This window comes from Rhabdonatronobacter sediminivivens, from assembly GCF_013415485.1.
GTDB lineage: Bacteria > Pseudomonadota > Alphaproteobacteria > Rhodobacterales > Rhodobacteraceae > Rhabdonatronobacter > Rhabdonatronobacter sediminivivens.
In genome coordinates, this window is record NZ_JACBXS010000006.1 from 111,371 (window position 1) to 153,085 (window position 41,715).

Genomic DNA, 41,715 nt, shown 5'->3' on the forward strand with positions numbered 1-41,715 from the left:
CGGGGCCGGTGGTGGCGTTGCGCGTGACCGGGCGCCGCGTATCCGGTGAAATGGAAAAGGCCCCGCCGGGGGCGGGGCCTTTGTCAGATCATGGTGCCTGCGCGATCAGCTGTCACGCGGGTCTTCGCTTTCGCCAAGGTTGCGCGGATCTTCGTCATCGTCCAGGCCTGCGGCGCCGATATCGTCGAAGAGTTCCGCAATCTCGAATTCGGCGGCCGATTCTTCTTCGGCAGCCGCTTCCTGGATGGTCTTGCCCGAAGCCTGCAGCTCGGCCTCATCCTGGGACCGGGCAACGTTGATGCGGACGGTCGCCTCGACCTCGGGGTGCAGCACAAGGGTGACCTCGTGGATGCCCAGGGTCTTGATGGGGGCCGCAAGCACGACCTGGCGGCGTTCGACGCTGACGCCGGCTTCGGTCAGGACATCGGTGATGTCACGGGTGCTGACCGAGCCATAGAGCGCGCCGGCATCCGAGGCCGAGCGGATCACGATATGGGTGCCGCCATCCACGCGCGAGGCGATGTCCTGTGCCTCGCGGCGGGTTTCGATGTTGCGAGCCTCCAGTTCGGCCTTGCGGGCCTTGAAGGCTTCGACGTTCGATTCGCTGGCGCGCAGGGCCTTGCCCTGCGGCAGAAGGAAATTGCGCGCGTATCCGGGCTTGACGCTGACCACGTCGCCCATCTGGCCCAGCTTGGCCACGCGCTCCAGAAGGATAACCTGCATTGGTGCGTGCTCCTTATTTCACGGCGTAGGGCAGCAGCGCCAGAAAGCGGGCGCGCTTGATCGCCCGCGACAGTTCGCGCTGCTTTTTCGACGATACGGCAGTGATCCGCGACGGCACGATCTTGCCGCGTTCGGAAATGTAGCGCTGCAGCAGGCGGGTGTCCTTGTAGTCGATCGACGGCGCGTTGTCGCCCGAGAAGGGGCAGACCTTGCGGCGGCGGAAAAACGGTCTTGCGGCCATGTTCTATACTCCTTCGGCGGGATCAGCGACGGCGCTCGGGGCGGTCGTCGCGCTTCTGCATCTGCACGGACGGTCCTTCGGCGTGTTCATCGACCTTGACGGTCAGCACGCGCATGACGTCATCATGCAGGCGCATCAGGCGCTCCATCTCCTGCACGGCGTCGGACGGGGCGTCCGAACGCATGAAGGCATAGTGGCCCTTGCGGTTCTTGTTGATCTTGTAGGCCATGGTCTTCAGGCCCCAGTATTCGCTGTCCACCAGCTTGCCGCCATTGTCGGACAGCACGGCGCCGAAATGTTCGACCAGGCTTTCGGCCTGGGTGTTGGACAGGTCCTGGCGCGCGATCATCACATGCTCATAGAGAGGCATGGGTTCTCCAGTTCTTCAGGGCGAACTTCACAGGGTGGGCAAACCCTTCCGCGCCCCACCCACGAGAGGTTGCGCCGGCTCCGATACATGCGGAAGGATGCGCCTTTATAGCGGCCCGTTTCCGCGGCGCAAGGGGGGGATCCGGCGAATATGCAGGGAATGAAATGCAAAGCGGCGCCACCGGGGAGGAGGTCGGTGACGCCGCCGCATTATGCCTGCCACCCCGGGAGGAGGAGTAGGGCGCAGGCGGGGCTTGCCCTGAAAAGCGGCAGCTTCCAGGGAGGAGGAGAGGAAGCTGCCGCGTCTTTTCTGCCATTGCCCCAGGGAGGAGGAGGGGGCGCAGGCCGTTCAGGGGCGTGAAGCCCAAGTTCCGAACCGCCCCGGTGCAGGGAGGAGGAGAGCACCGGTTCGATCCGTACGATCCGCCCCGGGAGGAGGTGGGGCGCGTCGTCCTTTTCCCTGACCTGCCACCGCGATGCGGCGGCAGGTCAAGGTCGGAGCAGGCATCATCCGGGAGGAGGATAGATGTGCCTGCCGTATTTCAGGGACCTTGGGAGGAGGTCGGTCCCCGAAACCGAATTCACTTGCCGTCGGCTGCTTCGCGCGCCAGGCGGCTGATCATGTTGCGGCTGATCCCCAAATCCGCCAGGTCACGGCTGGACAGGTTGCTCAGCTCTGCATAGGTACGCCGGTATGTCTTGTACCGGGACCAGCGGTCACGCATCCGGGCCACAAACCCTTCGCCGCCGGCGCTGGTATTATGTATAACGTATGCCATGTCCACCGTCTTTCCAGTCCCGGCGGCGTTTTTTCCAAACCGCTTCGGTTGACCCTCAAGATAGGCAAATGCTGCGGCTGCGCAATAAGTTTTGCTGCAACGCAGCTATGCGGCAAGTGCATGTTTCCCTTGCGTCATTTTGCTACAGCTGCAGGCGCGAATGCTGACAACGGTGGCAGTTTGTGAACGGTAACACCGTCGGGGCTTGTCTGGCGTGCGAAAGTGAACAAGTAATATGCGCAGAATACAGGAGCCAGGCATGACCCCAACCCGCGACAATATCCTGAAGGCGCTCGAATCTGTCGCGCATCCTGACGGTGGAACCCTGGTGTCCCGGGATCTGATCCGGGCGCTGGTGGTCGAGGAGGGGATGGTCCGCTTCGTGATCGAGGCCGAGGACCCCGCGGCCGCCCGCGCGCTGGAAGCCGCCCGCAAGGAGGCCGAGGCCACCGTGGCCGCGCTGGAGGGTGTGACGCGGGTGTCGGTGGCGCTGACCGCCCATGGCCCGGCGCCGAAAGCCCCGCCCCGCCCCGCCCCGTCGGGCGAGCCGCCCGCGCTCAAGATCGGGCGCCACCCCACATCGCAGCAGGGCAAGCAGGATCTGCCGGGGATCAAGCGCATCATCGCCATCGGGTCCGGCAAGGGCGGCGTGGGCAAGTCGACCGTGTCGTCAAACCTGGCGGTGGCGCTGGCGCGTGAGGGCTGGAAGGTCGGCCTGCTGGATGCCGATATCTACGGGCCCAGCCAGCCGCGCATGATGGGGGTGTCAAAGCGCCCGGCCTCGCCCGATGGCAAGTTGATCATCCCGCTCGAGGCTCATGGCGTCATCATGATCTCGATCGGCCTGATGATGAAGGAGGATGAGGCCGTGATCTGGCGCGGCCCCATGTTGATGGGCGCGCTGCAGCAGCTTCTGACCCAGGTGCAATGGGGTGAGCTGGATGCGCTGCTGATCGACATGCCGCCGGGAACCGGGGATATACAGCTGACCCTGTGTTCCAAGTTCAACGTGACCGGGGCGCTGGTGGTGTCCACGCCGCAGGACGTGGCCTTGCTGGACGCCCGCAAGGCGTTGCGCGCCTTTCAGACGCTGAAGACGCCGGTGCTGGGGCTGATCGAGAACATGTCCACGTTCATATGCCCCAAATGCGGGCATGAGGAACATGTGTTCGGCGAAGGCGGGGTGCGCAAGGAGGCCACGCGGCTGGAGCTTCCCTTCCTGGGTGAGCTGCCGCTGGCGGTGGATGTGCGCCTTGCCGGGGATGGTGGCGTGCCGGTGGCGGCGACCGACAGCCCGTTGGCGGCGCCGTATCGCCGCATGGCGCGCCGTTTGATCGAAAGCTGCAGCTAGGGCTGCCTGCCCGGAGCGATTCCGGGAAATCATGGCACAGTGCATGGCGGGGGCCGGGATTTCATGGAATCCCGGCCCCCCTTGCGTTTGGCGCGGGGGAATCACCTCGGTGTGATTCGTCGTGAATCGGCGGTGATTCCGGGCTGAAACCCACGTCACGGAGGTATGAGGTGCTGATTTTCACGCCTCAGAGGTGCGGGATATGGCGGTTTGTGGTGCTGATTTCGGGAAACCATGGCACTGTTGCCTCTGCACGACAGTTTCCGTGCATATCGCTGGGTATTCGCTTTGTTCCCACAATATATGGTAGCGCTGAAGGCGGATTCTCAGCATCAAGTGGTGATCTGGCCCTTGCTTCCCGCATGACGTGGCTGCTCGGGCGGTAGAAAACCGTTGCTTCCCATGAAATCCCATGTCATTCCTGTTTTCAGGATAGAACGGGACAGGAAAAGGGGCAGAAGACCCCGAAACACCCAAGACGGTTTCATACAGGCAACCCGCTTTATCCGCGACAAGAGATCCGGCGCGCAAGCGAGCAGCATCCCCCCAGATGACCTGCGCAGCCGGGCACCCAGCGATGGGACAGGGCGGCGGATCGGGTGTGGCAGTAACCCGGTCCGCCGTTGTCCGTTCAGGGGTCCGCAAACGGGCCTTGCGCCGGACATTCGCGGGCGAAACGATAACAAGAGGGCCGCGCAACAGTGGCACGCAGGTTCAGAGGCGAAGGCCACCTCAAGGTGGACAGCAAGGGCAGGGTGTCAATCCCGGCCAGCTTTCGCCGTGTGGTCGAAAAGGGTGACCCCGACTGGACCGCCGGACAGCGCCCCAACCTGATCATCGTCTACGGTCTGGACAAGCAGCGCCAGCTTGATTGCTACACCATCGAAGCCATGGACGAGATCGAGGAGCGCATCGCCCTGATGCAGCCCGGCTCGGTCGAGCGCAAGATGATGGAGCGCATCTTCCACGGCCGCGCCCTGGACACCCAGATCGACGAGGACGGCCGTATCGTCCTGCCCAAACATCTGCGCGACAAGATCGGCCTGGCGGGCGAGGCGTTCTTCATCGCCTCGGGCGATTACTTCCAGATCTGGAAACCCGAAACCTATGCCGAAACCGAAGCCGCCAAGGCCGAGGCCTGGATGGACCAGCAAGATGAGGATTTCGACATCCGCACCCTGTTGCCATCGCTGGGCGGAGGCGGCTGATGGCAGACCCCGCGGCGCCGCATGTTCCCGTGCTGCTGCGCCCCCTTCTGGCGGCGGTGGCGCCGGTGAAGGGCATCTGGCTGGACGGCACCTTTGGCGCGGGCGGCTATGCCCGCGGGCTGCTTGAGGCCGGGGCGGAACAGGTGATCGGCGTGGACCGTGACCCGGCGGTGTTCGACATGGCCCGCGCTTGGGCAGGCGCCTATGGCGACCGGCTGCGGCTGGTGCAGGGCACCTTCGACCGGCTGGACATCCACGCGGGCGAACCGCTGGACGGGGTGGTGCTGGATCTGGGCGTGTCCTCGATGCAGCTGGACCAGGCCGAACGCGGCTTCTCCTTCACCCGGGACGGGCCGCTGGACATGCGCATGAGCCAGTCCGGCGAAAGCGCGCGCGATATCGTCAACACCGCCAGCGAATCGCAACTGGCCGATATCCTGTTCCATTTCGGCGAGGAACGCGCCGCCCGCCGGATTGCCCGCGCCATCATCCGCGCCCGGGCGGAAGCGCCCGTTGAAACCACCGCCGCTCTGGCTGAAATCATTACCGCCTGCCTGCCGCGCGCCAAGCCGGGGCAAAGCCACCCCGCCACCCGCAGCTTCCAGGCGATCCGCATTGCCGTGAATGCCGAATTCTCGCAGTTGATCGACGGGCTGGAGGCCGCCGAGCGCGCGCTCAAGCCCGGCGGCAAGCTGGCGGTGGTCAGCTTTCATTCGCTCGAAGACCGGATTGTGAAACGCTTCTTGCAGAACCGCGCGGGGCAGGGCGGCAACCCCAATCGCTTTGCCCCCGATATTGTCGCGCCTGCCCCGCGCTTTCGCCTCCTCAGCCGCCGCGCCATCGGCGCCGATGCCGAGGAGCTGGCCACCAACCCCCGCGCGCGCTCGGCGCTGTTGCGGGTGGCCGAACGGCTGGACGCCCCTGCGGCGCCGGTAGATCGCGCCGGGCTGGGCATTCCGGCACCGGCCTTGCAGGGGGATGGATGATGACCGGAGAGAGTGATGCGTAGCGCGCTTTTCCTGATGTCCGTGGCGGCGGTGATCGCGCTGGCCTTCTGGGCGTATCGTGAAAACCACAATACCCGCCAGGCGATGATCGAAAACAACGCCCTGAACCGCGACATCGCCGCCCTGACCGAGGCGATTTCCGTGCAGCGTGCCGAATGGGCCTATCTGAACCGCCCCCAGCGTCTGCAGGAACTGGTGGCGCTGAATTTCGAGCGTCTGTCACTGATGCCCATGAGCGCGGACCAGTTCGGCGCCATCGGCCAGATCGCCTATCCCCTGCCCGAGGCTGATCTGAGCGAAGTCATCGACGCGGGCATCGACGTCTTTGGCGACATCGAATTCCTGTCCGAAACCGGCCGAACCTCTGCCTCGGAGCAACAGCCATGATCCGCACCCCTCTGCGCCCTCTGGCCCGTATCCTGCAGGCCCGCCAGCGCGGCGAAAACCCCGACCATATCGAACGCGAAAACCTGCGCCTGCGGATCGAGGCCATGCGCGACACCGCCCGTGCCCGCGCCGAAAGCCGCCTGCTGGTCATGGCAGGGGTGTTTCTGGCGGGGTTCGTGCTGATCGGGGCGCAGATGGCGCTGCTGGCGGCCACCGAACCCATGGCGCCGACCCCGGGGCGGACGGAAGCCATTTCGTCCGAGCGGGCGGATATCCTGGACCGCAACGGGCGCGTGCTGGCCACCAACCTGACCACGCATGCGCTCTACGCGGAAACCCGGCATATGGTGGACCCCGTGCGCGCCGCGCGTGAACTTGGCGCAATCTTTCCCGATATCGACGCCGCGCGCCTGGAGCGCCAGTTCACCGACCCCAACCGCCGCTTTGTCTGGGTGCGCGCGCGGCTCTCGCCCGAACAGCGCCAGGCGGTACATGACATCGGTGAACCGGGGTTGATGTTCGGCCAGCGCAAGATGCGCATCTATCCCAACGGAACACTGGCCGCGCATGTGCTGGGCGGCGCCAGCTTTGGCGAACAGGGCGTCCGCGCCGCCGAGGTGATCGGCGTCGCCGGGGTCGAACACCATTTCGACGAGCGCCTGCGCGACCCCGCACTGCTCGATCGCCCGCTGCAACTCTCGCTGGATATGACAATCCAGGCCGTGGTGACCGAGGTTCTGTCCAGCGGGATGCGGATGCTGGGCGCCCGCGGTGCCAGCGCGGTGATAATGGACCCCCACAGCGGCGAGGTGATCGCCCTTGTCTCGCTGCCGGATTTCGACCCCAACAACCGCCCCCCGCCCCCGACCGAGGGCGAGCCCGCCGACAGCGTGCTCTTCAACCGCGCGGTGCAGGGGTATTACGAGCTTGGCTCGGTCATGAAATCCTTCACCGTGGCCCAGGCGCTGGACGACGGGATGCTGACCCCCGATACCATGGTGGACACCCGCAGCCCCATGCAGGTCGGCCGCTTCCGGATCAGCGATTTTCGCAATTACGGGCCGCAGCTTTCGGCCACCGATGTGATCGTGCGCTCCTCGAACGTGGGGACCGCGCGGCTGGCCCAGCAGATCGGCCCGCAGTCCCAGCGCGACTTTCTGGACAAGCTGGGTTTCCTGAGCGGCGTGCCCGTGGAACTGGCCGAGACCCTCCGCGCCCGCCCGCTGCTGCCCGGCAACTGGTCCGAACTGTCGGCCATGACCATCTCTTATGGTCACGGCCTGACCACCAGCCCGCTGCAACTGGCCGCGGGCTATTCCACGCTGGTCAATGGCGGCTATCTGGTTACGCCGACGCTGGAACGCCAGCCCGGACGCGGCGTGGGCGAGCAGGTGATATCCGAGCGCACCTCGGCGCAGATGCGCTACATGCTGCATCAGGTGGTCGAGCGCGGTACCGCCAGTTTCGCGCGCATCCCCGGCTATGCGGTGGGTGGCAAGACCGGCTCGGCCGACAAGCCAAAAGCCTCGGGCGGCGGGTATTATGAGGGCAAGGTGCTGGCCACCTTCGTGGGGGCGTTTCCCATGGACAACCCCCGCTATGTGATCGCCGTCACCCTGGATGAGCCCGAAGACACCACAGGGTCCGAGCCGCGCCGAACCGCCGGCTGGACAGCCGTGCCGGTGACCGGAGAGATCGTCCGCCGTATCGCGCCGCTGCTGGATCTGCGCCCGCGCCCTGCGTCCGAGATTGAACAGGCCATGCAGAATGCGCTAGCAGCAGCCCGGTAACGCAGCCCAACAAGATGCGGGCCAACCGGACGGGAGATACCATGGGCATGGATAGCGAAGCAAAGCGGCGGCTATCGGATCTGGGGCTCAGCCCCACACGCGGCGGGGACGCCTCGGTGACGGGGTTGAGTGTGGACAGCCGCGCCACGCGCCCGGGCCATCTGTTCGCGGCCCTGCCCGGCACCCGCATGCATGGCGGCGAATTCATCTCCTACGCCCTGCGCATGGGCGCCGCCGCCATCCTGACGGACCGGACCGGCGCGCAGATTGCCGCCGATGCGCTGGACGGGTCTGACGCCGCGCTGGTCCTGGCCGAGGATCCGCGCATGGCGCTGGCCTATGCCGCAGCCCTGTGGTTCGGGGCCCAGCCCGACTGCATGACCGCCGTCACCGGCACCAATGGCAAGACATCGGTGGCCAGCTTTACGCGTCAGATATGGATCATGCTGGACCATGCGGCGGTCAATCTGGGCACCACCGGGATCGAAGGCGCGTTTTCCGCGCCCCTGGCCCATACCACGCCGGAACCGATCACCCTGCACCGGTTGCTGGCGGAAATGGCGGGCGAAGGCGTGACCCATTGCGCGATGGAGGCCTCCAGCCACGGGCTGGAACAGCGCCGCCTGGACGGGGTGCGGCTGCGCGCGGCGGCGTTCACCAACTTCTCCCAGGATCATCTGGACTATCACGACAGCTTCGACGCCTATTTCGCCGCCAAGGCGGGGCTGTTCGCCCGCGTCCTGCCCCCGGACGGGGCGGCGGTGATCAACATGGATGACCCGCGCGGGGCCGACATGCTGGCCATCGCCGCCGACCGGGGGCAGTCCACACTGACCATAGGGCAGGACCCGGATGCCGATCTGCGTATTCTGGCCCAGCGGTTTCACGCTGCAGGGCAGGAGTTGCGTTTCAGCTATGACGGGCAGGTGCATCAGGTTCATCTGCCGCTGATCGGCGGGTTTCAGGCGGCAAATGTGCTGGTGGCGCTGGGGCTGGTGCTGGCCTGCGGCACCGCGCCCGCCGATGCCTTGCCCGTGCTGTCGCGGCTTGAAGGGGTGCGCGGGCGCATGGAACTGGCCGCACGCCGCAGCAATGGCGCCCCGGTCTTTGTCGATTACGCGCATACCCCGGCGGCGCTGGAAACCGCGCTGACGGCGCTGCGCCCGCATGTGATGGGCCGCCTGGTGGTGGTGTTTGGCGCCGGGGGCGACCGCGACCGGGGCAAGCGCCCATTGATGGGTCAGGCCGCGGCAACCCATGCCGACATCGCATATGTGACAGATGACAACCCAAGATCCGAAGATCCGGCCGCCATCCGTGTCGAAATTTTGAAAGCCTGCCCCGAGGCGAACGAGGTTCCCGACCGTGCCGAAGCGATCCTGCGCGGGGTGGATGCTCTGGGCCCGGGGGATGCCCTGCTCATCGCCGGCAAGGGCCATGAGACCGGCCAGATCATCGGCGATACGGTCTATCCGTTTGATGATGTCGAACAGGCCTCGGTCGCCGTGGCAGCCCTGGAGCGGACGGCATGAGCGCGCCCGCGGGTGTGATCGCGCTGCGCCGCCGCCGCGGAACCAGCGCCCGCGCGCTTGACCTGCAGGCCGATAAACGCCATTCGACCGGCCACCACCCTGAAAGGTCCTGACCCCATGCTGTTCTGGCTGACCGAATTCGCCGAGACTGTCACCGCATTCAACCTGTTCCGATACATCACCTTTCGGGCAGGCGGCGCCTTCTTCACGGCGCTGCTGTTCGGCTTCCTCTTCGGTCCGCGCCTGATTCTCATGCTTCGGTCGCGCCAGTCCAACGGCCAGCCGATCCGCGATGATGGCCCCGAAAGCCATCTGCTGACCAAGGCGGGCACGCCGACCATGGGCGGGCTGCTGATCCTCTCGGCGCTGTGTTTCGCCACCCTTCTGTGGGCGCGGCTGGACAATGGTTACGTCTGGCTGGTGCTGCTGGTCACGGTCGCATTCGGTCTGATCGGCTTTGCCGATGATCTGGCCAAGGTCAGCCGCAACTCGCACAAGGGCGTACCCGGCAAGGTGCGGCTGGGGCTGGGCTTCATCATCGGCGGGCTGGCATCGGTGGCGGCCTGGTATCTGCATCCGGATTCGCTCACCGGGCAACTGGCCGTGCCGGTGTTCAAGGATGTGCTCCTCAACATGGGGCTGTTCTTCATCCCCTTCGGCGCCTTCGTCATCGTCGGCTCGGCCAATGCGGTGAACCTGACCGACGGGCTGGACGGGTTGGCGATCATGCCGGTGATGGTCGCCGCCGGTACCCTGGGCGCCATCGCCTATGCCGTGGGGCGGGTCGATTTCACCGCCTATCTGGATGTCCACTACGTCCCCGGCGTGGGGGAGCTTCTGATCTTCAGCGCAGCACTTGCGGGCGGGGGCCTGGGCTTTCTGTGGTACAACGCGCCGCCCGCGGCGGTGTTCATGGGCGATACCGGCTCGCTTGCCCTGGGTGGCGCGCTGGGCGCCATGGCCGTGGCCATCAAGCATGAAATCGTGCTGGCCATCGTCGGCGGCATCTTCGTGATCGAAACGCTGTCGGTCATCATCCAGGTGGCGTATTTCAAGATGACCGGCAAGCGCGTCTTCCTGATGGCACCCATCCACCACCATTTCGAAAAGAAGGGTTGGGCCGAGCCGCAGATCGTCATCCGCTTCTGGATCATCAGCCTGGTGCTGGCGCTCATCGGTCTTGCCACGTTGAAAATCCGCTGAGCCCGCAGGTGCCTTCATCTTGCCCGAAATAGCGCCCGTGGCGGGGGGCTGTCCGCCGCCACGGGAACGATCAGCCCTGTTGCGGGCCGGCCAGTTGATCCCAGCATTCCAGCGCCTTGCCCGCATACATCACCGCCGGGCCGCCGCCCATCTGGATGCTCATGGCCAGCACGTCGCCCAGTTCCTCGCGCGTGGCGCCCGCCTTGATCAGGGCTTCGACATGGAAGGCGATGCAGGGCTCGCAGCGCACCGCCACGGCAATGCCAAGGGCGACAAACTCCTTCTCCTTCATGCCCAGAGTGCCGCCGTCCTTGACCCCGCGCGACAGGGCGCCAAAGCCCTTCATGGCGTCGGGGATGGTCTTGGCAAGGGTGCGGCTGCGGTTGCGGGTGTCGTTGATGAAGGCGGCGTAGTCCATACGTATTCTCCGGTGTGAATATTTCGGCGGGTGCATCGCATGGGTGCGCCGCAACAGCCTTGATCTGGATCAACCCGCTGCGCGATGGCGTCAGTCCGGGTGGCGCGCGACCAGCATCAGGTTGCCCGCGGGCATCGCGGTCCGCTCCACCGGCCCAAGGCCCCCGGCATGGAGCTGCGCTTCGACCCAGGCGACATCCTTGTAGCCGATGGCCGGGTCCTGCGCGCGCAGATGGGCGTCGAAGGCACGGTCCCCGGCGCTGACCAGCCGGCCCTCCTGCCGAAACGGGCCATAGAGGCAGAGGCACCCGCCGCGGGCCAGGGCGTGGGGCGCCTCGGCCAGCAGGGTGGCGGCGGCGGGATCGGAGATCAGGTGCAGCAGGTTGACCAGCACCACCGCATCCTGCCCGGCCCAGCCCGCCCCCCAACCCGGGGCGCAGGCGTCCAGCGCCACCGGGGCGCGCAGGTTCGGCAGGGCAGCACGCGCGGCGCGGGCGGCGATGGTCGCCAGGCGATCAGCGGCCAGGTCGGTCGGCTGCCAGATCAGACCGGGGAAGCGCGCGGCGAAGGCGACGGCATGTTGCCCGGTGCCGCTGGCCAGTTCCAGCACGCGGCCCGTCGCCGGAAAGTGCCGCGCCAGCACATCGCCGATCGGCTGCGCGTTGCGCGCGGCCGAGGGCGCGAAGGGCAGCCCATCAGGCGAGGGCGCGTTGCTGTCGGGCAGATCCAGCTTGCGGCTCATGCGAACCGCCCTGGCGAGAGTGCCGCCACGATATCGGCGGGCAGGGCGGGCGCACGCCCGGCCACCAGATCCCCCAGCAGTTGCGCGGCGGCGCAGGCAGACTGGAACCCCTGGCCGCCCTGACCCACCAGCCACAGAAAGCCGGGGTCGGCAGCATCGGGGCCGATGGCCAGCGTCCCGTCCGGCAGATAGCTGCGCAACCCGGCCCAGGTGGCCAGAACGCGGGTGACGGGGGCGGTCACCATCGCCTCATACCGCGCCAGCCCCTCGGCGATCACCATGTCATCGGCCCAGGCGTCATGGGGGTCCATGGGGTCGGCCTCGGCGGGCGAGACGATCAGCGCCCCGGCATCGCGCTTGGCATACCATGTCTCGCCCGCGCCCATGAACATGGGCCAGCCCGAGGGATCCACCCCGGCAGGCAGCGGCAGCCGCGCCATGGAGCGGCGGTAGGGCTGCAGCCCCAGCGGCGCCATCCCGGCCAGCCGCGCCACCGCATCCCCCCATGCGCCCGCCGCATTGACCAGATGGCGGGCGTCATGGGTCTGCCCCGCTGCCTGCACCTGCCAGCCATGGGGCCTGCGGCTGATGCCGGTGACCGGGGCGCGGGGCTGCAACGTGGCGCCAAGCGCGCGCGCATCACGGGCGAAATGCTGGAGCATGGCATCGGTATCCATGTCCCGCGCGGCCTGGGTGATCCCGGCCTGGGTGATTGCGGCAGGGTTCAGGATGGGGACCAGCGCCTGCGCGTCCCGGGGGCTCAGATGGTCAAGGTGAAAGGCAGCGGCATCCGCAGCGAAGGCGTCAGCATCTTCAGGGCCCGCGACCACCAGCACACCCAGCGGCGCGAGGACCCCCATCCCCTCCAGCATATCGCGGCTGGCATGGCTGAGCGCCACGGTGGCCGGGGCGCCGTAGTAAGGCTCGAACGTGGCAGCAGAGCGGCCGCTGGCGTGGTGGCCCAGGGCGTCCTCGGCTTCCAGCAGCAGGACTGACCCGAGGGGGGCGAGCGCCGCCGCCGCCGAGATCCCGGCAATACCGCCGCCGATGATGAGGAAATCATGCGTCATGGCGCTGTTGTGGCAAGGATTGATCAAAAGGAGAAGGCCCGCCGGTGCGGGCCTTCGAGAGATTTCCGAATACCGGGGGGGCTGGCCCCCGGCTTTCGGCGCGGTCCGGGGGGCTGCCCCCCCGATCCTGTTGCAGGGTCCGCCAGTGTCTGGCGGCCTCAGTTGGGGACTTCGCCGGTCATGCCCTCGACATAGAAATCCATGGTCAGCAGGTCGCCGTCGGGGGCGGTTTCGCCCTCGGCCAGCCATGCGCTGCCGTCCTGGCGGTTGATCGGGCCGGTGAAGGGATGATACTCGCCCGCCGAGATGGCTGCGATCATCTCTTCGGCCTCGGCGCGGATGTCTTCGGGGATGGCGTCATTCATCGGCGCGAAGCCGACCATGCCATCGACGATCCCGTGCCAGATATCGCCCGCTTCCCAGGTGCCGTCCATCACCGCCTGCACGCGGTCGATGTAATAGGGATCCCAGACATCGAGGATTGCGGTCAGATGCGATTCCGGGGCGAAGGCGGTCATGTCCGAAGCCTGGCCGAAGGCAAAGATGCCCTGATCCTGCGCCACGGTGACGGGGGCGGTCGAATCGGTGTGCTGCATCAGGATGTCTGCACCCTGTTCGATCAGCGCCTCGGCCGCCGCCGCCTCCTGTGCCGGATCATACCAGCTGTAGACCCAGACCACGCGGAACTCCACATCCGGGTTGACCGCCTTGGCGTGCAGATAGGCCGAGTTGATGCCCATGATCACCTCGGGGATGGGAAATGAGGCGATGTAGCCGATGGTGTTGGTCTCGGTCATCTTGCCGGCGATATGGCCGATCACGGCGCGGCCTTCGTAGAAGCGCGCATTGTAGAGACTGACGTTGTCGGCCTCCTGAATGTAGCCGGTGGCGTGTTCGAAGGCCACATCAGGGAAGCGGGCGGCCACATTGTTCACATCCGGACCATAGCCGAAGGAGGTGGCGAAGATGATATCCGTGCCCGACAGCGCCATCTGGGTCATGATGCGTTCAGCATCGGGGCCGTAGTTGACGTTCTCCACATAGGAGGTTTCGACGGCATCGCCGAAATGCTCTTCCAGCGCCTCGCGCGCCTGGTCATGGGTGAAGGTCCAGCCGTGATCGCCCACGGGGCCGATATAGATGAAGCCGGCCTTGGTGGGGTCATCGGCCATGGCCGGGAAGGCAAGGCCGGCGACAACGGCGGCCGAGGCAAGTAGATGTCTACGTTTCATGGAAGACTCCCTGTTGTGGTTGGTTTGAAACGGTTCGGCAAAGGGTCAGCCCGAGGCAAAGAACGGGCGGTTGAGCGAGCCGGGTGCCGCCAGCGAGGCGCGCGCGCGCCCCGAGGACATGATGACCAGCACCAGGATCGTTATCAGATACGGCGACATGGCCAAGTATTCGACCGGAATCCGCACGCCGACAACCTGCAGTGTCAGTTGCAGGACAAGAATTCCGCCGAAAAGATAGGCACCCAGCACCACGCGCCAGGGCCGCCAGGAGGCAAAGACCACCAGCGCCAGCGCGATCCAGCCTGCGCCTGCGGTCATGCCTTCGGTCCATTGCGGCACCCGGATCAGGCTGAGATACGCGCCCCCCAGCCCCGCGCAGGCGCCGCCAAAGGCGATGGCGAGGATGCGCACCCGGCGCACCCGGTAGCCCAGCGCATGGGCTGCATCGTGGTTTTCGCCCACCGCGCGCAGGATCAGCCCGGCACGGGTGTATTTCAGGAAATACCAGACGGCCCCCACCAGCGCGAGGCTGAGATACACCATGTAGTCATGACTGAAGACCGCGCGGCCCAGGAACGGCAGGTCCGACAGCACCGGGATGTCCAACTTCGGCGTGCGCGGTGGCTGGATGCCCACATAGCCCTGACCGATAAGCGCCGACAGCCCCAGCCCAAACAGCGTCAGCGCCAGCCCCGAAGCCACCTGATTGGCCATGAGCACCTGCGTCAGCAGCGCAAAGACCAGCGCCAGCACCGCCGCGCCCGCCGCCGCCCCCAGCATCGCCAGATACGGGTTCGAGGTCTGCACCGCAAAGACAAAGCCACAGACGGCGCCGGTGATCATCATGCCTTCGACACCCAGATTCAGGACGCCGGATTTCTCCACCACCAGCTCGCCGATGGCGGCCAGCATGATCGGGGTGGCGGCGATCATCAGCGCGGCAATCAGCGGCGCCAGCGCGATAGAGGACAGTTCGGCGCCGGTCATGCGGTGGCCTCCTTGCGGGCAAATCGTATCCGGTAGTTGGTCAGCAGGTCCACCGCCAGCAGGAAGAACAGCAGCATCCCCTGAAACACCTGGATCGAGGCCGAGGGCAGGCGCAGCATGAATTGCGCCAGTTCCCCGCCGATATAGGTCAGCGCCATCAACAGCCCCGCCAGCACGATCCCCACCGGGTGCAACCGGCCCAGAAACGCCACGATGATCGCCGTGAACCCGTAGCCCACGGCAAAGTCGATATTCACCTGCCCCGCGGGCCCCGAGACCTCGAACATCCCCGCCAGCCCGGCCAGCATCCCCGAAATCCCCAGACACAGGATCACCAGCCGCGTCGGTGCCACGCCCGCAAAGCGCGCCGCACGCGGGGCCTGCCCGGCCAGCCGCACCTGAAAGCCCAGGATATGCCGGTGCAGCAGGATATAGGCAAAGATCACCGCGATGAAGGCCGCCACCACGCCCCAGTGCATCCCCGTTCCGGCGATGATCTCGGCGTTATGGGCGGATGGATAGTGGCGCAGGTTGCGTGACCCGGGGAAGCCCGCGATATCGGGGTTGCGCATCAGCCCCAGCGACATGGCCGCCAGAATGCGCTCGGCCACATAGACCAGCAGGAGCGAGACCAGAATCTCGTTGGTGTTGAACTTCGTGCGCAGGATCGCGGGGATCATGGCCCAGGCAAAACCCCCGGCGGCGCCCGCCAGGATCATCAGCGGAAAGATATACCACCCCGGCGTGGGAAAGAAGGCCAGCGCCACGCCCGCACCGCAGAGCGCGCCGATGATATACTGTCCCTCGGCGCCGATGTTCCAGACCCCGGCGCGAAAGCCGATGGCCAGCCCGATGGCGATCAGGATCAGCGGCGCGGCCTTGATCAGCAGTTGTGGGCGCGAATAGGCGCCGAACTGTTCGGAAAACAGCGGATCGAAGAAGATCATCCGGATTGCCACGAACGGGTCCTTGCCCAGCAGTGCGAACAGGATACCCCCCGCCACCATGGTCAGCGCCACCGCCAGCAATGGCGTGGCCCAGGTCCAGGCCTTTGACGGCTGCGGGCGTTTTTCAAGCCTGAGCATGGGCCACCTCCATATCACCTGCGCCACCCAGCATCAGGCCGATCTCTTCCATGGTCAGCCCACGGGTGGGGCGCGGTGTGCCCAGCCGGCCCTCGTTCAGCGCGGCGAAGCGGTCGGCGATCTCCATGATCTCGTCCAGGTCCTGGCTGATCAGCACCACCGCGCCCCCGCGCGCGGTCAGGTCCAGCAGCGCCTGCCGGATGGCCGCGGCGGCCGAGGCATCGACCCCCCAGGTGGGCTGGTTGACCACCAGAACCTCCGGCTCCTGCGAGATTTCGCGCCCGATGACGAATTTCTGCAGGTTCCCGCCCGAAAGCGCCCGCGCAACGACATGCGGTCCCGGTGTGCGCACGTCAAAGCGCGTGATCACGGCTTCGGCAAAGCCCTGCGCGCGCGGCCAGTTGACAAAGCCGTTGCGCACCAGTTTCTGGCGCCAGGCGGCGGTCAGCAGGGCGTTTTCGGTCAGCGACATGTCCGGGGCGGCGGCATGGCCCAGCCGTTCTTCGGGGGCGGCCAGAAGGCCCATGGCCCGGCGCGCATTGGGGCCCAGATGGCCCACCGGCTCGCCCAGCATGCGCAGCGCGTCACGTTTGCTGCGCGCCTCGCCCGAAAGGGCGGCCAGAAGCTCATCCTGCCCGTTGCCTGCCACGCCACCGATGCCCAGAACCTCGCCCCGGCGCAGGGCGAAGCTGACATCCTTCAGCGTGGTGCCGAACAGATGGGCCGAGCGCAGGGTCAGGTTGCGCATCTCCAGCACGATATCGTCGCTGGCGCTGGTGTCGCGTTCGGGCTGGTGCAGGGTCTTGCCGACCATCATTTCCGCCAGTTCGCGGGCGGATTTCTGGCGCGGATCGCAGGTGGCGACCTTTTGCCCCTGCCGCAGCACCGTGGCGGTGTCGCACAGCGCGCGGATTTCCTCCAGCTTGTGCGAGATATAGAGGATCGCCGTGCCCTCATCGCGCAGCTTGCGCAGGGTGGCGAACAGGATGTCGACCTCTTGCGGGGTCAGCACGCTGGTGGGTTCGTCCATGATCAGCAGGCGGGGATTCTGCAGCAGGCAGCGCACGATCTCCACCCGCTGGCGCTCGCCGGCGGACAGTTCGCCCACCAGGCGGCCCGGGTCCAGCGGCAGGCCGTAATCCTGGCTGACCTCACGGATGCTGCGCGACAATTGGCGCCGGGGCGGCGGGTCATCCATGCCCAGCGCGATGTTTTCCGCCACATCCAGCGCATCGAAGAGCGAGAAATGCTGAAACACCATCCCCACGCCGGTCTGGCGCGCGGTGGCGGGGTTGTCGGGGGCATAGGGCTGGCCGTTCCAGGCCATGATGCCGCTGTCAGGGCGCACAAGGCCGTAGATCATCTTGACCAGGGTGGATTTCCCGGCGCCGTTCTCGCCCAGCAGCGCGTGCACTTCGCGGGGGCGGATATCGAAGCTGACATCATCATTGGCCACCACGCCGGGGTAGGCCTTGGTCAGCCCCTTGAGGCTCAGCAGGGGCTGGTCTGACATGCCGGCGTCTCCATCGCGGTGGTGCAGGGGGTCAATAGCGCGGCTGCCACACCCACCGCAATCGCCTGCGGGTGTTTTCCCAGCGCCGGGGTGCCTATTGGGCAGGCAATGCGTGCGATCTGGGCATCCGTATGGCCCAGCGCCCGCAGGCGCGCGCGGAACCGTGCCCATTTGCTGGCCGAGCCGATCAGCCCCGCGCGGCCGAAGCCGTGGTGCAGCAGCCGGTGGCACAGCTCCAGATCCAGCGCGTGGCTGTAGGTCAGGATCAGGTGTTCGGCGTCCTGCGGTGCGCGCGGGACCGCATCGGCGGGGGTGGGGACGGGCAGGGGGGTGACGCCGTGGGGCACCTCGGCCGGGAAGCGCTCCGGCGCGGTGTCCACCCAGGTGATGGCGAAATCCGGCAGGGGGGCGAGGGTCGCGGTGATCGCGCGCCCCACATGCCCGGCCCCCCAGACCCAGAGCGCGCGCGCGGGCGGGGCCACGGGTTCGGCCAGCCAGCCGGATTTCCACAGCGTTGCCGCAACGCCCTGTCCGCGTGCCGCGCGCAACGCCCGGGCCACGGCCAGCGGCATCTCGGCCCGCCCCTCAACCCGGCGCGCGTGCAGGCCGGTTTCGGGCAGGGCGGCCAGCGCCTCGGCGTCCATCCGTTCGTAAACCAGCGTAACCGCGCCCCCGCAGCATTGCCCCAGCGCCGGGCCCAGGGGGGTGCGTTCGACCTGCCGGGCACAGCCCGCTGCCAGCATCGCGCGCGCCCTTGCTGCCGCCGCGAATTCCAGCGCGCCGCCGCCGATGGTGCCGGATTGGCCGCCTGGCCAGACCAGCATTGAAGCCCCGGCCTCGCGCGGGGAGGACCCCTGATGCGCGGCGATCACCACGCGGATCACCGGGCCGTGGCGTCCGATGGCGTCGCGCAGGGCGGCGGGTATCAGGGCCATTGCCGCCCCCGCTGCCGGGCCACGGCGGCCAAGATGCGTTCGGGCGTGGCGGGCGCGTCCAGCGCCGGGTAGAGGCTGCCATCACCGCAGGCCGCCACCGCATCCGACAGCGCCATCAGCGCCGAGATGCCGTGCATCAAGGGCGGCTCGCCCACGGCCTTGGACTTGCCGATCGTCTCGGCCGGGTTCTCGGCCCCCCAGAGGGTCACGTTGAACACGCCAGGGCGGTCCGAACAGGCCGGGATCTTGTAGGTCGATGGCGCATGGGTCCGCAGCCGCCCCTGCGCGTCCCAGACCAGTTCCTCCATGGTCAACCAGCCCGCGCCCTGGACATAGCCGCCCTCGACCTGCCCGATATCAAGCGCGGGGTTCAGCGAGGTGCCGGTGTCATGCAGGATATCGGCGCGCAGGATGCGGTTCTCGCCCGTCAGGGTGTCGATGACCACCTCGGTGCAACTGACCCCATAGGCGAAATAGAAGAACGGGCGCCCGCGCCCCTTGATCCGGTCCCAGCTCAGCCCGGGCGTGCGGTAATAGCCGGTGGAGGACAGGCTGATGCGGGCCAGATAGGCCTGGGCGATGACCTCCTCGAAAGGGTAATCGGCGCCGGCGACGGTGACGCGGCCTTCGGCAAAGCGGACGGCTTCGGACGCGGTCTGGTGCTTTTCGGCCAGCATGTCGGCCAGACGGGCGCGGATGGTCAGGCAGGCGGCGCGCACCGCCATGCCGTTCAGATCCGCGCCAGAGGACGCGGCTGTGGCCGAGGTATTGGGCACCTTGGCCGTATCGGTGGCGGTGATCTTGACCCGGCCTGCATCCACGCCAAAGGCATCGGCGGCCACCTGCGCAACCTTCTGGAACAGGCCCTGGCCCATTTCCGTGCCGCCATGGTTCAGGTGGATGGACCCGTCCTGATAGACATGCACCAGCGCGCCGGCCTGATTGAGATGCGAGAGCGTGAAGGAGATCCCGAATTTCACCGGTGTCAGCGCGATCCCGCGTTTCAGCACCGGGTTGGCGGCGTTCCATTGCGCCACCCGTTCGCGGCGTGCGGCGTAATCGGCGGTCTCGGCCAGCCGGTCGGTCATCGCGTGGAGGATGAAATCGGTGACCTCCATCCCGTAGGGGGTGGTTTGCGGCGCTGGCGCGGCGGGGCTGTGGGCGGCCCCAAAGCGCCGACCCGTTCCGGGGCCGCTGCGGGCGGGGGGGCTGTCGTGGTAGTAATTGGCGCGGCGCACCGCCAACGGGTCACGGCCCAGCCGGTGCGCGATATGGTCCAGCAGCCGTTCGACCCCCAGCATGCCTTGCGGGCCGCCAAAGCCGCGAAAGGCCGTGGCGCTTTGGGTGTTGGTGCGCAGCCGGTGGCTTTCGATCCGCACATGGGGCAGGTGATAGGCGTTGTCGGCATGCAGCATGGCGCGGTCTGCCACTGGAAGCGAGAGGTCCTGCGCCCAGCCGCAGCGGGCGTATTGGGTGAAACTGACGCCCTGGATGCGCCCTTCGGCGTCCACGCCCGCGCGATAGGCGATGCGGAAGTCATGGCGCTTGCCGGTGATGATGAAATCATCGTCGCGGTCATAGCGCATCTTGCAGGGGCGCCCGGTGGCGCGGGCGGCCACGGCGCAGGCCACGGCCAGCGCGTTGCCCTGGCTTTCCTTGCCGCCAAAGCCGCCGCCCATGCGGCGCACCTCCACCCGCACGGCGGCCATGGGCAGACCCAGTGCCTCGGCCACCTTGTGCTGGATTTCGGTTGGGTGCTGGCTGGAGGCATGGATCACCATGTCGCCGCCTTCCTGCGGGAGCGCCAGGGCGGCCTGCCCTTCGAGGTAGAAATGCTCCTGCCCGCCGATCTCGATGGTCCCGTCGATCTGATGCGGGGCGGCGGCGATGGCCGCGTCCGGATCGCCCCTGGTCCAGATGCGGGGGGTGTCCTCGAACCGCGCGTCGGCGGCCAGCGCGTCGTCGATGGTCAGCAGCGCGGGCAAGGGGGTGATGTCAAGGCGCGCGCGCCGTGCGGCGCGGCGGGCGGCGTGGTGGCTGTCGGCCACCACCAGAAAGACGGGCTGGCCCGCGTAATGGACGGTGCCATCGGCCAGCAGGGGTTCGTCATGCACGCTGGGCGAGACATCATTGGCAAAGGGCAGATCGGTGGCGGTCAGCACCGCCAGCACGCCCGGGGTGCTGCGCACCGCGTCCAGATCCATTGCGGTGATCCGGCCATGGGCGATTTCGGACAGGCCAAAGCACAGATGCGCTGTCCCCGCGGGGACAGGGATGTCATCGACATAGCGCGCCGCGCCCGAGACATGCAGCGGCGCGGCATCATGGGGCAGGGGTTTTTGCAGGCTCATGGCGTGACCTCCAGCACTGAGGCGCGGATGCCCTGATCCTCCAGCCAGTAGCGGTGCAGCAGGTTACGTGCAGTTTCCAGCCGATAGGCGGCCGAGGCGCGCATGTCGTCGATGGGGGCGAAGTCCTGCGCGAAGGCCCCTTGGGCGGTGGCGATGGTGGCTTCGGTCCAGGGCTGGCCCAGCAGCGCGGCCTCGACCGCGGCGGCGCGTTTGGGGGTGGCAGCCATGCCGCCAAAGGCGATGCGCGCGGCGGTGACGGTGCCGTCGATGACGGTGATGTTGAACGCCCCGCAGAGCGCCGAGATATCCTGATCGAAGCGTTTGGATATCTTGTAGACGCGCAGGCGGTCGGGCTGGCGGGGGAGGGTGATGGCCTCGAGGAACTCACCGGGGCGGCGGTCCTGCTTGCCGTAACCGATGAAGAAATCCTCGAGCGACAGGGTGCGGCGGGTGGTGCCGTGGCGCAGGTGCAGCGTCGCGCCCAGCGCGATCAGGGGGGGCGGGCTGTCGCCGATGGGCGAGCCGTTGGCGATGTTGCCCCCCACCGTGGCGGCGTTGCGCACCTGTTCCGAGCCATAGCGGCGGATGAGTTCGGCGAAGGAGGGGTGCAGGGGGGCGATGGCGGCGCGCAGATCGGCCAGCGAGGCCATGGCGCCGATGCGGATTTCGGTGTCGGTCATGGCGATGCCGCGCAGCTCCGCCACCTGGGCCAGGAAGATCGCCGGGCGGATGTCCTGCATCCCCTTGGTCACCCAGAGGCCGACATCGGTGGCCCCTGCGACCAGCGTGGCCTCAGGGTGCGCGGCGTAGAGTGTGGCAAGTTCATCCGTGCTGCGGGGCATGTGGCAGGCGAGGGCGGGGGGCTGCCTGCCCCCGTCGCCTGACGGCGACTCCCCCGGGAGTATTTCGGGCAAGAAAATGGGGGCGGCGCGGTCCTGCGCGACCCAGTCGGGGACGGGGGCGGCCGTGGTGGCGTGGGCCGCGCGGAGGATGGGGGCGTAGCCGGTGCAGCGGCAGAGATTGCCGGCGAGTTGGTCGTCATGGTCGGTGGCGCCACTGGCGTGGGCCGTGACCATGGACATGACGAAGCCCGGGGTGCAGTAGCCGCATTGGCTGGCGTGATGGTCCACCATCGCCGTCTGCGCCGGGTGGGGGCTGTCCGGGGTGCCGATGCCTTCGACCGTGCGCACCGCCTTGCCCTGCAGTTGCGGCAGGAACAGGATGCAGGCATTGAGCGCGCGCGGGCCATCGGTGCCGGTCACCATCACCGTGCAGGCGCCGCAATCGCCCTCGTTGCAGCCCTCCTTGGTGCCGGTGAGGCCGCGATCCTCGCGCAGCCAGTCCAGCAGGGTGCGCGTGGGGTCGGTGATGGCCACGCGCATGGGCGTTCCGTTGAGCAGAAACGCAACTTCGGTCATGTCGAAAACCCGCCGCCTTCTCCCCCTGGTGAGGCTTTGCCCGGACCGCCCGATGCGGCGTAAAGCGATCCATGCGCCTTCTTCATCGGTTCAGGAAACCGGGCAATGCCGCCGCTGGCAAGGAAATTCTGTCAGGGATTGGCTGAAAGTGTTTCAATGCCGCAGGGATAATCAGCGCCCCTTTCGCGCGGGCGCGGGCAAGGCTAAGCTGGCGTCATGACAAAGATGCCCCGATTCATCCACCTGCGCCTGCATACCGAATATTCCCTTCTGGAGGGGGCGGTTCCGCTCAAGCAATTGATAAAGCAATGCGAATCGCATGGAATGCCGGCGGTGGCGGTGACCGATACCGACAACATGTTCGCCGCGCTGGAGTTTTCGGTTCAGGCTGCGGGTGCAGGCGTGCAGCCGATCATCGGCTGCCAGATCTCGGTTGCCTACGACCCCGCGTTGCCTGGCGAAAAGCAGCGCGCGCCCGCGCCTGTCGTGCTGCTGGCGCAGGATGAAGCGGGGTACATGAACCTGATGAAGCTGAACTCCTGCCTGTATCTGGCCGATACCGGGCAGGTCCCGCAGGTCTCGGTGGAGGAACTGGAGCGCCATTGCGCCGGGCTGATCTGCCTGTCAGGCGGGGCCGAGGGGGCGGTGGGCAAGCTGGTGCAAGCCGGGCAGATGCCGAAGGCGCGCGCGCTGATGGAGCGGCTGGCGGCGATCTATCCGGACCGGCTTTATGTGGAATTGCAGCGCCATGCCGATGAGGACGGGCAGATGATGGCCGCCGAGGCCGCCACCGAGCGCGCCTTTGTGGAGATGGCCTATGACATGGACCTGCCGCTGGTGGCCACCAATGACGTCCATTTCCCCGATGCGAAGATGTATGAGGCGCATGACGCGCTGCTGTGCATCAAGGACGGCGCCTATGTGGACCAGGCCGCCCCGCGCCGGCGCCTGACCCCGCAGCATTACCTGAAGACGCCCGAGGAGATGGCAGCCCTCTTCGCCGACCTGCCCGAGGCGCTGGAAAACACGGTGGAGATCGCGCGCCGCTGCGCCTTCAAGGCCGAGAAGCGCCCGCCGATCCTGCCGCGCTTTGCCGAGGATGAGGTGCAGGAGCTGCGCCGCCAGGCCAAGGAGGGGCTGGAGGCGCGGCTGGCCGTGATCCCCCATGCCGCCCCGGTGGAGGAATACCAGAAGCGGCTGGAGTTCGAGCTGGGCATCATCGAAGGCATGGGCTTTCCGGGCTATTTCCTGATCGTGGCCGATTTCATCAAATGGGCCAAGGAGCAGGACATTCCGGTGGGGCCGGGGCGCGGCTCGGGCGCGGGCTCGCTTGTGGCCTATGCGCTGACCATCACCGATCTGGACCCCTTGCGCTACAAGCTGCTGTTCGAGCGGTTCCTGAACCCCGAACGTGTCTCCATGCCCGATTTCGACATCGATTTCTGCATGGACCGGCGCGAGGAGGTGATCCGCTACACGCAAGAGAAATACGGGCGTGAGAAGGTGGGCCAGATCATCACCTTTGGCGCGCTGCTGTCCAAGGCCGCGGTGCGCGATGTGGGGCGCGTGTTGCAGATGCCGTATGGGCAGGTGGACAAGCTGTCCAAGATGATCCCGGTCGAAGGGGTGAAGCCGGTCAGCATCGAGAAAGCGCTCGCCGATGAGCCGCGCCTGCGCGAGGCCGCCCGGGCCGAGGAGGTGGTGGACCGGCTGCTGACCTATGCGCAGGCGATCGAGGGGTTGTTGCGCAACGCTTCGACCCACGCCGCGGGGGTTGTGATCGGGGACCGGCCGCTGGATGCGCTGGTGCCGCTTTATCGCGACCCGCGCGCCGACATGCCCGCGACCCAGTTCAACATGAAATGGGTGGAACAGGCCGGGCTGGTGAAGTTCGACTTTCTGGGGTTGAAGACGCTGACGGTGATCCAGAATGCCATCGACATCCTGAAGCTGCGCGGGGTGGAGGTGGATATCGAGCGTATCCCGCTCGATGATGCCAGGACCTATGAGCTGTATGCCAGCGCCAAGACGGTGGCGGTGTTCCAGGTGGAAAGCTCTGGCATGATGGATGCGCTGCGGCGGATGAAGCCCACCTGCATCGAGGATATCGTGGCGCTGGTGGCGCTGTACCGTCCCGGCCCGATGGAGAACATCCCCACCTATTGCGAGGTGAAGAACGGGCAGCGGGCGCTCGAATCCATCCACCCCTCGATCGACCATATCCTGGAGGAAACGCAAGGCATCATCGTCTATCAGGAACAGGTGATGGAGATTGCCCAGGTCATGGCGGGGTATAGCCTTGGCCAGGCGGACCTGCTGCGCCGCGCCATGGGCAAGAAGATCGCCGAGGAGATGGCCAAGGAGCGCCCGAAATTCATCAAGGGCGCCACCGAGAATGGGGTGGACGCGAAGAAAGCCGGCGAAGTCTTTGACCTGCTGGAGAAATTCGCCAACTACGGCTTCAACAAGTCGCACGCCGCCGCCTATGCGGTGGTCAGCTATCAGACGGCGTATCTGAAGGCGAATTACCCGGTGGAATTCATGGCCGGGGTGATGAATTGCGATATCCACCTGACCGACAAGCTGTCGGTCTACAAGCGCGAGGTGGACCGGCTGGGTATCCCCGTGGTCCCGCCCTGCGTGAACCGGTCCGAGGCCAATTTCACCGTGGCCGACGGGGCGCTGGTCTATGGGCTGGGGGCGCTGAAGAATGTGGGCGTGGAGGCGATGAAGATGATCGCCGCGGGCCGCGACGGGCGGGAGTTCGTCAGCCTGTTCGATCTGGCCCGGCGGGTGGATCTGAAGCGCATCGGCAAGCGCCCGCTGGAGATGCTGGCGCGCGCAGGCGCCTTTGACGTGCTGGACCGCAACCGCCGCCGGGTGTTCAACAATCTGGATACGCTGGTGGCGTGGTCAGCCTCGGTCCATGAGGCGCGGGCCTCGGCGCAGGTGTCGCTGTTCGGCGAGGCGGGCGAGGACCTGCCCGAGCCGCGCCTGAGCGATTGCGAAGACTGGCTACCCACCGAACGGCTGGGCGAGGAGCATCAGGCGGTGGGCTTTTACCTCTCGGGCCATCCGCTGGACGATTATCGGGGCGCGTTGAAACGCAAGGATGTGCTGACCCTTGCCGAAGTGACCGCCCGGGCCGAGCGTGGGCCGCTGGTGGCGCGGATCGCGGGGTCGGTCTCGGCCCGGCAGGAGCGCAAATCGGCGCGCGGCAACCGCTTTGCCTTTGTGCAGATGTCGGACCCCACCGGGCTGTTCGAGGTGACGGTGTTTTCGGAAACGCTGGAAGCCGCGCGCCAGCATCTGGAGCCCGGCGCCAATGTGGTGCTGACGGTCGAGGCCACGATGGAGGCCGACACGCTGAAGCTGCTGGCGCGCGGGGCGCAGCCGGTGGATGTGGTGGTGGCCGATGCGGGCGCGCCGGGGCTGCGCATCCATATCGACGCGCCCGAGGCGGTTTCCGCCGTGGCGCGTCTGCTGGCGCGGTTTGGCGAAAGCCCGGCGCGCGGGCGGGGGCCGATCTGTTTCTGCGTCACCGATCCGGCCACGGGGCAAGAGGTCGATGTCTCGACCGGGCAGGCCCATGCGATCACGCCGCAACTGCGCGGGGCGGTGAAATCCCTCGATGGGGTGCTGGCGGTCGAGGAGTACTGAGGCGGTGTTCGTGGCGGCCGGGGAAGGGGGGCCAGCCCCCATTGGAGTATTTTCCGGCAAGATGAAGCTGCAGGGCGGAGGCCCGGATCAGCGGCGTTCCGGGAACATCTGCTGGACGATGCCGACGAGTGCCAGGTAGAGCGTGGTGACGATCAGCCCCCAGGTAACTGCGGCGGGCTGGGCGAAATCGGCCCAGGCAGCCCAGGCGGCCAGCGCGGTCCAGACCAGCGCCACCGGCAGCGACAGGCTGCGCCAGCGTTCGGTGCGGACGGGATGGATGAATTTCAGTTGCGTGAACATCGACACCGCCAGCAATCCGACGATCAACAGGATCAGCCAGAAGCCGGGTTGGGTGGCGAAGATCACCACTGCCGCCATGTTCCAGCAGGCCGGGAACCCCTGAAACGAGTTGTCCGCGGTTTTCATCCGGCTGTCGGCGAAATAGAGCACACTGGTAAAGGTGATCACGATGATGGCGATCCAGCCGGTCCAGCCCGGCAGTAGCCCCGACTGAAACAGCGCGAAAGCCGGGATGAACACATAGGTCAGATAGTCGATGATCAGGTCCAGCAGCCCGCCGTCGATGATGGGGGCGTTCTTCTTGACCTGGTAGCGCCGCGCCAGCGGGCCGTCGATCCCGTCGACGATGAAAGCCACCACCAGCCACAGGAACATCATCGCCCAGTCCCCCTTGGCGGCCTCCAGCAGGGCCAGCATGGCGAAGACGGCGCCGGTGGCTGTGAACAGATGGACGGAATAGGCACGGACGGTCTGATTCATGGCGGTCTTTTGCGGGAAAACGCGGGTATGTGCAATCGCTCCTGTGAGCGGGTCAGGCCCTTGGGTGGGCATCGTTATAGATGCGCAACAACTGCGCGGAATCGACCGCCGTATAGACCTGCGTGGATTGCAGCGAGGCATGGCCCAGCAATTCCTGGATCGCGCGCAGATCGCCGCCCGCAGCCAGAAGATGGGTGGCAAAGGAATGGCGCAGCGCGTGGGGCGTGGCGCTGGCGGGCAGGCCCAGTTGCGCGCGGGCCTGCTCCATCACCCGGGCCACCTGGCGGCGGCTGAGCGCGCCGCCGCGGGCGGCGCGGAACAGCGGCGCGGCGGGGGCTTGCTGATGGGGGCAGGCGCGCAGATAGGCCGCGACCGCTGCCTGCGCCGCGGGCAGCACGGGCACCTGACGTTCGCGCCCACCCTTGCCGGTGATGCGCAGCGCGGGCGGCAGCGGCGCGTCGGCGCCGGTGAGGGTCAGCGCCTCGGACACGCGCAGCCCGCAGCCCCACAGCAGCGTCAGCACCGCAGCGTCGCGCAGGCCCTGCCAGTCATCGCGGTGTTGCAGGGGCACGGTGTCCAGCATGTCGCGGGCGGCTTCGGGCGACAGCGGGCGCGGCAGGCTGCGGTTGTGGCGCGGGCTGCGGGCCGAAAGGATGGCGGTGACGTCGATCCCCTCACGCTCGGCCGCCCAGCGCGCGAAGCTGCGCACTGCCGAAAGCCGCCGCGCCAGGCTGCGCGCGCCTGCGCCGCGGGCGCGTTCCCGGGCCATCCAGGCGCGCATGTCCGCCAGTTGCACCGCGCCCAGGCTGGCCAGCCCCGCAGGCCCGTCTTGATGCGTGCACCAGAAGGCCAGGAACCCGGCCACATCGGCGCGATAGGCGGCAATGGTGTTCTCCGCGGCCCCGTCCAGCGCCACCAGCCCCGCGCACCAGCGTTCCAGCGCATCGCGCATCCCCGCCGAGAGCGCCAGGCTCATGACAGCCAGCGGCGCATCGTGCGTTCGAATATCCCGGCGAAAAAGGCCAGCAGGTCGGTGCCCTGTCCGGGCTTGAACAGATGCGGGTCGTCGGAGCCCATGGCGAGCATGCCCGCCATGCGCCCTTGCCCCAGGTCCAGCTTCATCAGCGCCTCGGACCGCAGATCGACCGCGCCCGGGCCGTACAGCTGATCCGTGGCCGGGATGTTCTGGCGCAGCACCACGTTGCGGGCCGGGTGGTTGCGCCCCTGGCTCATGTAACTGGCGATGAAGCCGGGTTCGACCACGCGCAGCACATCGCCGATGCGCGCCAGCGCCGGGTCCGCCCCGCTTTCGGCGCTTTCCAGCACCAGCCGGATACTGTCCACGCGCAGGATCTCGGCCACATCGCTGCCCAGCGTATGCAGGAAGCTTTCGAACTCATCCGGGTCCAGCATGCGCAGGACGGCGCGGTGTATCTGGTTGGTGCCCGACAGGTTGTCATAGGCCGCCGCGATCACCGCGCGATGGGTTTCCTCCAACCGGTCCAGCCGCGCTTCCAGCCGCTCCATGGCCAGCCCGCGCAGGTCCACGATATTGCGGCCCATCTGCGATTCCGAAGTCGTGACAAGGGCGTGCATCAGCTCCCTGTCATCCAGAACAAGCGCCGGATCCGCGAGGATCCGGGCGCGCAAGTCATCATCTATCGCGGCTGTCCGCGCGGTGTTTGTGGGTGCCATGACTGCCCCGAAGCTGCCTCAGGTTTATTGTTTGGGCGCCACTATACCCCAGGTCAGAGAATTTTTTGACCGGTTTTTTCCCAATCCTTCATAAAAGTTGCCAATCCCGCATCGGTCAGCGGGTGGCTGGCCAGTTTGCGGATGACCTCGGGCGGGGCGGTCATCACATCGGCGCCGATGCGGGCGACATCGGCCACATGGTTCACGCTGCGGATTGACGCCGCCAGGATCTCGGTTCCGAAGCCGTAATTGTCATAGACCACGCGGATATCCTCGATCAGCTCGGTGCCGTCGATGCTGATGTCATCCAGCCGCCCGATGAAGGGCGAGATGAAGGTCGCCCCCGCCTTGGCGGCCAGAAGCGCCTGATTGACGGAAAAGCACAGGGTGACATTGACCATCTTCCCCTCGCCGGTGAGCACCTTGCAGGCCTTCAGCCCGTCCCAGGTCAGCGGCAGCTTGACGGCGATGTTGGGCGCGATCTCGGCCAGGTGGCGGCCCTCGGCGATCATCTTCTCGGCCTCCAGCGCCACCACTTCGGCGGACACCGGGCCATCGACGATGCCGCAGATTTCCTTGGTGACTTCCAGGATATCGCGCCCGGATTTCAGGATCAGCGAGGGGTTGGTGGTCACACCATCCACCATGCCCAGATCGTTCAACTCGCGGATGGCATCCACATCCGCCGTATCGACAAAGAATTTCATCGCCATGCCCCTTTGGGTTGCAGCAGGTTTCTGGGCGCGTCATACCCTAAGGCCCGTCAGCCGCAAACCCCTGATTGCCATGTCCGCGCCGGATGCGATCCCAGATTTCTTTGACGAGGGCAGGCCGATGGCGGTGCTGACCACGCAGCCGCTGGACCGGCCGCTGGACTACCGCGCGCCTGAAGGCGGCGCCTGGCTGGGCGCGCTGGTGGAGGTGCCGCTGGGCCCGCGCCGCGTGCTGGGCGTGGTCTGGGGGGCGGCGGAAAGCGATCTGCCGCTGGCAAAGCTGCGCCCGGCGATCCGGGTGCTGGACGCGGCACCGTTGCGTGCGGAATTGCGCAGTTTCCTGATGCGCGCGGCGGATTACACCATGACACCGCTGCCGGCGATGCTGCGGCTGGCCACCCGCGCGCCGGGGCTGGGCGATGGTCCGGCCATGCGCAAGCTGTTGCGCCGGGGCGACACGCTGCCCCCGCGCATGACCGATGCGCGCGCCCGGGTGCTGGCGGCCTTCGATGACTTTGGCGGCGCGGCCCTGGCGCCGGGGGAACTGGCGGCGGCCGCCGGGGTGGGGCCGGGTGTGGTGCGCGGGCTGGTCGAGGCGGGCGCGCTGGTCGAATGCGACACCCCGCGCGATGGGCCGTTGCCCCGGCTGGACCCCGCCCGCCCCGGCCCGGTGCTGAACCCCGAACAGGCGGCGGCAGCGGCGGCGCTGCGCGCCTCGGTCACGGGCGGCGCCTATGGCACCACGCTGCTGAAGGGCGTCACCGGCTCCGGCAAGACCGAAGCCTATCTGGAGGCCGTGGCCGAATGTCTGGCCCGGGGCCGTCAGGCGCTGGTCCTGCTGCCCGAGATTGCCCTGACCGCCGAATTCCTGACCCGGGTGGAGGCCCGTTTCGGCGCCCGCCCCGGCGAGTGGCATTCCGGCGTCACCCAGGCTGAGCGGCGGCGCCTGTGGCGGATGGTGGGGCAGGGGGGCGCGCAACTGGTGGTGGGGGCGCGGTCGGCCCTGTTCCTGCCGTTTCAGGACCTGGGGCTGATTGTCGTCGATGAGGAACATGACGGCTCCTACAAGCAGGAGGAGGGCGTGCTCTACAACGCCCGCGACATGGCGGTGCTGCGCGCCAGCCACGCGGGCGCGCATGTGGTGCTGGCCTCGGCCACGCCGTCGCTGGAAAGCTGGGCCAATGCCGACAGCGGCAAATACGCCCGGCTGGACCTGCCCGCACGCTTCGGTGAAAGCGTGCTGCCGGACATGCGCGCGGTGGACCTGCGGGCCGAGGAACTGCCCCCGGGGCGCTGGATATCGCCCACGCTGGTGGGGGCGGTGCAGGAGCGGGTTGCGGCGGGGGAACAGGCGCTCCTGTTCCTGAACCGGCGGGGCTATGCACCGCTGACGGTGTGCCGGGCCTGTGGCCATCAGATCGGCTGCGATGATTGCGACGCGCGCATGGTGGAACACCGCTTTCTGAACCGGCTGATGTGTCACCAGTGCGGTGCGACGAAACCGATGCCTGAAACCTGCCCGTCCTGTGGTGCGGCGGATCGTCTGGCGGCGGTGGGTCCGGGGGTCGAACGGCTGGCCGAGGAAGCCGCCGCCGTCTTTCCGGATGCGCGGGTGATGGTGCTGTCGTCGGACCTGTTCGCCTCGGCCCGGGCGTTGAAGGCGCATGTGGCGGCGATCGCGGCGGGGGAATGTGACATCATCATCGGCACGCAGCTGGTGGCCAAGGGGCACAACTTCCCCAATCTGACCCTGGTGGGGGTGATCGACGCCGATCTGGGGCTGCAGGGGTCGGACCTGCGCGCCGCCGAACGCTGCTTTCAACTGGTCCGCCAGGTGGCGGGGCGGGCCGGGCGCGCAGGCCAGCCGGGGCTGGCGCTGGTGCAGACCAGCCAGCCCGATCACCCGGTGATCCGCGCGATCCTCTCGGGCGATGACGAGGGCTTCTGGCGGGCCGAGGCGCAGGCCCGCCGCGCCGCCGCCATGCCGCCCTATGGGCGGCTGGCGGGGATCATCCTGTCAGCGCCGGGACAGGAAGAGGCGTTCGACCTTGGCCGCGCGCTGGCGGCCGGGGCGGCCCCCCTGCACGCCATAGGGGCCGAGGTCTGGGGCCCCGCGCCCGCCCCCATCGCCCGCATCCGGGGGCGCCACCGGGTGCGGCTGCTGGTCAAGGCCCCGCGCGGCGCCCGGCTGCAACCGGCGCTGCGGCAATGGCTGGCCCCGCACCGGCTGACGGGTGATCTGCGGCTGTCGGTGGATATCGATCCGCAGACGTTTTTCTGACCGGGGCGCGCTCAGCCCGTGGATTTCGCGGTCAGGGTGGTCACATGCATGTCGGGGACGACCTCGCCCTCGGTATGGCCGGTGATCCCGGCGGCATTGGCCTCGTCGGTGTCGATATGCATTTCGGTAAAGGCCTGGGGCTGCACCCGCACCAGCACCTGCGCAAAGGTCAGCGCGCGCGCGGCATGGCTGAGGTTCACATCCACCGTATCGCCATCCTCCACCCCCATGCGCGCCGCATCATCGGGGTGCATGTGGATATGGCGCGCGGCGATGATCAGCCCGTCGGTGTCGATGCTGCCCGCCGGGCCCACCAGCCGCACATGGGGCGTGCCGTCCAGATCGCCGCTCTGGCGGACGGGGGCGTCGATGCCCAGCGCAAAGCTGTCGGTGCGCGAGACCTCGACCTGGGTGCGGTTGCGCAGCGGGCCCAGGATGGCCACCCGGTCGAACCGGCCCTTGGGGCCTTCGACGGTCACGCGCTCGGCGGCGGCCCAGTTGCCGGGCTGGCGCAGGGGTTTGCCGGGGGTGAGTTCGTAGCCGGGGCCGAAAAGTGCCTCCACCGCCGCGGCATCCAGATGCACATGGCGGGCGGATACGGCCACCGGGATCGGCTGCGGGGCGGGCTTGGGCGACTTCCGTGCGGCGCCGACCTCTTGCGCGATCATCAGCTGTTCGGCGGTTTCGGTGACCAGCACCTGCACCCGCGCGCCATAGGCCTGGATCTGCGGTGCGGCATAGCCCTCCAGATCGGCAACCATGTTGCGGTCATGGTCCAGCTTCAGGCCGAGGAACTCCAGCCCGTCGCAGATCCGCCGCCGCATGGAGGGCGAGTTCTCGCCGATCCCGCCGGTAAAGACCAGCGCATCCAGCCCGCCCATGGCCGCCGCATAGGCGCCGATATACTTGCGCGCGCGATAGGCATAGATGTTGATGGCGGCCTGCGCCTCGGCGTCGCCTTCGGCAGCGCGGGCTTCGACATCGCGCATGTCCGAACTGCCGGTAAGCCCCTTCAGCCCGCTTTCGCCGTTCAGCGCGGCCTCGATCGCGTCGATCTCCAGGCCCAGCTCGCGGTGCAGATAGCCAAAGGCGCCCGGGTCCAGATCGCCGGGGCGGGTGCCCATGACCAGCCCCTCCAGCGGGGTCAGCCCCATGGAACTGTCGATGCTTTGCCCCCGGTTGATGGCACAGGCCGAGGCGCCATTGCCCAGATGCAGGCTGATCAGCCGCAGCTCGCGCAAGTCCGTATCCAGCGCCTCGGCCGCGCGGCGGGCGACATATTTGTGCGAGGTGCCGTGAAACCCGAAGCGCCGCAGCCCGGCATCGCGCCATGCCTTTGGCACCGCATAGGTGGTGGCGCGGGCGGGCTGGGACAGGTGAAAGGCGGTGTCGAACACCCCCCATTGCGGCAGGTCCGGCCAGCAGGCGCGGGCGCGGGTCACGCCTTCGACATTGGCGGGGTTGTGCAGGGGCGCCAGCGGGGTGAGGGCGGCGATCTGTTCCATGACCTCGGGCGTCAGCTCGGTGGCCTCGGTGAAGCGGGCGCCGCCATGGGCGATGCGGTGGCCGATGGCGTCCAGTCCTTCCACGCCGTGATCAGTCAGCACCTGCGGCACGGCGGCGATGGCGACGCCCAGATCGGCATGGGGTGCGCGGCCGCGCGTGCCATTGAAACTGGTATCGCAGCCGCCAGGGGTGAAGCGGTCGAAACTGCCCTTGAACACATGGCGGGTGCGGTTCAGGGGCGCGCCGGGGTCCAGATCGAACACCCCGAATTTCAGGCTCGATGAACCGGCGTTGAAGACCAGAATGCGCATGGCGCCTCCTTCGTGTTCGGTGATTGCGGCGCTATAACGGCCAGATCCACGGGATCACCAGGCTGGCCGTCAGGGCCATCAGGATATTGAGCGGAATTCCCACTTTCATGAAATCGGTGAAGCGGTAGCCGCCGGGGCCATAGACCAGCGTGTTGGTCTGATAGCCGATGGGCGTGGCAAAACTGGCCGAGGCCGCCAGCATCACCGCCACCACCAGCGGGCGCGGGTCCACCCCCAATGCCAGACCCAGACTGATGACAATGGGGGTCATCACCACCGCAACGGCATTGTTGGTTACCAACTCCGTCAGGACCGATGTCAGCACATAGACCGACAGCACCAGCAGCACCGGCGGCATCACGCCCAGCAAGGGCACGGCGGCACTGACGATCAGTGCCACCGCCCCGGAGTCCTGCAACCCCGCGCCGACGGCCAGCATGCCGAAGATCAGCGCCAACAGGCGGCCATCGATGAAGCCGAATGCCTCATCCGCATCGATGCAGCGGGTCAGCAGCACCACTGCCACACCGATTACGGCAAGCAGCAGGATCGGCGCAACGCCCAGCGCCGAAAGCGCCACGATCGCCGCCAGCGTGGCAATCACGATGGGGGCATGGCTGCGCCGATAGGCCCGGTCCGAAGGCTGGGCGATATCCACCATGTCCATATCCGTGGCCAGCCGCTGGATATCCGCCGGTGTGCCTTCCAGCAGCAGCGTGTCGCCCACACGCACGACCAGTTCATCCAGGTTGCGGCCGATGTTCTGGTTGCGCCGATGCACCGCCAGCGGATAGACGCCGTAGCGCCGCCGCAGCCGCAGCGATCCCAGCGTGCGCCCCACCATCCGGCACCCGGGCGCGATCAGCGCCTCGACCGTGCTGGTGCGGACCGATGACAGCTTCTGGATGGTCTCTGGCGCGGGCGCATCCGGGGACCGCTCGGTGGCGCGGGGGTCTTCGGCATCCTTGGGGGTGGCCACATCCTTGTTCTTCTTCAGGCCCAGGACTTCGGACATGGCGGTGCGCAGCACCACCCGGTCGCCCGCCGCCAGTTCCACCGCCCCTATGTCACGGCGCAAGGAGGCATCGCCGCGCAGCACATCGATCACCCGCGCGCCTTCGCGCTTGAACAGGTCGATGGTGTCGATGGGCCGCCCGATCAGGGATGAGTTCTCGGGGATCACCACCTCGGTAAAGAATTTCATCTTCGAGCGATCCGACAGCAAGGTGCTCAGCGAATCACGGTTCGGCAGCAGAAACCGCCCGATGGTGGCCAGGTATGTCACCCCCACCAGCGCCATCACCAGCCCCGCCAGCGTGATCTCGAATATGGTGAAAGGCGCAAGGCCCGCGTTCTGCGCCACCCCGTCCACCAGCAGGTTGGTCGAGGTTCCCACCAGCGTTATCGTGCCGCCGAAGATGGAGAAATAGCTGAGCGGGATCAGTAGTTTGGAGGCCGAGGTCTGCATCTGCCGGGCAAGCTGGATGAAGATGGGGATCATCACCACCACAATCGGCGTGTTGTTCACAAAGGCCGACAGGAACAGCGCTGTCAGCGTCAACATGCCCAGTGTCAGCACCGGGTGCTGTTTCACATGGCGCGCGGCGATCTGGGTGATCCAGTCCAGTGTGCCGGTGCGCACCAGCGCGCCAACGATCACAAAGAGCGCGGCAATGGTCCAGGGCGCGTGGTTGGAGAAGACCTCAAGCGCCATGCCATAGGGCAGGATGCCCAGCATCAGCATCACGGCGGCGCCGGAAATGGCCACGACCTCAACCGGATAAACCTCGCGCATGAAGGCGATGAACATGACGGCGACAATGAGCAGTGCCGTCACGGCTTCGACCATGGGGGGGAGGTCCAGTCCGATCATTCTGCGCCTTTTTCCAGCCGGTGTGCCACGCGGTGACCTGCAGTTGACCCCGGTTTGGCCCTGCGATTCAAGCGGATTTGCCCGGTGGCGCGGGTGGGTCGGTGCCCGGGCCGGGGCCGGGCGCGGTTTGCGGGCGGGGTTGCACCAGAAACAGACCCCCGAACAGCAGTGCCAGCGCGGTCCAGAACCAGGGCGATGGACGCTCGCCCAGCAAGAGCATCGCCCAGACCACCCCGGACGCGGTCACCACATAGGCCACCTGCGCGCCAAAGACCGCCCCGCCATGGCGCAGAATGGCCACATAGCCCGCATAGGCCAGCGATCCGCCGATGCCTGAGATCAGGATCGCCCATTCCGCCGCACCCCAGGCCGTGCCCGGCATGACCGGCGCGCCGCTAAGCGCCGCCAGCGGCAGCACCATCACCACCGCCATGGCCGTGGCGCCCAGCAATGTCTGCATCGGCCCCGCCTGCGCGCGCGAGACATTGGCGATCACCAGCCCCTCCAGCGCATAGCACATGGGCGCGATCATGCTGACCAGAACAAAGGCGGTGGCCGTGCCGGGCGGCAGGCTGGCTTCGGGCAGGATCAGAAGCGCTACGGCGCCCGCGCCAAGGGTCAGGCCGACAAAGCGTTTCCAGCGAAAGCGCTCGATCCGCAGACCCAGCGCCAGCCCCAGCGCGAAGATCGGCACCAGCGCGATGATCACGGAATGCACCGCCGCAGGCACATGCCCCAGCGCCCAGAACGCGGCCAGATGCGGCAGCACGATCCCCAGCAGCGCCACGGCCAGATACAGCGCCAGAGACGACCGGTCCAGCGGGATGCGCCAGCGCCCCCGCACCACCAGAACCGCCGCCAGCACCAACAGGCCCAGCACCGATTGCCACAGCACGATGGTCAGGGGCAGATACCCCGCCAGCCGGGCAATCCGGACCAGCGGCGCCCCGGCGCCCCAGGCTGCGCCCACCGCCAGCAACCCCGCAAGGGCCAGCAACACCGGCATCATGGGGCGCAGGGCCACGGTGGTCATGCGCGCCCCGGCCCGGGGGCAAGGGCGGCCGGGTCCGGGGTGCCCGGCTCAAACGGTGCCGGCCCCTCGGCAGGCAACCGCCCGCCCGCCCGGACGGCCATGATCTGCCGAGCCTTGCCGGTGGCGTCATCGGTTTCAACGAACACGCCGCACAGGGTCACCGGCCCCTTGGCGGGCTCGAACCGGGCCTTGCCCATGCCAGTGACAAAGCGGCGCATGGGCTCGTCCTTGGCCATGCCGATGACGCTGTCATAATCGCCGCACATGCCCGCATCGCTGAGGTAGGCCGTACCCCGCGGCAGGATCTGGGCATCGGCGGTGGGGACATGGGTATGGGTGCCCACCGCCAGGCTGGCGCGCCCGTCACACCAATGGCCCAGGGCCATCTTCTCGGAGGTGGCCTCGCAATGGATGTCGATGACCGAGGCCTGCACCCGCCCGCCGGGCGGATGGGCGCGCAGCACCGGTTCCAGCGCCGAAAACGGGTCATCGAAGGCGCGTTTCATGAACACCTGGCCCAGCACCTGCGCCACCAGCACACGCCGCCCGCCCGGCGCCTCGAACACGCCATGGCCGCGGCCCGGCGTGGCGGTCTTGGCAAAGTTCAGTGGCCGCAGGATGCGCGGTTCACTGTCGATGAATCCCAGCATGGTGCGCTGGTCAAAGGCGTGATCGCCCAGCGTCAGGCAATCCGCCCCGGCCTCCAGCAGGGACTGGGCATGTTCCGGCGACACTCCCATGCCCCCGGTGGCGTTTTCCGCGTTGACGATGATGAAATCCAGACGCCACGCAGCGCGCAGGCGGGGCAGGGCCTCGGCCACTGCTGCCCGGCCCGCGCGGCCCATCACATCGCCCAGAAACAAGATCCGCATGAGTGCTCCTGCTGTTCGCGCCAAAGCCTATGCGCGAAGCATCGGCCTGGCAATGGGCTGCGGTGCGGCATGGAGGCACCGCCCGCTGCCCGCTCGCCCGATTGACCTTGCCGCGCCCAGCGCGCAGTCTTGCCGCCATGTCGCACTGGTCCCTGACACGCTGTCCGATTCCCCATGACCCCGAAGCCGGGGCCGAGGCCCGCGCCCTGTTCCCCGACCTGCCCGCCGATCTGGCCGGGCTGATCGAGGGTGCCGCCGGGTGCAGCCCCTATCTGAAGGGCCTGATGGGCCATGAACGCGACTGGCTGCCCGGTGCGCTGGCCGATGATCCGGCGGCGGTGCTGGCCGCCGAACTGGCCGCGCTGGACCCCGAAGACAGCGCGCTCGCCGTCACGCTGCGCCGGGCCAAGCGCCGGGTGGCGCTGCTGGCGGCGCTGGCCGATCTGGGCGGCGTCTGGGACCTGGACCGCGTGACCGGCGCGCTGACCGATCTGGCCGATGCCGCCACCCGGACCGCCCTTGCGGCGGCGCTGGGCCATGAAATCCGCCGCCGCAAACTGCCCGGCGCTGCCCCTGAAGATGCCGCCACCGGCGCGGGCATGGTGGTGCTGGCCATGGGCAAGATGGGCGCGCGGGAGCTGAATTATTCCTCGGACATCGACCTGATCTGCCTGTTCGATGAAACCCGCTTCGATGCCGATGACTACCATGACGCCCGCGCCGCCTTCATCCGCGCCACGCGCCGGATGTGCGCGCTGCTGTCAGATCACACCGGCGATGGCTATGTGTTCCGCACCGATCTGCGCCTGCGCCCGGACCCGTCGGTCACCCCGGTCTGCCTGTCGATGGAGGCCGCCGAGCGGTATTACGAATCCCTTGGCCGCACATGGGAGCGCGCGGCCTATATCAAGGCCCGCCCCTGCGCCGGGGACATCGCCGCCGGGCAGCGCTTCCTGCAGGCGCTGACCCCCTTCGTCTGGCGCCGCCATCTGGATTTCGCCGCCATCCAGGACGCCCATGACATGCGCCTGCGCATTCGCGCCCACAAGGGGCTGGGCGGCGCGCTGGTCCTGGACGGGCACAACATGAAGCTGGGCCGCGGCGGCATCCGAGAGATCGAGTTCTTCACCCAGACCCGGCAGATCATCGCCGGCGGGCGCGACCCTGACCTGCGATCCTCGCGGACCGAGGACGCGCTGGCCGCCCTGGCCGCAAAGGGCTGGGTGCCCGCCGATGTGGCGCGCGAACTGGCCGAAAACTACCGCCACCACCGTGAGGTCGAGCATCGTCTGCAGATGATCCAGGACGCCCAGACCCAGACCCTGCCCAACGCGCCCGAGGGGTTCGACCGGCTGGCGCGTTTCATGGGCGCAGGGGATACCGACCGCTGGCGCAAGCGGCTCAAGACCCGTCTGGCCCGGGTGCATGACCTGACCGAAGGGTTCTTTGCCCCCGGCACCGAGACCGCGCCCGAACCGGAACTGTCCGAGTCCGCGCAGAAGATCGTGTCCGGCTGGCGCGCCTTTGCCGCGCTGCGCTCGGACCGCGCGCAGCAGATCTTTGACCGCCTGCGCCCCGAAATCCTGCGCCGAATGCAGCAGGCCGCAAACCCCGAAGAGGCGCTGATCCAGTTTGACCATTTCCTGGGCGGTCTGCCCGCGGGGGTGCAGATATTTTCCCTGTTCGAGGCCAACCCCCAGCTGATCGACCTGCTGGTGGATATCTGCGCCACCGCGCCCCGGCTGGCGGCCTATCTGTCGCGCAATTCGGGCGTGCTGGATGCGGTGATCGGCGGTGATTTCTTCGCGCCCTGGCCCGGCACCGCGGCGCTTGGCGCGGACCTGTCGGCGCGGCTGAAGGGTGTCGATGATTACGAACGCAAGCTGGATGGCGCGCGGGTCTGGGCGCGGGAATGGCATTTCCGCATCGGCGTGCACCACCTGCGCGGGCTGATCGACGCGGCCGAGGCCGGGGCCCAGTATGCGCAACTGGCCGAGGCCACGCTTGCCGCGCTCTGGCCGCATGTGGTGGCCGAATTCGCGCGCAAGCACGGTCCGCCGCCGGGGCGGGGGGCGGTGGTGCTGGGCATGGGCTCGCTGGGGGCGGCGCGGCTGAATGCGGCGTCGGATCTGGATCTGATCGTGATCTATGACCCCGCGGGCGCCGAAGGCTCGGACGGACCCCGCCCGCTGGGCGCGCGGCCCTATTACGCGCGGCTGACCCAGGCCTTTGTCACCGCGATCTCGGCCCCCATGGCCGGTGGGCGGCTCTATGAGGTGGACATGCGGCTGCGCCCTTCGGGGCGGCAGGGGCCGGTGGCGACCTCGCTCGATGCCTTTCGCAACTACCAGCAGACCGAGGCCTGGACCTGGGAGCATCTGGCCCTGACCCGTGCGCGCCGCGTCGCCGGATGCGCCGATCTGGGCGCCGAGGTCGAGGCATTTCGCCGCGCGCTGCTGCCAGAGAAGGGGCGCGGGGCGGAGGTGCGCGCCGATGTCGCCGCCATGCGCGCCCGCCTGGCCGAGGCCAAGCCGGGCGACAGCCGCTGGGAGGCCAAGGACGGCCCCGGGCGGTTGCAGGATATCGAACTCGCCGCCCAGACCTGCGCGCTGCTGGCCGGTAGCCACGCCCACCGGGTCGAGGCGCAACTGCTGGCCGGACGCCGCGCCGGGGTGCTGGACCCGACCGCCGAAGCCGCGTTGCTGGAGGCGTACCGCCTGTGCTGGCGGATGCAGTGCTCCAGCCGACTGCTGGCCGACCGCGTGGGCGACCCGCAGGCGCTGGGGCAGGGCGGGCAGGCGCTGATCCTTCGCGAAACCGGCGCCGCCGATCTGGAGGCCCTGGCGCAGGCCCTGCAGGCGCAGGCCAGGGGCGCGGCGGCGGTGATTGCGGAAATGCTGGACAGTGCGCCCGCCACGGGGCAATCCTGAGCGCCGCAGCATCAGGCAACAGGACCGCCCATGGACCCGCAACAGGCCGACCCCAAGGGGCTTATCCGCGAAAGCTACAGGATTGACGGGATCACCGATGCCGAATGCCGGTCGATCCTGATCGACTGGGCGCTCAGCCTGCCAGCGGGCGCGGCCCAGTCAGACGCCATCGACGCGCTGCTGGCACACTACGGCACCGAGGCACCGGACCACCCGATGACCGCGCTGCTGCGCGAAGGTCAGAGCCCCGGCACCCCAACCCGCCGCCGCGGCGGCCGCGCGGCGCGCGTGTCCGGAGGGTAACACCCCGGTTTGCGGGCCGGAACGGAGGGCGGGTTTGCGGGCGAAGCCATCGTTCCCGAACCTCAGGGCCTTGCCTGCTTGCAAGAGGCCTTGATTGCCCGGAGAGTGGTGGTGCAATGGCGTTTTTGCGCGGGCAGAGGGATTGAAAGCACATGCCGATGGAAACCTATCTCATCTACCTGGCCGCAGTTGCCGTTTTCTTTGCGACACCGCCCGACACCAGCCAACTCCTTGTCATTTCAAACAGTATTCGCCATGGGTTGCGCCGAAGCGCCTACACCATTGTGGGCGACCTGAGCGCAAATTGCCTCCAGATGACAGCGGCCGCATTCGGTTTGGCTGCAATCATTGCAACATCCGCGACCGCTTTCATCTGGATAAAGTGGCTCGGCGTTGCCTATCTGGTCTGGATCGGACTGCAGCTGATCCTGTCAAAGGACCATTCCACTGAGGCTGAGGCGAATGCGTCCGGTGGGGCGTTTCATCTTTTCAAGCAAGGCTTTGTTGTTTCAATGGCCAACCCGTTCGCGGTCGTTTTCTTTGGCGCTCTGTTTCCGCAATTCATCGATCCCGCATCCCCTGTCTTGCCGCAACTCTTCATCCTTGGTTTGACCTATATCGTGGTCGATGGCGTGATCCTGCTGCTGTGGGGCTGGACAGGTATTCGTGCGGCCACAGCGCTGAAACGGTTTTCGTTCAACATTGTCAACAAGGTCTGCGGCAGCCTCATGATCGGTGCCGGGGTGTTGCTGGCAACTCGGGACTTGCAGCCGCAGCGTTAACAGGCTGCTGAAGAAGTCGTCTACCTCCTGTTTTTCAGGCAAGCGACCGGGAAACTGTTCCTCGGCACGCTTTCCACAAGCTCGGCCGACCATCAAGGGGCTTACGCGGCCCCGCCGGGGCCTCGGTCCCCTTGATCCCGGGAGGGCGCATTGCAACGCTGCAAAAAGCTTAGCGCATGGAGGGGCTTGGCTGGCATGAACCGCAGCAAACCCAAGGCCCCAACGCGCCCACCCGTCGCCATTGTCGCGCCCAATCTTCTTTTTCAGCAACCTGTTAAAGCTGCATCATGAAGCAGATCAGCTATACGCTGGCCAATCTGCAGACCTACGATCGCGCCAATGCTGCGCTGGCGGCGGGCGCGGAGGCGTTGATCCCAGCGGACCATGCGAACCGCCTGCAGAACGGCGAAAACGCCCTGCGCGCCTTGGCTGGTGCTCTTTCGGTTCGTCTGGATGACCTGAGCGGTAAGGCCAGCCCATTGCGGGCATGGGGGAGGCGCGCCGTCTGCGGGGATGTCCCGATGAATGTTGAAATCGGGTCGGGGCAGCGCTGCCGGGGTCATGGTTAGGCGGCCTCTGCGGTCTGGTCAACGACGGTGATGCCCGGCTCCCGATGTTTCAGAAGCGCGGCCTTGA

35 protein-coding genes are annotated in these 41,715 nt (G+C 67.5%); 13 read left to right on the top strand and 22 right to left on the bottom strand.

Annotation, left to right across the window (positions count from 1 at the left end):
* Positions 1-105 precede the first annotated feature (105 nt).
* The 4 genes from rplI to HUK65_RS04445 form a co-directional block, all read right to left on the bottom strand.
* On the bottom strand, positions 106-723 hold the full coding sequence (gene rplI / locus HUK65_RS04430; protein ID WP_179904934.1) for a 50S ribosomal protein L9: 618 nt from the start codon (positions 721-723) through the stop codon (positions 106-108).
* Between the two features lie 13 nt (positions 724-736).
* The gene (gene rpsR, locus HUK65_RS04435) at positions 737-964 is read right to left on the bottom strand and encodes a 30S ribosomal protein S18 (RefSeq protein ID WP_179904935.1); all 228 of its coding nucleotides are present in this window, start codon (positions 962-964) and stop codon (positions 737-739) included.
* Between the two features lie 22 nt (positions 965-986).
* Entirely contained in the window at positions 987-1,334 is a 348-nt protein-coding gene (gene rpsF, locus HUK65_RS04440) for a 30S ribosomal protein S6 (protein ID WP_179904936.1), read from the bottom strand.
* A gap of 580 nt (positions 1,335-1,914) precedes the next feature.
* Positions 1,915-2,112, bottom strand: a complete 198-nt coding sequence (locus HUK65_RS04445; RefSeq protein ID WP_179904937.1) for a DUF1127 domain-containing protein — start codon at positions 2,110-2,112, stop codon at positions 1,915-1,917.
* Positions 2,113-2,371: 259 nt separating this feature from the next.
* On the opposite strand from HUK65_RS04445, the gene HUK65_RS04450 reads away from it, so the two are divergent.
* From HUK65_RS04450 to mraY, 7 genes are all read left to right on the top strand, one after another.
* Positions 2,372-3,463, top strand: coding sequence for an Mrp/NBP35 family ATP-binding protein (locus HUK65_RS04450; RefSeq protein ID WP_179904938.1), 1,092 nt, complete (start codon positions 2,372-2,374; stop codon positions 3,461-3,463).
* 701 nt (positions 3,464-4,164) lie between these two features.
* Positions 4,165-4,671 carry a division/cell wall cluster transcriptional repressor MraZ gene (mraZ, locus tag HUK65_RS04455; RefSeq protein ID WP_179904939.1) on the top strand — a complete coding sequence of 169 codons (507 nt, stop codon included), beginning with the start codon at positions 4,165-4,167 and terminating at the stop codon, positions 4,669-4,671.
* Complete coding sequence (gene rsmH / locus HUK65_RS04460) at positions 4,671-5,657, top strand: 16S rRNA (cytosine(1402)-N(4))-methyltransferase RsmH (protein WP_179904940.1); 987 nt, start codon at positions 4,671-4,673, stop codon at positions 5,655-5,657. Before mraZ ends, rsmH begins: the two co-directional genes overlap by 1 nt.
* A gap of 15 nt (positions 5,658-5,672) precedes the next feature.
* Positions 5,673-6,065: a cell division protein FtsL gene (gene ftsL, locus HUK65_RS04465; protein WP_179904941.1), complete on the top strand. Its 393-nt coding sequence runs from the start codon at positions 5,673-5,675 to the stop codon at positions 6,063-6,065.
* On the top strand, positions 6,062-7,855 hold the full coding sequence (locus HUK65_RS04470) for a peptidoglycan D,D-transpeptidase FtsI family protein (protein WP_179904942.1): 1,794 nt from the start codon (positions 6,062-6,064) through the stop codon (positions 7,853-7,855). Before ftsL ends, HUK65_RS04470 begins: the two co-directional genes overlap by 4 nt.
* Before the next feature lie 41 nt (positions 7,856-7,896).
* On the top strand, positions 7,897-9,387 hold the full coding sequence (locus tag HUK65_RS04475) for a UDP-N-acetylmuramoyl-L-alanyl-D-glutamate--2,6-diaminopimelate ligase (RefSeq protein ID WP_407692413.1): 1,491 nt from the start codon (positions 7,897-7,899) through the stop codon (positions 9,385-9,387).
* Positions 9,388-9,504: 117 nt separating this feature from the next.
* Positions 9,505-10,590, top strand: a complete 1,086-nt coding sequence (mraY, locus tag HUK65_RS04480) for a phospho-N-acetylmuramoyl-pentapeptide-transferase (protein WP_179904944.1) — start codon at positions 9,505-9,507, stop codon at positions 10,588-10,590.
* 70 nt (positions 10,591-10,660) lie between these two features.
* On the opposite strand, the gene HUK65_RS04485 is transcribed toward mraY, so the two are convergent.
* The 10 genes from HUK65_RS04485 to xdhA all read right to left on the bottom strand — a co-directional run bounded on the left by HUK65_RS04485 (position 10,661) and on the right by xdhA (position 22,340).
* On the bottom strand, positions 10,661-11,008 hold the full coding sequence (locus HUK65_RS04485; protein ID WP_179904945.1) for a carboxymuconolactone decarboxylase family protein: 348 nt from the start codon (positions 11,006-11,008) through the stop codon (positions 10,661-10,663).
* Positions 11,009-11,098: 90 nt separating this feature from the next.
* Entirely contained in the window at positions 11,099-11,749 is a 651-nt protein-coding gene (locus HUK65_RS04490; RefSeq protein ID WP_179904946.1) for a DUF938 domain-containing protein, read from the bottom strand.
* Complete coding sequence (locus HUK65_RS04495) at positions 11,746-12,819, bottom strand: NAD(P)/FAD-dependent oxidoreductase (protein WP_179904947.1); 1,074 nt, start codon at positions 12,817-12,819, stop codon at positions 11,746-11,748. The genes HUK65_RS04490 and HUK65_RS04495 overlap by 4 nt, the downstream gene beginning before the upstream one ends.
* A 158-nt stretch (positions 12,820-12,977) precedes the next feature.
* Positions 12,978-14,051 carry a BMP family ABC transporter substrate-binding protein gene (locus HUK65_RS04500; RefSeq protein WP_179904948.1) on the bottom strand — a complete coding sequence of 358 codons (1,074 nt, stop codon included), beginning with the start codon at positions 14,049-14,051 and terminating at the stop codon, positions 12,978-12,980.
* A gap of 45 nt (positions 14,052-14,096) precedes the next feature.
* Entirely contained in the window at positions 14,097-15,038 is a 942-nt protein-coding gene (locus tag HUK65_RS04505; protein WP_179904949.1) for an ABC transporter permease, read from the bottom strand.
* Positions 15,035-16,123, bottom strand: coding sequence for an ABC transporter permease (locus HUK65_RS04510; RefSeq protein WP_179904950.1), 1,089 nt, complete (start codon positions 16,121-16,123; stop codon positions 15,035-15,037). The genes HUK65_RS04505 and HUK65_RS04510 overlap by 4 nt, the downstream gene beginning before the upstream one ends.
* Positions 16,110-17,636, bottom strand: a complete 1,527-nt coding sequence (locus HUK65_RS04515; RefSeq protein ID WP_179904951.1) for an ABC transporter ATP-binding protein — start codon at positions 17,634-17,636, stop codon at positions 16,110-16,112. Before HUK65_RS04515 ends, HUK65_RS04510 begins: the two co-directional genes overlap by 14 nt.
* Positions 17,615-18,571 carry a xanthine dehydrogenase accessory protein XdhC gene (xdhC, locus tag HUK65_RS04520; protein ID WP_179904952.1) on the bottom strand — a complete coding sequence of 319 codons (957 nt, stop codon included), beginning with the start codon at positions 18,569-18,571 and terminating at the stop codon, positions 17,615-17,617. Before xdhC ends, HUK65_RS04515 begins: the two co-directional genes overlap by 22 nt.
* Positions 18,562-20,922, bottom strand: coding sequence for a xanthine dehydrogenase molybdopterin binding subunit (gene xdhB, locus HUK65_RS04525; protein ID WP_179904953.1), 2,361 nt, complete (start codon positions 20,920-20,922; stop codon positions 18,562-18,564). The genes xdhC and xdhB overlap by 10 nt, the downstream gene beginning before the upstream one ends.
* Positions 20,919-22,340 (bottom strand): xanthine dehydrogenase small subunit, encoded by a 1,422-nt coding sequence (xdhA, locus tag HUK65_RS04530; protein WP_179904954.1) that lies wholly within the window; start codon positions 22,338-22,340, stop codon positions 20,919-20,921. Before xdhA ends, xdhB begins: the two co-directional genes overlap by 4 nt.
* A gap of 216 nt (positions 22,341-22,556) precedes the next feature.
* Between xdhA and dnaE the strand changes: the two genes are divergently transcribed.
* Positions 22,557-26,000: a DNA polymerase III subunit alpha gene (dnaE, locus tag HUK65_RS04535; protein ID WP_179904955.1), complete on the top strand. Its 3,444-nt coding sequence runs from the start codon at positions 22,557-22,559 to the stop codon at positions 25,998-26,000.
* 87 nt (positions 26,001-26,087) lie between these two features.
* On the opposite strand, the gene HUK65_RS04540 is transcribed toward dnaE, so the two are convergent.
* The 4 genes from HUK65_RS04540 to fsa are packed head-to-tail and all read right to left on the bottom strand — an operon-like array spanning position 26,088 to position 29,182.
* A complete protein-coding gene (locus tag HUK65_RS04540; RefSeq protein WP_179904956.1) occupies positions 26,088-26,780 on the bottom strand; it encodes a CDP-alcohol phosphatidyltransferase family protein in 693 nt (230 codons plus the stop codon).
* Between the two features lie 52 nt (positions 26,781-26,832).
* Entirely contained in the window at positions 26,833-27,756 is a 924-nt protein-coding gene (locus HUK65_RS04545; protein ID WP_179904957.1) for a tyrosine recombinase XerC, read from the bottom strand.
* Positions 27,753-28,475 (bottom strand): DUF484 family protein, encoded by a 723-nt coding sequence (locus tag HUK65_RS04550; protein ID WP_179904958.1) that lies wholly within the window; start codon positions 28,473-28,475, stop codon positions 27,753-27,755. Before HUK65_RS04550 ends, HUK65_RS04545 begins: the two co-directional genes overlap by 4 nt.
* A 53-nt stretch (positions 28,476-28,528) precedes the next feature.
* Positions 28,529-29,182 (bottom strand): fructose-6-phosphate aldolase, encoded by a 654-nt coding sequence (gene fsa, locus HUK65_RS04555; RefSeq protein ID WP_179904959.1) that lies wholly within the window; start codon positions 29,180-29,182, stop codon positions 28,529-28,531.
* Between the two features lie 79 nt (positions 29,183-29,261).
* Here fsa and HUK65_RS04560 point away from each other — a divergent pair, with 79 nt between their 5' ends.
* Entirely contained in the window at positions 29,262-31,469 is a 2,208-nt protein-coding gene (locus HUK65_RS04560; RefSeq protein WP_179904960.1) for a primosomal protein N', read from the top strand.
* Positions 31,470-31,480: 11 nt separating this feature from the next.
* Here HUK65_RS04560 and HUK65_RS04565 read toward each other — a convergent pair whose 3' ends face one another.
* The 4 genes from HUK65_RS04565 to HUK65_RS04580 form a co-directional block, all read right to left on the bottom strand.
* On the bottom strand, positions 31,481-33,286 hold the full coding sequence (locus HUK65_RS04565) for an acetate/propionate family kinase (protein WP_179904961.1): 1,806 nt from the start codon (positions 33,284-33,286) through the stop codon (positions 31,481-31,483).
* 31 nt (positions 33,287-33,317) lie between these two features.
* Positions 33,318-35,159 carry an SLC13 family permease gene (locus tag HUK65_RS04570; RefSeq protein WP_179904962.1) on the bottom strand — a complete coding sequence of 614 codons (1,842 nt, stop codon included), beginning with the start codon at positions 35,157-35,159 and terminating at the stop codon, positions 33,318-33,320.
* 67 nt (positions 35,160-35,226) lie between these two features.
* Complete coding sequence (locus HUK65_RS04575; protein ID WP_179904963.1) at positions 35,227-36,192, bottom strand: DMT family transporter; 966 nt, start codon at positions 36,190-36,192, stop codon at positions 35,227-35,229.
* Complete coding sequence (locus HUK65_RS04580) at positions 36,189-37,064, bottom strand: TIGR00282 family metallophosphoesterase (RefSeq protein WP_179904964.1); 876 nt, start codon at positions 37,062-37,064, stop codon at positions 36,189-36,191. The genes HUK65_RS04575 and HUK65_RS04580 overlap by 4 nt, the downstream gene beginning before the upstream one ends.
* 137 nt (positions 37,065-37,201) lie before the next feature.
* Between HUK65_RS04580 and HUK65_RS04585 the strand changes: the two genes are divergently transcribed.
* The 4 genes from HUK65_RS04585 (at position 37,202) to HUK65_RS04600 (ending at position 41,648) form a co-directional block, all read left to right on the top strand.
* A complete protein-coding gene (locus tag HUK65_RS04585) occupies positions 37,202-39,994 on the top strand; it encodes a [protein-PII] uridylyltransferase family protein (RefSeq protein ID WP_179904965.1) in 2,793 nt (930 codons plus the stop codon).
* A 30-nt stretch (positions 39,995-40,024) separates the two neighbouring features.
* Positions 40,025-40,297 (top strand): hypothetical protein, encoded by a 273-nt coding sequence (locus HUK65_RS04590; protein ID WP_179904966.1) that lies wholly within the window; start codon positions 40,025-40,027, stop codon positions 40,295-40,297.
* Between the two features lie 152 nt (positions 40,298-40,449).
* Positions 40,450-41,079: a LysE family translocator gene (locus tag HUK65_RS04595; protein WP_179904967.1), complete on the top strand. Its 630-nt coding sequence runs from the start codon at positions 40,450-40,452 to the stop codon at positions 41,077-41,079.
* 287 nt (positions 41,080-41,366) lie between these two features.
* Entirely contained in the window at positions 41,367-41,648 is a 282-nt protein-coding gene (locus HUK65_RS04600; RefSeq protein WP_179904968.1) for a hypothetical protein, read from the top strand.
* The last annotated feature ends 67 nt before the right edge of the window (positions 41,649-41,715 follow it).

What these genes read in the sequence shown, in the direction of transcription:
- rpsF (WP_179904936.1), bottom strand. Translation starts at nt 1,334, where the DNA reads ATGCCTCTCTATGAGCATGTGATGATCGCGCGCCAGGACCTGTCCAAC.
- fsa (WP_179904959.1), bottom strand. Translation starts at nt 29,182, where the DNA reads ATGAAATTCTTTGTCGATACGGCGGATGTGGATGCCATCCGCGAGTTG.
- HUK65_RS04595 (WP_179904967.1), top strand. Translation starts at nt 40,450, where the DNA reads ATGCCGATGGAAACCTATCTCATCTACCTGGCCGCAGTTGCCGTTTTC.
- HUK65_RS04570 (WP_179904962.1), bottom strand. Translation starts at nt 35,159, where the DNA reads ATGATCGGACTGGACCTCCCCCCCATGGTCGAAGCCGTGACGGCACTG.
- HUK65_RS04565 (WP_179904961.1), bottom strand. Translation starts at nt 33,286, where the DNA reads ATGCGCATTCTGGTCTTCAACGCCGGTTCATCGAGCCTGAAATTCGGG.
- HUK65_RS04510 (WP_179904950.1), bottom strand. Translation starts at nt 16,123, where the DNA reads ATGCTCAGGCTTGAAAAACGCCCGCAGCCGTCAAAGGCCTGGACCTGG.
- rsmH (WP_179904940.1), top strand. Translation starts at nt 4,671, where the DNA reads ATGGCAGACCCCGCGGCGCCGCATGTTCCCGTGCTGCTGCGCCCCCTT.
- HUK65_RS04590 (WP_179904966.1), top strand. Translation starts at nt 40,025, where the DNA reads ATGGACCCGCAACAGGCCGACCCCAAGGGGCTTATCCGCGAAAGCTAC.
- xdhA (WP_179904954.1), bottom strand. Translation starts at nt 22,340, where the DNA reads ATGACCGAAGTTGCGTTTCTGCTCAACGGAACGCCCATGCGCGTGGCC.
- HUK65_RS04485 (WP_179904945.1), bottom strand. Translation starts at nt 11,008, where the DNA reads ATGGACTACGCCGCCTTCATCAACGACACCCGCAACCGCAGCCGCACC.
- xdhB (WP_179904953.1), bottom strand. Translation starts at nt 20,922, where the DNA reads ATGAGCCTGCAAAAACCCCTGCCCCATGATGCCGCGCCGCTGCATGTC.
- dnaE (WP_179904955.1), top strand. Translation starts at nt 22,557, where the DNA reads ATGACAAAGATGCCCCGATTCATCCACCTGCGCCTGCATACCGAATAT.
- rpsR (WP_179904935.1), bottom strand. Translation starts at nt 964, where the DNA reads ATGGCCGCAAGACCGTTTTTCCGCCGCCGCAAGGTCTGCCCCTTCTCG.
- HUK65_RS04500 (WP_179904948.1), bottom strand. Translation starts at nt 14,051, where the DNA reads ATGAAACGTAGACATCTACTTGCCTCGGCCGCCGTTGTCGCCGGCCTT.
- HUK65_RS04545 (WP_179904957.1), bottom strand. Translation starts at nt 27,756, where the DNA reads ATGAGCCTGGCGCTCTCGGCGGGGATGCGCGATGCGCTGGAACGCTGG.
- HUK65_RS04600 (WP_179904968.1), top strand. Translation starts at nt 41,367, where the DNA reads ATGAAGCAGATCAGCTATACGCTGGCCAATCTGCAGACCTACGATCGC.
- HUK65_RS04450 (WP_179904938.1), top strand. Translation starts at nt 2,372, where the DNA reads ATGACCCCAACCCGCGACAATATCCTGAAGGCGCTCGAATCTGTCGCG.
- HUK65_RS04475 (WP_407692413.1), top strand. Translation starts at nt 7,897, where the DNA reads ATGGGCATGGATAGCGAAGCAAAGCGGCGGCTATCGGATCTGGGGCTC.
- HUK65_RS04515 (WP_179904951.1), bottom strand. Translation starts at nt 17,636, where the DNA reads ATGTCAGACCAGCCCCTGCTGAGCCTCAAGGGGCTGACCAAGGCCTAC.
- HUK65_RS04470 (WP_179904942.1), top strand. Translation starts at nt 6,062, where the DNA reads ATGATCCGCACCCCTCTGCGCCCTCTGGCCCGTATCCTGCAGGCCCGC.
- HUK65_RS04580 (WP_179904964.1), bottom strand. Translation starts at nt 37,064, where the DNA reads ATGCGGATCTTGTTTCTGGGCGATGTGATGGGCCGCGCGGGCCGGGCA.
- HUK65_RS04560 (WP_179904960.1), top strand. Translation starts at nt 29,262, where the DNA reads ATGTCCGCGCCGGATGCGATCCCAGATTTCTTTGACGAGGGCAGGCCG.
- ftsL (WP_179904941.1), top strand. Translation starts at nt 5,673, where the DNA reads ATGCGTAGCGCGCTTTTCCTGATGTCCGTGGCGGCGGTGATCGCGCTG.
- HUK65_RS04505 (WP_179904949.1), bottom strand. Translation starts at nt 15,038, where the DNA reads ATGACCGGCGCCGAACTGTCCTCTATCGCGCTGGCGCCGCTGATTGCC.
- HUK65_RS04540 (WP_179904956.1), bottom strand. Translation starts at nt 26,780, where the DNA reads ATGAATCAGACCGTCCGTGCCTATTCCGTCCATCTGTTCACAGCCACC.
- HUK65_RS04490 (WP_179904946.1), bottom strand. Translation starts at nt 11,749, where the DNA reads ATGAGCCGCAAGCTGGATCTGCCCGACAGCAACGCGCCCTCGCCTGAT.
- HUK65_RS04575 (WP_179904963.1), bottom strand. Translation starts at nt 36,192, where the DNA reads ATGACCACCGTGGCCCTGCGCCCCATGATGCCGGTGTTGCTGGCCCTT.
- mraY (WP_179904944.1), top strand. Translation starts at nt 9,505, where the DNA reads ATGCTGTTCTGGCTGACCGAATTCGCCGAGACTGTCACCGCATTCAAC.
- xdhC (WP_179904952.1), bottom strand. Translation starts at nt 18,571, where the DNA reads ATGGCCCTGATACCCGCCGCCCTGCGCGACGCCATCGGACGCCACGGC.
- HUK65_RS04445 (WP_179904937.1), bottom strand. Translation starts at nt 2,112, where the DNA reads ATGGCATACGTTATACATAATACCAGCGCCGGCGGCGAAGGGTTTGTG.
- rplI (WP_179904934.1), bottom strand. Translation starts at nt 723, where the DNA reads ATGCAGGTTATCCTTCTGGAGCGCGTGGCCAAGCTGGGCCAGATGGGC.
- HUK65_RS04550 (WP_179904958.1), bottom strand. Translation starts at nt 28,475, where the DNA reads ATGGCACCCACAAACACCGCGCGGACAGCCGCGATAGATGATGACTTG.
- HUK65_RS04495 (WP_179904947.1), bottom strand. Translation starts at nt 12,819, where the DNA reads ATGACGCATGATTTCCTCATCATCGGCGGCGGTATTGCCGGGATCTCG.
- HUK65_RS04585 (WP_179904965.1), top strand. Translation starts at nt 37,202, where the DNA reads ATGTCGCACTGGTCCCTGACACGCTGTCCGATTCCCCATGACCCCGAA.